At 73.5% G+C, this 57,183-nt stretch carries 49 protein-coding genes, 1 tRNA gene and 1 riboswitch (1 of these 51 cut by a window edge); of the genes, 27 read left to right on the top strand and 23 right to left on the bottom strand.

Annotation, left to right across the window (positions count from 1 at the left end):
- The 4 genes from EDD39_RS01740 to EDD39_RS01725 all read left to right on the top strand — a co-directional run.
- A protein-coding gene (locus EDD39_RS01740; RefSeq protein WP_123553045.1) for an FtsX-like permease family protein crosses the window boundary here: on the top strand, positions 1–947 show its final stretch. 1,879 nt of this gene lie to the left of the window's left edge; only the last 947 of its 2,826 coding nucleotides appear in the window; its start codon lies beyond the left edge, outside the window; it ends in the stop codon at positions 945–947.
- Positions 948–1,035: 88 nt separating this feature from the next.
- Positions 1,036–2,433 (top strand): dipeptidase, encoded by a 1,398-nt coding sequence (locus EDD39_RS01735; protein ID WP_123553044.1) that lies wholly within the window; start codon positions 1,036–1,038, stop codon positions 2,431–2,433.
- 43 nt (positions 2,434–2,476) lie between these two features.
- A complete protein-coding gene (nudC, locus tag EDD39_RS01730; protein WP_123553043.1) occupies positions 2,477–3,418 on the top strand; it encodes an NAD(+) diphosphatase in 942 nt (313 codons plus the stop codon).
- Between the two features lie 213 nt (positions 3,419–3,631).
- Complete coding sequence (locus EDD39_RS01725) at positions 3,632–4,411, top strand: GntR family transcriptional regulator (protein ID WP_123553042.1); 780 nt, start codon at positions 3,632–3,634, stop codon at positions 4,409–4,411.
- 284 nt (positions 4,412–4,695) lie between these two features.
- Here EDD39_RS01725 and EDD39_RS01720 read toward each other — a convergent pair whose 3' ends face one another.
- Entirely contained in the window at positions 4,696–4,947 is a 252-nt protein-coding gene (locus EDD39_RS01720; RefSeq protein WP_030459976.1) for a mycoredoxin, read from the bottom strand.
- A 169-nt stretch (positions 4,948–5,116) separates the two neighbouring features.
- Here EDD39_RS01720 and EDD39_RS01715 point away from each other — a divergent pair, with 169 nt between their 5' ends.
- From EDD39_RS01715 to EDD39_RS01695, 5 genes are all read left to right on the top strand, one after another.
- Complete coding sequence (locus EDD39_RS01715; protein WP_425269629.1) at positions 5,117–7,393, top strand: ATP-dependent DNA helicase UvrD2; 2,277 nt, start codon at positions 5,117–5,119, stop codon at positions 7,391–7,393.
- Between the two features lie 158 nt (positions 7,394–7,551).
- Positions 7,552–7,968 carry a hypothetical protein gene (locus tag EDD39_RS01710; RefSeq protein ID WP_123553040.1) on the top strand — a complete coding sequence of 139 codons (417 nt, stop codon included), beginning with the start codon at positions 7,552–7,554 and terminating at the stop codon, positions 7,966–7,968.
- A gap of 171 nt (positions 7,969–8,139) precedes the next feature.
- Positions 8,140–8,508, top strand: a complete 369-nt coding sequence (locus tag EDD39_RS01705; RefSeq protein WP_030459979.1) for a WhiB family transcriptional regulator — start codon at positions 8,140–8,142, stop codon at positions 8,506–8,508.
- A 164-nt stretch (positions 8,509–8,672) separates the two neighbouring features.
- Positions 8,673–8,918, top strand: a complete 246-nt coding sequence (locus EDD39_RS42625) for a hypothetical protein (RefSeq protein WP_030459980.1) — start codon at positions 8,673–8,675, stop codon at positions 8,916–8,918.
- Positions 8,919–9,153: 235 nt separating this feature from the next.
- Positions 9,154–10,224 carry an aminoglycoside phosphotransferase family protein gene (locus EDD39_RS01695; RefSeq protein WP_123553039.1) on the top strand — a complete coding sequence of 357 codons (1,071 nt, stop codon included), beginning with the start codon at positions 9,154–9,156 and terminating at the stop codon, positions 10,222–10,224.
- A 20-nt stretch (positions 10,225–10,244) separates the two neighbouring features.
- Here EDD39_RS01695 and EDD39_RS01690 read toward each other — a convergent pair whose 3' ends face one another.
- The 3 genes from EDD39_RS01690 to EDD39_RS01680 form a co-directional block, all read right to left on the bottom strand.
- Positions 10,245–11,378, bottom strand: a complete 1,134-nt coding sequence (locus EDD39_RS01690; RefSeq protein WP_244256566.1) for a barstar family protein — start codon at positions 11,376–11,378, stop codon at positions 10,245–10,247.
- A gap of 90 nt (positions 11,379–11,468) precedes the next feature.
- Positions 11,469–12,818 (bottom strand): ABC1 kinase family protein, encoded by a 1,350-nt coding sequence (locus EDD39_RS01685; RefSeq protein ID WP_123553038.1) that lies wholly within the window; start codon positions 12,816–12,818, stop codon positions 11,469–11,471.
- Positions 12,819–13,106: 288 nt separating this feature from the next.
- Positions 13,107–14,216 carry a ThiF family adenylyltransferase gene (locus EDD39_RS01680; protein WP_123553037.1) on the bottom strand — a complete coding sequence of 370 codons (1,110 nt, stop codon included), beginning with the start codon at positions 14,214–14,216 and terminating at the stop codon, positions 13,107–13,109.
- Positions 14,217–14,703: 487 nt separating this feature from the next.
- Between EDD39_RS01680 and EDD39_RS01675 the strand changes: the two genes are divergently transcribed.
- Positions 14,704–15,276, top strand: coding sequence for a M48 metallopeptidase family protein (locus tag EDD39_RS01675; RefSeq protein WP_123560041.1), 573 nt, complete (start codon positions 14,704–14,706; stop codon positions 15,274–15,276).
- Between the two features lie 102 nt (positions 15,277–15,378).
- On the opposite strand, the gene EDD39_RS01670 is transcribed toward EDD39_RS01675, so the two are convergent.
- Positions 15,379–15,942: an NUDIX hydrolase gene (locus tag EDD39_RS01670; protein ID WP_123553036.1), complete on the bottom strand. Its 564-nt coding sequence runs from the start codon at positions 15,940–15,942 to the stop codon at positions 15,379–15,381.
- Positions 15,939–17,519, bottom strand: a complete 1,581-nt coding sequence (locus EDD39_RS01665; protein WP_123553035.1) for a zinc-dependent metalloprotease — start codon at positions 17,517–17,519, stop codon at positions 15,939–15,941. The genes EDD39_RS01670 and EDD39_RS01665 overlap by 4 nt, the downstream gene beginning before the upstream one ends.
- Positions 17,520–17,710: 191 nt before the next feature.
- Between EDD39_RS01665 and EDD39_RS01660 the strand changes: the two genes are divergently transcribed.
- The 4 genes from EDD39_RS01660 to EDD39_RS01650 all read left to right on the top strand — a co-directional run bounded on the left by EDD39_RS01660 (position 17,711) and on the right by EDD39_RS01650 (position 20,878).
- Positions 17,711–18,859, top strand: coding sequence for an NAD-dependent epimerase/dehydratase family protein (locus tag EDD39_RS01660; protein WP_030462831.1), 1,149 nt, complete (start codon positions 17,711–17,713; stop codon positions 18,857–18,859).
- Between the two features lie 84 nt (positions 18,860–18,943).
- Positions 18,944–19,384 (top strand): molybdenum cofactor biosynthesis protein MoaE, encoded by a 441-nt coding sequence (locus EDD39_RS01655; protein ID WP_244256565.1) that lies wholly within the window; start codon positions 18,944–18,946, stop codon positions 19,382–19,384.
- 160 nt (positions 19,385–19,544) lie between these two features.
- Positions 19,545–19,712: a hypothetical protein gene (locus EDD39_RS39200; RefSeq protein WP_162869913.1), complete on the top strand. Its 168-nt coding sequence runs from the start codon at positions 19,545–19,547 to the stop codon at positions 19,710–19,712.
- An 83-nt stretch (positions 19,713–19,795) separates the two neighbouring features.
- Positions 19,796–20,878, top strand: coding sequence for a YlbL family protein (locus EDD39_RS01650; protein WP_123553033.1), 1,083 nt, complete (start codon positions 19,796–19,798; stop codon positions 20,876–20,878).
- A 46-nt stretch (positions 20,879–20,924) separates the two neighbouring features.
- Here EDD39_RS01650 and EDD39_RS01645 read toward each other — a convergent pair whose 3' ends face one another.
- Positions 20,925–21,485 (bottom strand): PPA1309 family protein, encoded by a 561-nt coding sequence (locus tag EDD39_RS01645; protein WP_030462828.1) that lies wholly within the window; start codon positions 21,483–21,485, stop codon positions 20,925–20,927.
- A gap of 166 nt (positions 21,486–21,651) precedes the next feature.
- Here EDD39_RS01645 and EDD39_RS01640 point away from each other — a divergent pair, with 166 nt between their 5' ends.
- The 4 genes from EDD39_RS01640 (at position 21,652) to EDD39_RS01625 (ending at position 29,327) form a co-directional block, all read left to right on the top strand.
- On the top strand, positions 21,652–24,600 hold the full coding sequence (locus EDD39_RS01640; RefSeq protein WP_123560039.1) for a UPF0182 family membrane protein: 2,949 nt from the start codon (positions 21,652–21,654) through the stop codon (positions 24,598–24,600).
- A 57-nt stretch (positions 24,601–24,657) separates the two neighbouring features.
- Positions 24,658–24,731 (top strand) — tRNA-Met (locus tag EDD39_RS01635).
- A 272-nt stretch (positions 24,732–25,003) separates the two neighbouring features.
- Complete coding sequence (locus EDD39_RS01630) at positions 25,004–27,022, top strand: glycosyl hydrolase family 18 protein (RefSeq protein ID WP_244256564.1); 2,019 nt, start codon at positions 25,004–25,006, stop codon at positions 27,020–27,022.
- A 352-nt stretch (positions 27,023–27,374) separates the two neighbouring features.
- Positions 27,375–29,327 carry a tetratricopeptide repeat protein gene (locus tag EDD39_RS01625; RefSeq protein WP_244256563.1) on the top strand — a complete coding sequence of 651 codons (1,953 nt, stop codon included), beginning with the start codon at positions 27,375–27,377 and terminating at the stop codon, positions 29,325–29,327.
- Between the two features lie 178 nt (positions 29,328–29,505).
- Here the strand turns inward: EDD39_RS01625 and hisN are convergent, their stop codons facing one another.
- The 5 genes from hisN to EDD39_RS01600 form a co-directional block, all read right to left on the bottom strand.
- Positions 29,506–30,303, bottom strand: a complete 798-nt coding sequence (gene hisN, locus EDD39_RS01620; protein ID WP_123553031.1) for a histidinol-phosphatase — start codon at positions 30,301–30,303, stop codon at positions 29,506–29,508.
- A gap of 19 nt (positions 30,304–30,322) precedes the next feature.
- A complete protein-coding gene (locus EDD39_RS01615; RefSeq protein ID WP_030462823.1) occupies positions 30,323–30,646 on the bottom strand; it encodes a DMT family transporter in 324 nt (107 codons plus the stop codon).
- Between the two features lie 89 nt (positions 30,647–30,735).
- Entirely contained in the window at positions 30,736–31,791 is a 1,056-nt protein-coding gene (rsgA, locus tag EDD39_RS01610) for a ribosome small subunit-dependent GTPase A (RefSeq protein ID WP_123553030.1), read from the bottom strand.
- A gap of 15 nt (positions 31,792–31,806) precedes the next feature.
- On the bottom strand, positions 31,807–33,126 hold the full coding sequence (gene aroA / locus EDD39_RS01605) for a 3-phosphoshikimate 1-carboxyvinyltransferase (RefSeq protein ID WP_123553029.1): 1,320 nt from the start codon (positions 33,124–33,126) through the stop codon (positions 31,807–31,809).
- A 28-nt stretch (positions 33,127–33,154) separates the two neighbouring features.
- A complete protein-coding gene (locus EDD39_RS01600) occupies positions 33,155–33,862 on the bottom strand; it encodes a M50 family metallopeptidase (protein ID WP_123553028.1) in 708 nt (235 codons plus the stop codon).
- A gap of 116 nt (positions 33,863–33,978) precedes the next feature.
- Between EDD39_RS01600 and EDD39_RS01595 the strand changes: the two genes are divergently transcribed.
- From EDD39_RS01595 to def, 8 genes are all read left to right on the top strand, one after another.
- A complete protein-coding gene (locus EDD39_RS01595) occupies positions 33,979–34,716 on the top strand; it encodes an SOS response-associated peptidase (protein WP_123553027.1) in 738 nt (245 codons plus the stop codon).
- A gap of 50 nt (positions 34,717–34,766) precedes the next feature.
- Positions 34,767–35,423 carry an alpha/beta hydrolase family protein gene (locus EDD39_RS01590; protein WP_123553026.1) on the top strand — a complete coding sequence of 219 codons (657 nt, stop codon included), beginning with the start codon at positions 34,767–34,769 and terminating at the stop codon, positions 35,421–35,423.
- 351 nt (positions 35,424–35,774) lie between these two features.
- Positions 35,775–36,425 (top strand): sigma-70 family RNA polymerase sigma factor, encoded by a 651-nt coding sequence (locus tag EDD39_RS01585; RefSeq protein ID WP_051828030.1) that lies wholly within the window; start codon positions 35,775–35,777, stop codon positions 36,423–36,425.
- Positions 36,422–36,784 (top strand): mycothiol system anti-sigma-R factor, encoded by a 363-nt coding sequence (gene rsrA, locus EDD39_RS01580; protein WP_030462816.1) that lies wholly within the window; start codon positions 36,422–36,424, stop codon positions 36,782–36,784. Before EDD39_RS01585 ends, rsrA begins: the two co-directional genes overlap by 4 nt.
- 189 nt (positions 36,785–36,973) lie before the next feature.
- Positions 36,974–38,368, top strand: coding sequence for an HD-GYP domain-containing protein (locus EDD39_RS01575; protein ID WP_123553025.1), 1,395 nt, complete (start codon positions 36,974–36,976; stop codon positions 38,366–38,368).
- A complete protein-coding gene (locus EDD39_RS01570) occupies positions 38,365–39,702 on the top strand; it encodes an HD-GYP domain-containing protein (RefSeq protein ID WP_123553024.1) in 1,338 nt (445 codons plus the stop codon). Before EDD39_RS01575 ends, EDD39_RS01570 begins: the two co-directional genes overlap by 4 nt.
- Before the next feature lie 107 nt (positions 39,703–39,809).
- On the top strand, positions 39,810–40,793 hold the full coding sequence (locus EDD39_RS01565) for a tetratricopeptide repeat protein (protein WP_123553023.1): 984 nt from the start codon (positions 39,810–39,812) through the stop codon (positions 40,791–40,793).
- Between the two features lie 82 nt (positions 40,794–40,875).
- Positions 40,876–41,502: a peptide deformylase gene (gene def, locus EDD39_RS01560; RefSeq protein ID WP_123553022.1), complete on the top strand. Its 627-nt coding sequence runs from the start codon at positions 40,876–40,878 to the stop codon at positions 41,500–41,502.
- 69 nt (positions 41,503–41,571) lie between these two features.
- Here the strand turns inward: def and EDD39_RS01555 are convergent, their stop codons facing one another.
- The 3 genes from EDD39_RS01555 to EDD39_RS01545 all read right to left on the bottom strand — a co-directional run bounded on the left by EDD39_RS01555 (position 41,572) and on the right by EDD39_RS01545 (position 45,891).
- A complete protein-coding gene (locus EDD39_RS01555; protein ID WP_123553021.1) occupies positions 41,572–42,591 on the bottom strand; it encodes a ribonucleotide-diphosphate reductase subunit beta in 1,020 nt (339 codons plus the stop codon).
- Positions 42,591–45,005, bottom strand: a complete 2,415-nt coding sequence (locus tag EDD39_RS01550; RefSeq protein WP_123553020.1) for a ribonucleoside-diphosphate reductase subunit alpha — start codon at positions 45,003–45,005, stop codon at positions 42,591–42,593. The genes EDD39_RS01555 and EDD39_RS01550 overlap by 1 nt, the downstream gene beginning before the upstream one ends.
- Positions 45,006–45,178: 173 nt before the next feature.
- Positions 45,179–45,305, bottom strand: a riboswitch (cobalamin riboswitch).
- A gap of 91 nt (positions 45,306–45,396) precedes the next feature.
- Complete coding sequence (locus EDD39_RS01545) at positions 45,397–45,891, bottom strand: GNAT family N-acetyltransferase (protein ID WP_123553018.1); 495 nt, start codon at positions 45,889–45,891, stop codon at positions 45,397–45,399.
- 275 nt (positions 45,892–46,166) lie between these two features.
- On the opposite strand from EDD39_RS01545, the gene EDD39_RS01540 reads away from it, so the two are divergent.
- Positions 46,167–47,147 carry a helix-turn-helix domain-containing protein gene (locus tag EDD39_RS01540; RefSeq protein ID WP_123560035.1) on the top strand — a complete coding sequence of 327 codons (981 nt, stop codon included), beginning with the start codon at positions 46,167–46,169 and terminating at the stop codon, positions 47,145–47,147.
- Positions 47,148–47,370: 223 nt separating this feature from the next.
- On the opposite strand, the gene EDD39_RS01535 is transcribed toward EDD39_RS01540, so the two are convergent.
- From EDD39_RS01535 to EDD39_RS01500, 8 genes are all read right to left on the bottom strand, one after another.
- Positions 47,371–48,129, bottom strand: coding sequence for a histidine phosphatase family protein (locus tag EDD39_RS01535; protein ID WP_123553016.1), 759 nt, complete (start codon positions 48,127–48,129; stop codon positions 47,371–47,373).
- Between the two features lie 166 nt (positions 48,130–48,295).
- Positions 48,296–49,891: a monocarboxylate uptake permease MctP gene (gene mctP, locus EDD39_RS01530; protein WP_123560033.1), complete on the bottom strand. Its 1,596-nt coding sequence runs from the start codon at positions 49,889–49,891 to the stop codon at positions 48,296–48,298.
- A gap of 20 nt (positions 49,892–49,911) precedes the next feature.
- Complete coding sequence (locus EDD39_RS01525; protein WP_123553014.1) at positions 49,912–50,220, bottom strand: DUF3311 domain-containing protein; 309 nt, start codon at positions 50,218–50,220, stop codon at positions 49,912–49,914.
- Between the two features lie 246 nt (positions 50,221–50,466).
- On the bottom strand, positions 50,467–51,252 hold the full coding sequence (locus EDD39_RS01520) for a GntR family transcriptional regulator (protein ID WP_030457805.1): 786 nt from the start codon (positions 51,250–51,252) through the stop codon (positions 50,467–50,469).
- Between the two features lie 194 nt (positions 51,253–51,446).
- Positions 51,447–53,021, bottom strand: a complete 1,575-nt coding sequence (locus EDD39_RS01515; RefSeq protein ID WP_123553012.1) for a glycoside hydrolase family 3 protein — start codon at positions 53,019–53,021, stop codon at positions 51,447–51,449.
- Between the two features lie 65 nt (positions 53,022–53,086).
- On the bottom strand, positions 53,087–54,007 hold the full coding sequence (locus EDD39_RS01510; RefSeq protein ID WP_123553010.1) for a carbohydrate ABC transporter permease: 921 nt from the start codon (positions 54,005–54,007) through the stop codon (positions 53,087–53,089).
- The gene (locus EDD39_RS01505) at positions 54,004–54,993 is read right to left on the bottom strand and encodes a carbohydrate ABC transporter permease (protein ID WP_244256562.1); all 990 of its coding nucleotides are present in this window, start codon (positions 54,991–54,993) and stop codon (positions 54,004–54,006) included. The genes EDD39_RS01510 and EDD39_RS01505 overlap by 4 nt, the downstream gene beginning before the upstream one ends.
- Positions 54,994–55,157: 164 nt before the next feature.
- On the bottom strand, positions 55,158–56,450 hold the full coding sequence (locus tag EDD39_RS01500) for an extracellular solute-binding protein (protein WP_244256561.1): 1,293 nt from the start codon (positions 56,448–56,450) through the stop codon (positions 55,158–55,160).
- Between the last annotated feature and the right edge of the window lie 733 nt (positions 56,451–57,183).

Genomic DNA, 57,183 nt, shown 5'->3' with positions numbered 1-57,183 from the left:
CGGCCCAGGACGCCACCACCGACGAGCAGCGCCGGCAGGCGATGGCCGACCCCCGGTGCGCCGGCATGCGGGGACTGCCCACCGACCTGACCAGCATGTTCGGCGACGTCCTGATCGGTGACGCGGCACTGCTGCGCAACCTGCTCGACGTCCGCGACCCGGCCGCCGAACAGGCCCTGGCCGCGGGCAAGGCCCTGGTGTTCCGTCCCGACCACGTCGCCGACGGAAAGGTCGCGCTGCGCGCCGAGGAGCAGCCCACCCAGGCGCAGATCGACGCCAACGACTACCGGGGCAAGACCCGGGACGTCACCGTGGACGCCGTCGAGGCGCACTCGCCGCTCCCGTTCGCCACCGTCGTGCTGAGCCGGGAGGCCGCCCAGCGGGCCGGGCTGGGCGTCCGCTCGGAGGGGGCGCTGTGGAAGCCCGCCGCGGCGCCGTCCGACGGCCGGGTCCAGAAGGCCACCGACCACCTCTCCAAGCTCGACGACACCGTCTACCTGGAGGTCGAGCAGGGCTTCAAGCCGCAGCGCGACGTCATCACGGTCGGCCTGACCGCCTTCGCCGCCCTGGTCGCGCTCGGCGCGGCCGGCATCGCCACCGGCCTGGCCGCCGCCGACTCCCAGCAGGACCTGGCCACGCTGGCCGCGGTCGGCGCGTCCGGCGGCATCCGGCGGCGGCTGTCCGGCTTCCAGTGCGGGGTGATCGCCGCGATGGGCTCGGTGCTCGGCCTGCTCTGCGGGACCGTCCCGGCGGTGGCGCTGCGGCTGCTGGAGGCCCGCAACGCCACGGTCTGGATCAACGGCGTGCCGTCCGGCCACGAGAAGGCGGTCATCGCCGTCCCGTGGCTGAACCTCGGCGGCCTGCTGGTCGGCCTGCCGCTGGTCGCGGTGCTGCTGGCCGCGCTGCTCACCCGCTCCCGGATCGGCCTGACCCGCCGGGCCGGCTGACGGCGGGGACGGACGGGGCGGGTGACCGTGCTCACGGCCGGGGGAGGCCGTGGGCACGCACCCGTCCGGGCGAACTAAAGTCGTCCGTATGACGAAAACGCCGGACAGCGCCGTCCGCTCCTTCATCGACCAGCACGAGGACGCCTTCCTGGCCGACCTCGCCGACTGGCTGCGCATCCCCTCCGTCTCCGCCGACCCCGGCCGGGCGGGGGAGGTCCGCCGCTCCGCCGAGTGGCTGGCCGACCGGCTGCGCGCGACCGGCTTCCCGGTCGCCGAGGTGTGGGAGACGGACGGGCTGCCGGCGGTGTTCGCCGAGTGGCCCTCCGGCGACGAGGGCGCGCCGACCGTGCTGGTCTACGGCCACCACGACGTGCAGCCCGCCGCCCGCGAGGACGGCTGGGACACCGACCCGTTCGAGCCCGCCGTGGTCGGTCGCCGGATGTACGCGCGCGGCGCCGCCGACGACAAGGGCCAGGTCCTCTTCCACACCCTGGGCGTGCGCGCCCACCTCGCCGCCACCGGCCGCACCGCGCCCGCCGTCAACCTCAAGCTGCTGGTCGAGGGCGAGGAGGAGTCCGGCTCGCCGAACTTCGCCGCCCTGGTGCGCCGCGAGGCCGAACGCCTCGCCGCCGACGCGGTGTTCATCTCCGACACCGGCATGTGGTCCGAGACCACCCCGACCGTGTGCACCGGCATGCGCGGCCTGGCCGACTGCCAGATCGACCTGTACGGCCCGGACAGCGACATCCACTCCGGCTCCTTCGGCGGCGCCGTCCCCAACCCGGCCGAGGTGGCCGCCGAGCTCGCCGCCGGCCTGCACGACGAGGACCGGAAGGTCGCGGTGCCCGGCTTCTACGACGGCGTCGTCGAACTCACCGACGAGGAGCGGGCGCTCTTCGCCGAACTGCCCTTCGACGAGCAGCGGTGGCTGGAGGTCGCCAAGTCGCACGGCACCCGGGGCGAGGCCGGCCACACCACCCTGGAGCGGGTCTGGGCCCGGCCGACCGCCGAGGTCAACGGCATCTGGGGCGGCTACACCGGCCCCGGCGGCAAGACCATCGTCCCGGCCGAGGCGCACCTCAAGCTCTCCTTCCGGCTGGTCGCCGGACAGGAGGTGGAGAAGGTCCGGGAGGCGGTGGCCGACTGGGTTTCCGCCCGCGTCCCGGAGGGCATCCGGTACGAGATCGTCTTCCCCGGCGCGACCCGCCCCTGCCTGACGCCGCTGGACCACCCCGCGCTCCGGTCCACCGTCCGGGCCATGGAGCGGGCCTTCGAGCAGAAGGTCCTGTTCACCCGCGAGGGAGGCTCCGGACCGGCCGCCGACCTCCAGGACGTGCTGGGGGCGCCGGTGTTGTTCCTCGGGATCTCGGTGCCCTCGGACGGCTGGCACTCGATCAACGAGAAGGTGGAGCTCGACCTGCTGCGCAAGGGCGTCGAGACCTCCGCCTACCTGTGGGGCGACCTCGCGGAGAACTTCCGACCGTGACGACGAGCCCCGCACCTGCCGTACTGAAGCGAAGCGAACGGGGATGGACGAGTTGAGCAGCGGACCCGACACCAAGCAGCTCGCGCTGGCCCGGGCCGGGGTGGACCGGGCGGCGCACCGCCGGCTGGACGAACCCTGGCTGGCCGCGGCCTGGAGCCACCCCACCACCCGGGTGCTGCCGATCTCCGGCGGCGAGGCGTTCGTGGTGGACACCGCGGACGGCACCCAACTGGTGCTGCTGCCCTCCTTCGAGGCCCCCGAGACCGGCCACCGGTACTTCCTGGGCACCGACGAGGACGGCACCCACTACTTCGCCCTGGACTGCGAGTCGCTGCCCGGCCGGCTCGACGGCGACGCCCGCCCGGCCGGCCTGCGCGAGGTCGGCGGCAGCCTCTCCGACCGGGACTCCGGGCTGCTGGTGCACGCCGTCGCCCTGGAGCACTGGCACCGGCTGCACTCCTTCTGCTCCCGCTGCGGCCACCCCACCGAGAAGGCCGGGGCCGGCCACCTGCGCCGCTGCACCTCCTGCGCGGCCGAGCACTACCCGCGCACCGACCCGGCGGTGATCATGCTGATCACCGACGCCGAGGACCGCTGCCTGCTGGGCCGCCAGGCGCTCTGGCCGGAGGGCCGCTGGTCCACGCTGGCCGGGTTCGTCGAGCCCGGCGAGTCGATCGAGCAGGCGGTCGTCCGCGAGGTGCAGGAGGAGGCCGGCGTCAAGGTCGGCGAGGTCGAGTACGTGGCCAGCCAGCCCTGGCCGTTCCCGTCCAGCCTGATGCTCGGCTTCCTCGGCCGGGCGCACCCCGACGGCACCGGGATCACCGTGGACGGCGAGGAGCTGTCCGAGGCCCGCTGGTTCACCCGGGAGGAACTGCGGGCAGGGATGGCCGCCGGGGAGATCCTGCCGCCGTCCGGCATCTCGATCGCCCGGTACCTGGTCGAGCTCTGGTACGGCGAACCGCTGCCGGCCGCGGCCCGCTGGTGACGCCGGGGCCGGCCGCCCGGTGATTTCCGCGCCGGGGGCGTACGGAGTGATCCGTACGCCCCCGTTGTGCATCCGCCGGAGGCCCGGAGCCGGGCCACCGGAAAGGTTCGGGTCCGCCCGGAACGTTCCGCCGGGGTTTCCCGGACCCGGGTTCCGGGCACGGTTGGCGCATTCCGCTGAAACCGCCCGAGCCCACTGGCTACATTCACTCGCGTGACGATCCCGCGCGGCACCGCCCCTTCGCCCAAGTACCAACAGCTCGCCGCCGACCTGCGCCGGCGCATCGAGGCCGGCGAGTGGGCGGGCGGCGGACGGCTCCCGGTCGAGACCGAGCTGGAGGAGCACTACGGGGTGGCCCGCAACACCGTCCGGCTCGCGGTGGACGTGCTGGTCAACGAGGGCCGGGTGGCGCGCGTCCAGGGCAAGGGCACCTACCTGCGCGAACCCTCCCGGCACGACCACCGGGTGTACGCCCGCCCGGCCCGCCGCGAACCGCTCGCCCCCAGCGGCGAGGTGTACGCGGCCGAGGCGGCCGCCGCCGGGCGGCGGCTCACCGTGGACTTCGAGGTGGCCGCCGTCCGGGCCCGCCGCGACATCGCCGCCTGGCTCGGACTGCGCCCCGAGGAGACCGTCATGATGCGCCGTCAGCTCTGCCGGGTCGACCAGGAGCCCTACGCCATCGAGGAGAGCCACTACCGGGCCGGACTGGCCGCCGGCACCCCGCTGATGAACTCCGGGCCCGTCCCCGGCGGCGACGAACGGATACTGGCGCAGCTCGGCCGCACCGAGACCTCCGCCACCGACCACCTCACCGCCCGGATGCCCGCCCCCGCCGAGGCCGCCTGGTTCGGCCTCGGCCCCGGCGTGCCGCTGCTGGTCAACACCCGGATCAGCAGCGACCGGCGCGGCCCGATCCGGGTGGTGGAGACCCGCTACGCCGCCGACCGGGCCCGGCTGCTCTACGAACTCGGCGACGGCACGGCCAACAGCTGAAGGGGCGGAAGGCCGGAAGGCGGGACAGCCGAGCGGGCCGGACAGCCGAGCGGGCCGCGGGGAAAACGCCGCCGCCCGGCCCGCGGGAAACGGGGCCGGGCGGCGGCGGAATGCGGACCGGTGGATTTCCGGCCCCGCGGACCGGACCCCCGATCGGCCGGGGCGGAATGCGGACCGGAACCGATCGGAACCCGGACGGAATGCGACCGGAATTCGAGCGGATTCGGACCGCACCGGACCGATCCGATCCGAACCGGAAGGGACCGGATCGGCGCGGATCCGGATCAGACCAGCGCGGCCTGGACCTGGCGCAGGCTCGGGTTGGTCATCACGCTCTGCTCGCCGGAGGCGGAGACCACCACGACCGTCGGCACCGTCTGGTTGCCGTCGTTCACCGACTCCACGTAGGACGCAGAGGCCGGGTCCTGCTCGATGTTGACCTCGCTGTAGGCGATGCCCTCGCGGTCCAGCTGGCTCTTGAGGCGGTTGCAGTAGCCGCACCAGGTCGTGCTGTACATCGTGACGGTGCCGGACATGGCGAGGGACTCCTTCGGTCGACGGACGGTGGCCGGACGGCCGCCCGGTGCAACGTCCGGCGGCCCGGACCCATTCCGGGACGGACAACGGTATGACGATCCGACCACCACCGGCCGCCTGTGGACAACCCCGTCCGAACTGTCCGGAGCGCCTGCGAGGATGGAGGGCATGCAGGAAGACCTCCTGGGGTTCGACGACCCCCACGCGCAGTACGGCCCCGCCCCCACCGGAGCGGACGCGGTGCTGGCCGGGCTCGACCCCGAGCAGCGCGCCGTGGCCACCGCCCTGCACGGCCCGGTCTGCGTGCTGGCCGGCGCCGGCACCGGCAAGACCCGCGCCATCACCCACCGGATCGCCTACGGCGTGCGCAGCGGCGTCTACCACCCCTCGCAGGTCCTCGCCGTCACCTTCACCGCCCGCGCGGCCGGCGAGATGCGCGGCCGGCTGCGCCAGCTCGGCGCGGACGGCGTGCAGGCCCGCACCTTCCACTCCGCGGCGCTGCGCCAGCTCCAGTACTTCTGGCCGCGCGCCGTCGGCGGCGAGCTGCCCCGGCTGCTGGAGCGCAAGGTCCAGCTGGTCGCCGAGGCGGCCGGCCGCAGCGGCCTGCGCGTCCAGCGCACCGAACTGCGCGACCTGACGGCCGAGATCGAGTGGGCCAAGGTCACCCAGGTCGTCCCCGACGACTACCCCGCCGCCCTCGCCAAGTCCGGCCGCGAGGCCCCGCGGGACCCGGCGGAGACCGCCCGGGTCTACGCCGCCTACGAGGACGCCAAGCGCCAGCGCGGCCTGATCGACTTCGAGGACGTGCTGCTGCTCACCGCCGCCATCCTGGAGGACCGCCCGGAGATCGCCGACCGGGTCCGCTCCCAGTACCGGCACTTCACCGTCGACGAGTACCAGGACGTCTCCCCGCTCCAGCAGCGCCTGCTGGAGCAGTGGACGGGCGGCGACGGCGGCGCCAGCCTCTGCGTCGTCGGCGACGCCAGCCAGACCATCTACTCCTTCACCGGCGCCACCCCCGACCACCTGCTCGGCTTCCGGCACCGCCACCCCGGCGCCACCGTGGTCAAGCTGGTCCGGGACTACCGCTCCACCCCGCAGGTGGTCCACCTGGCCAACGGGCTGCTCTCGCAGGCCCGCGGCCAGGCCGCCCAGCACCGGCTGGAACTGGTCTCCCAGCGCGAGGCCGGCCCCGAGCCGGTCTACCGCGAGTACCAGGACGAGCCCACCGAGGCCGAGTCCACCGCCCGCCTGATCCGCGACCTGCTCGGCACCGGCGTGCGGGCCAGCGAGGTCGCCGTGCTGTTCCGCACCAACAGCCAGTCCGAGGTGTACGAGCAGGCCCTGGCCGACCTCGGCATCGCCTACCAGCTCAAGGGCGCCGAGCGGTTCTTCGAACGCCCCGAGGTCCGCGAGGCCGGCGTGCTGCTCAAGGGCGCCGCCCGGGCCGCCGACGACCCGCTGACGGCCGGCGCGCCCGACCTCGCCGCCCAGGTCCGCGCGGTGCTCGCCACCCGCGGCTTCGCGGCCACCCCGCCGGCCGGCTCCGGCGCGGTCCGCGAGCGCTGGGAGTCGCTGAACGCGCTGGTCCGGCTCGCCGGGGAGTTCGAGGCCGCCCGCACCGCGGCCGGCGAGCGCGCCGACCTCGCCGCCTACGTCGCCGAGCTGGACGCCCGGGCCGCCGCCCAGCACGCCCCCGCCGTCGAGGGCGTCACGCTGGCCTCGCTGCACGCCGCCAAGGGCCTGGAGTGGGACGCGGTGTTCCTGGTCGGCCTCACCGAGGGCACGCTGCCGATCATCTACGCGAAGACCGACGAGCAGGTCGAGGAGGAGCGCCGGCTGCTGTACGTCGGCGTCACCCGGGCCCGCCGCTTCCTCACCCTCTCCTGGTCGCTCTCCCGCTCCCCGGGCGGCCGCGCCTCCCGCAAGCCCACCCGCTTCCTGGACGGCCTGCGCCCCGGCTCCGGCAGCCCCGGCGCGCGCACCCGCGGCGGGCGCGGGGGAGTCGAGCCGGGCGCGGAGCGCTCCGCCGCGCGCCGGGTGCGCGGCCCGGTCAAGTGCCGGGTCTGCGACCGCACCCTGACCGACGCCGTCGAGCGCAAGCTCCGCCGCTGCGAGGGCTGCCCGTCCACGATGGACGAGGCGCTGTACGAGCGGCTGCGCGAGTGGCGCTCGGTCAAGGCCAGGGAACAGGGCGCCCCGGCCTACGTGGTGTTCACCGACGCCACCCTGACGGCCATCGCGGAGGACGTGCCGGGCAGCCTCGCCGAGCTGTCCAGGATCTCCGGAGTGGGCGCCATGAAGCTGGACAAGTACGGCGCCGACGTGCTCTTGTTGTGTGCGGGGGAGAGTCCGGAACCGGTCGGGGAGACCGACCGGGAAGCGGAGTCCGCCCCGTCCGAGGGCGAAGCCGACAACCAGGCTGAGAACTCGCCGGAAAAATAGTTTGCGCGCCGCATGGACGGCGCAATAGCCTGCCGGAGCGGTCAAGGGGACGAGACCGCAAAGCTCGCAGAGGGCTTGTTTCTGCGTGCGCGACCATCAACCAGATATCGGAGTCCGGGCGACCGGACACCGCGAGACGCCGAGAGGAGGCGAGTTCAGTGGAGACCAAGATGATCACCAAAGTGACCGACCTGATGACCACCCTCGCCATGCCCTCGCGCGTCAGCGCTTCGGTTCTGGGTCTTGGCACGGCCGGCGGCAACGCCGAGCGCCTGCTGTCCGAGCACTGCCCTGTCAGTGATCTGGGCAATGCTGTGGGCACCCGTGTCGAGGCAGGTCTCTCCCGTGACTGGGCGACGTTCGGCGGCGGCATTTCGCTGTCCGACGAGCGACCGACCAAGGCATCGAAGGCAGTAGCGGCAGAAGCCCTGCATGGGCGCTATGCGGCCGCCGTCGGTGCCGGAAGCAAGAAGCAGGACCAGCAGATCTCCCTGGCCGAAGCCGCCGTTCACGGCGCCGAGGCCGGCCGGCAGCAGGCTTTCCGCGGGCCTGGACCCTGGAGCGAACGACCCTGACTGAAACAGTCACGGGCGGTGCCTCCAGGGCCGCGGAAACCCAGCCACCGGGTTCCGCGGCCCTTCTGTTTTGTCCGGTACGCAAGACCCACCCAGGCCCCACGGGGCCTCCGGACCGCTCCGCACCACGGAACGGCCGGATCCACATCGAAGACGAGGAAGACGCCCACAGTGTCCACGGTCATCACACCGCCGCCCCTCCCGTCCGTACCGACCGACAAGACCGTCAAGGCCAACCAGGCCGACCCCCCGGAGGTAACACTCATGCAGCTCACCGCCATCGACGAGGCTGACTCGCTCGGGCTCCCCATCCCGTGCCGGGCCTTCGACCCGGAGGTCTTCTTCGCGGAGACCCCCGCGGACGTCGAGTACGCCAAGTCGCTGTGTGGCACCTGCCCCGTCAAGGCCGCCTGCCTCACCGGTGCCCTCGAGCGCCGCGAGCCGTGGGGCGTCTGGGGCGGCGAGCTCTTCGTGCAGGGCGTCGTCGTCGCCCGGAAGCGCCCGCGTGGCCGTCCGCGCAAGACCGAGGTCATGGCGTGAACCCCGCAGCCAGGACCGACCGCAGCGGCACCGGAGCCGTCCGCAGGGGAGAGCAGCCCCCGCTGGACACCGCTCTGCGCCACTCGGTACGCATCGCGGCCGCCAAGGCCGACGCAGCACTCACCCGCCCCTTCCCGACGACGCACCACGAGCAGGACCACCACATGAACCCCGCCGGCATCGATCCCACCGTCCGCTCCGAGCAGACCACCGAACTCCAGATCCAGAACAGGACCCTCGAGATGAATCTCCTCCAAGAATCCCTGGCTCGCGCGCATATGCAGCAACGCCTCCACGAGGCCGAGGAGCAACGCCTCGGCCTGCGGGTGCTGCGCGCGGCGCGACTGCGCCGCCGGGCCGAACGTGCCTCGCTGCGCGCCCGCAAGGCCCTCGCCGTCGCCCTGATGTGACGGATGCTCCACCCCCGCCGGCCGGCCGTAAGGCCCCGCCGGTGACACACCCCTGAACGCCGACGGCCGACTCCCCGCCCCCGGGGGAGCCGGCCGTCGGCGCGTCCCGGTGCCTGCCGTCCGACCCCGCCCGCCCGGTTCCGCCGCATTCATGCCCGTCCGGGCCCGCCCGGCCCAACTCCACCGCTCCGCACTGCTGTTCGCCGCTCGAACAGGTCGTGCAAGGATGGCCCCCATGTGGTCCTCCCTCCCGCTCGGCGAGCGGCTGCGCACCGAACTCGGCCCGCCCCGCAAGGTCCGCCGCCTGGTCAGCAGCCCGCGCTCCCGGGTCTGGCGGGCCGAGCTCGCCGGCCGCCCGGTGGTGGTCAAGCAGCTGGTCGCCTCGCCCGGGGCCGCCGACCGCTACGCCCGCGAGGCGGCCGCGCTCTCCCTCGCCGCCCGGCCCGGCCGGCCCGGCCGCCCGGTGGTGCCCGCCCTGCTCGGCACCGACCCGGCCGCCCGGCTGCTGGTGCTGGAACGCCTGGAGGACCGCACCCCCGGCCCCGGCTGGCAGCAGGACTACGCCACCGCGCTGGCCGGGCTGCACGCCAGCGCCCCCGCCGACCTCCAGGACCTCGCGGGGACGGCCCCCGGCACCGACCTGCCCGCCTGGACCGGCCCGACCGGGCGCGACCTCGGCTGCTTCATCGCCCTGGCCCGGATCCTCGACGTCCCCGCCCCGCCCGGCGCCCGCGCCGAGGCCGAGGCCCTGCTCGACCGGCTCTCCGCCGCCCCCGTCCGGCACGCCCTGCTGCACGGCGACCCCTGCCCCGGCAACGACCTGCACACCGCCGACGGCGTCCGGTTCGTCGACTTCGAGCAGGCCTCGCTCGGCCCCGGCGCGGTCGAGTTCGCCTACCTGCGGATCGGCTTCCCCACTTGCTGGTGCTCCACCGCCCCGCCCGCCCCCGTACTGGCCGAGGCCGAAGCCGCCTACCGCACCGCCTGGCGCGCGGCCACCGGCACCGAGGCCGCCACCCCCGCCGAACTCGCCGACGCCTGCGCCGGCTGGCTGCTGCGCGGCGACGCACTCGTCCCCAAGGCCGAACGCGGCACCGCCGACCACCTGTCCCGCCTCCACCACGGCGACTGGACCTGGGGCAACGCCACCGCCCGCCGCCGCCTCCTGCACCGCCTGCGGGCGGTCGCCGAACTCGCCGGCCCCGACACCGCCCTCCCGGTCTTCGGCCGCTTCTGCGCCACCCTCGCCACCCGCGCCCGCACCACCTGGCCCGCCGCGGGCCCGCTCCCCGCCGAACGGACCTGACGCCCCGGCCCCGGCACCGGTCAGGCCCGGACGACCGTCACCCCGCGCCGCTCCAGCTCGCGGGCCACCCCCTCCGGGTAACCGAGACCGGTCGCCGGGTCGCGGTCGGCGGCCAACTCCTCCTCGGTGACGGCGAAGTCGTGCCAGACCAGGGTGAACGGCGGGACCAGCCCGAAGCCCCCGCCCAGGCAGTCGCGCAGACCGTTCCACTCCCGCCCGTAGTAGCCCCCCGGCCCGTTCACCGCCTCACCGATCGCGCAGTGCAGGCCCGTGACGTCCTCCACCTCCCTGCCGTCCAGGTGGTACTCGCCGCCGGAACGGTCCGGCCCGGGCCCGCAGATGTACAGCGCCAGCGTCTGCCAGGCCTCCTTGGCGGCGGTGCCCGACCCGCGCCAACTGCCCGCCTGCCGCGGCGGCCCGGCCCGCCACTGCTGCCAGACCGCGCGGGCCGCCGAGCCCGGCAACTGATCGGAGGAGACCGACAGCAGCACGTCCAGCAGGCCGCCGCCGAGCACCGACGGCCAGGTCCGGTCGATGGCCAGACCCGTCGGGACCCGGCACAGTACCCGGCCGGTGTCGTCCAGCGCCCACAGTTCGGCGTACGCGGGCCAGCCCCGGTAACCGCTGTCCAACTGAGCCCGCAGCGGACCGGTCAGCTCACAGCCGACCAGCTGCACCGGCAATCGCCCGGGCCCGGCACGTTCCACCAGCAACCCCGTGACTTCCGCACCCACCGCGAGCGGCTCCGGCCCGGACCAGGTCGCCGTCAATTCGAAGCGCTCACCAGGATCCCGTGCGAACCGGAAGTCCTCCACCGCACCGACGGCTGCCCCGACCACCACGTCGACCAGCGTCGGATCGGCGGTGTGCGGGACGACCGCGAGCAGTTCGGCGTCCAGCAGATCCCACCAGTACTCCCGCCCGGAGGCCGACCGGCCGGTGATCAGGGCCGGTCCGAGCCACCCGGCTGCCGCCCCCGGTGCGCAGCCGCGCAGGACCAGGACCTCGCGCGGTGGCGGGGCCGGGTCGGTGAACAGGCCCTCGACGGCGGCGCACCGGCCCAGTAGCAGTTCCCCGCCGTCCTCGTCCTCGCCGACGATCAGGTACCGCACGGGGAACGGCCGCTCCCACTCTCGATGGCCCACCGGCTGCACGCCCGTCCTCCTTCGTCCGTGCCCAGCGTGCAGCGCGCGCCCCGGCCGGGGCAAAGCGTTTTGCGGGCCGGGGCGCGCGGGGCGGTCGGCTCAGTCGGCCTGGTCGGCCTCCGGCTCGGCGAAGCCGGGGAGCCAGCGGAGGAGTTCCTCGTGCAGGCGGACGGTGGCGCCGAGTTGGCACAGGACGCCGATGGTGGAGAGGGTGACGCGGTGGATCAGCAGGTAGGAGGGCGGGAGGTTGAGCTGCTTGCCGAGGTTGTAGGCGGGGGAGCGCGGGTCGGCGATCCGGGCGGCCTGGGTGCGCATCCAGGGACGGCTGAAGGTGAACTGCTCGGCGCGGGTGGGTTCGATGATCGGGAGCAGGTAGTCGAGCACCGCGTCCGGGTCGAGCGAGATGCCGGGGCGGACGAAGTTCTCCTGCCGGAGCAGGTCGTACACCGCCCCGGCGTCCCCGGCCAGGGCCAGGCGCAGCGAGGTGCCGATCGGGCGGGGCAGGCCGCCGGGGAGGCGGTCGACGGTGCCGAAGTCGAGCACGCCGAGCTTCCAACTGGCTGAGCTGCGGCCGGTCTTGACGAGCCGGAAGTTGCCCGGGTGCGGGTCTGCGTGCAGCAGGCCGGTGCGGCTCGGGCCGGCGAACAGGAAGCGGGCCAGGAGCTGGCCGGCCCGGTCGCGCTCGGCGCGGGTGCCGTCCGAGACGACCTGGGAGAGCGGCTTGCCCTCCAGCCACTCGGTGACCAGCACCCGCCCGGACTGGGCGACCACCCGGGGCACCAGGATGTCGGCGTCCCCGGCGAACTCCCGGGCGTGCAGCTGCTGGGACTCCGCCTCCAGCCGGTAGTCCAGTTCCTCGGTGACCCGCTCGCGCAGTTCGGCGATCAGCGGCTTGATGTCCACGCCCGGGATCAGCGGACCCAGCATCCGGGCCAGCCGGGAGAGTTGGCTGAGGTCGCTGAGCAGGGCGTCGCCCGCGCCCGGATACTGGATCTTGACCGCGACGTCCCGTCCGTCCTTCCAGACGGCGCGGTGCACCTGGCCGATCGAGGCGGCGGCGGACGGCTGGTCGGAGAAGGAGCGGAAGTTCTCCGCCCAGCCCTCGCCGAGGTCGGCCGAGAGCACCGCGTGCACGGTGCGGGTCGGCATCGCCGGGGCGGACTCCTGGAGCTTGGTGAGCGCGGCCCGGTAGGGGCCCGCGACGTCCTCCGGGAGGGCGGACTCGAAGACCGACATGGCCTGCCCGAACTTCATCGCACCGCCCTTCAACTTGCCTAGGGTGGCGAAGAGTTGCTCCGCGGTCTGGGCCTGGAGCTCGGCCGCCACCTCCTCCGCGGGCCGCCCGCCCAGGCGCTTGCCCAGGCCGAGGGTGGCCCGCCCGGCGAAGCTCAGCGGCAGGGCCGCCAGCCGGGCCGTCCGGGAGACCGCCTTGCGCGGCATCTCAGACATCAGCCGCCCCCGTCCGGACGGCGCGGCCGGTGGCGGCCGGGGCCGCCCCGGCACGCGGTCGGACGACCGGCCGGGCCGTGCCGGTCCTTGCCTTGCGCGGTAGATCGCTCACCGGACCTCCTGATCCTCCGGACCGACCGGCGCCCCGCCGGCGGTCGGTACAGCGGCTCCCGGCACCCGCCCGGCGCGCTCCGGGCCCGAGGGGCCGCCGCCCGCCCCCGGAAGCGGTGCACCGGGCGGGTGGCGACGGATCGGGCGCGGGCTGCCGAACGGGCCCCAGGGGTCGTCCTAGGCCATTGTGCCCGTTCGCCCCGGTGCGGCGGACTGCCAGAGGCAACCGCAATCCGGGTGGCTGCGCAGCCGCAGCCGCCGCACCATGCCGTCGGCGGCGGACAGCTCGCACCAGCCGTCCACGCTCGGTGGCAGCACCCCGTCCAGGTACAGCTGGGCGTGCAGCGCGGCGAGCCCGGCGACCGAGGTGGCGACCGCGCCGTCGCAGGCCGGGACGCGGGCCCGGCCGGGGCCCTCGTCGATCAGCTGGGCCAGCAGCCGGGGCCACGCCTCGTCCTCGTCCCGCCGGGCCAGGGTGGCGCAGCTGCCGCAGGCGGAGGCGCCGGGGACGACCAGCGGGCCGACCACGCCGAGGTGTTCGAGCACCCCGGTGTACAGGTGCGGGATGCCGGCCCGCATCAGCTCCTGGGCGTCCACGGCGGCCCCGGTGTACGCGGCGGAGCCGTCCCGCGGGGCGAGCACCACCAGGGTGGGCGGCGGGGGAGCGGCGGGCGGGCGCCGGTAGCGCTCGCCGACCGGGGCACCGGTGACGCGGTGCACCAGCTCGCGGGCGGCGGTGGAGCGCAGCCGCCCGATGTCGCCCGGCGGCAGCCCGCCGGGCGCGCAGTCCCGGGCGGCGACCCGGCCGCGGTCCAGCACCGCGACCTCGCCGATCCCGCCGGCCGCCAGCGCGGCCCCGACGGCGGCCCCGATCCGCCCGGCGCCGCGCACCTCGACCCGGGCCCGGATCCGGCCGTGCAGCACCGCGGCGGCCTCGCCGGGCGCCGGGTGCACCAGGGAGAGCGAGGCCAGGTCGGGGCCGATCAGCTCCCGCCGGGCGGGTGGGTACAGCTCCAGCACGTCCCGCAGGGCCTGGGCGTCGTCCAGCAGTTCGCTGCTGGCGAGCGAGTCGAGCACCGCCCGGCAGTACTCGGCGCTCAGCCCGAGCCGCTGCCCGGCGGCGACCAGGGCGGGGCCGTCCCGGGTGCCGTCGATCAGCTCCAGGAAGCCGGCCAGCCTGCGGTCGACGCCCTCGATCAGCCGGGCGTGCCGCCGCACGGTGCCGAACTGCAGGGCCTGCTTCTCCCGCCAGAGCCGGGCCAGGGCGGGCTTGATCACGGGGCGCATGCGGTACCTCCCACGGTCGGGACCCCGGCGTCGGGATCACTGGTCACCGCAGCTTGCCCGGCGGTCCCGATCGGCGGAAATCCGTTGTTCACAGCCCCGGTAGGACGATCGGTTCATCGCCGTGCACAGCCTGTGGACAACGCACCCGGGTGGTCCCCGATGCCGCGCCGCCCCGGTGCCGGACTTCTGTCACGGCGACGGGGTAACGTCCTGTGCCATGGCAGCCGAACGGGACTCCCATCGGTCGGCGTCGCATCGGCGTGCCCGGGCAGCCTCCGGGACGACGACCGCGGCGCCCGGCGCGCATGCCAGCGCCGGGGCCGATCGTGAGTACGCAACCGACCGCGAGCACACCTCCGACCCGCACCGCCCGGGCGACCGCGGCACCCCCGCCCGGAACGCCCCCGAGCGGCCCGCCCCGGAGCGCGCCGGACGCACTGGCGTCGAACGCACCGGCACCGGACACGCCGCCGCCGAGCGCACCGCCATCGAGCGCACCGGCGTCGAGCGCACCGCCGCCGAGCGGCCCGCCGTCGACCGCAGCAAGGTCGAGGTCCGCCGCAGCGCCCGCCGCAGCCGCACCGTCTCCGCCTACCGCGAGGGCGACCGGACCGTGGTGCTGATCCCGGCCCGGATGTCGCACGCCGAGGAGCAGCGCTGGGTGGCCCAGATGCTCGACAAGCTGGCCGCGCAGGAGAGCCGCCGGACGCTCGGCGACGAGGCGCTGCAGTCCCGCGCCCACGAGCTCTCCGGGCTCTACCTGGGCGGCCGGGCCGTCCCCGAGCAGGTCCGCTGGGTCACCAACCAGAACTCCCGCTGGGGCTCCTGCACCCCGAGCGAGCGCACCATCCGGCTCTCCCACCGCCTGCAGGGCATGCCCGAGTACGTGGTCGACTACGTCCTGCTGCACGAGCTGGCGCACCTGCTGGTCCCCGACCACGGCCCCGGGTTCTGGGCCCTGCTGGACGCCTACCCGCGCACCGAGCGGGCCCGCGGCTACCTGGAGGGCGTCGCCTCCGCCGCCCGCCTGCCGCACATCCCGCCCGCCCGCCTCACCTGACCCGGCGGACGCCCGGACGGTGCGGCCACGCACGACACGAGGCCCCCGACCGCCCGCCAGGGGCGACCGGGGGCCTCGCGGCACGCCGGGGGAGTCGCGGGGTCAGACCAGTCCGCGGGCCGTCGCCACCAGCTCGCGCACCGAGCGGTCGGTGTCGGCGGGCAGCTCGTCCCAGCCGAACCAGCGCAGGTCCAGCGACTCCTCGCTGATCAGCTCGCGCGCCCCGGCCGGGGCCAGGGCCACGTACTGCACGTCGAGGTGGGTGTTCTCCGGCCGGTCCTTCCCGGCGCAGCGCACCTGGTGCCGGTCCAGTTTCACCGGCGCGGTGCGGCCGTCGACGGCGAGCAGTGCCAGGTCGGCGATGCCGGACTCCTCGACCGCCTCGCGCAGCGCGGCCGCGGCCAGCGTGTCGTCGCCGGGCTCGCAGTGGCCGCCCATCTGCAGCCACCGCCCGACCTTCGGGTGCAGGGTGAGCAGCACCCGCCCGCCCTCGGGGTCGACGACCAGCGCGCTGGCCGTGATGTGCCCGGGCAGGCAGGCCCGCCACATGCCGTCGGGACGGTCGGCCAGGTGGGCCAGGTAGTCGCGGCGCAGCCCGTCCTGCCCGGCGGCGTCGGGCGCCCAGTCGGTGAGGACGCGGACGGCGTCGGCGTGGAGGTCGGTCACTTGCCGGTGCCCTCCGGACCCTGCTCGCCGTCCTCGTCCGAGGAGGGCTCCGAGCCGGACTCGGGGGACGCGCCGCCCTTGCTCAGGTCGGCCTTCCCGGCCCCGGAGCCGACGTCCTCAGCGGAGCCGGAGCCGGAGCCGGAGCTCGTCGCCCCGCCGCCCGCGGCCTCGCCGAGCAGCTTGTCCAGCGCGTCGAAGTCGAAGCCGCCCTCGGCGACCGCCGCGGTGTCGCGGTGCACGAAGCCGTCCGGGTCGTCCAGGTCGGCGGCGGTGGGCAGCATGTCGGGGTGGCTCCACAGCGCGTCCCGGCCCTCGACGCCGCGGGCGTCGGCGAGCGAGGCCCACAGCCGGGAGGCGTCGCGCAGGCGGCGCGGGCGCAGTTCGAGGCCGACCAGGGTGGCGAAGGTCTGCTCGGCGGGGCCGCCGGAGGCGCGGCGGCGGCGGAGCGTCTCGCGCAGCGCGGCGGCCTGCGGCAGGTGCGGGGCGGCGGCGGTGTGCACCACGGCGTCGACCCAGCCCTCGACCAGGGCCAGCGCGGTCTCCAGCCGGGCCAGCGCGGCCTTCTGCGCGGGGGTGTCCTCGGGCTGCAGCAGGCCGCCGGCCAGCGCGTCCTGGAGCGCCTCGGGGTTGGCCGGGTCGAGCTGGCCGACCAGCTCCTCCATCCGCGAGGTGTCGACCTTGATGCCGCGCGCGTAAGCCTCGACCGCGCCGAACAGGTGCGCCCGCAGCCACGGCACGTGCGCGAACAGGCGCTGGTGGGCGGCCTCGCGCAGGGCCAGGTAGAGCCGGACCTCCTCGGCGGGCACGTTCAGGCCCTCGCCGAACTCGGCGATGTTCTGCGGCAGCAGCGCGGCCTTCCCGGCGGGGGCGAGCGGCAGGCCGACGTCGGTGGAGCCGAGCACCTCGGCGGCCAGCGCGCCGAGCGCCTGCCCGATCTGGGTGCCGAACATGGCGCCGCCCATCGAGCGCATCATGCCCATCAGCGGCCCGGCCATCGCCTGCATCTCCTCGGGCAGCACGCCGCCCATGGCGTTGCCGACCCGCTCGGCGACCGGGTCGACCAGGTCCTTCCAGACCGGCAGGGTGGCCTCGATCCACTCGGCGCGGCTCCACGCCACCGCCGCGGAGGAGGTGGAGGGGAACTCGGTCGCCGAGTCCAGCCACAGGTCGGCCAGCCGGACGGCCTCGGTGACGGCGGTGCGCTCGGCCGCGCCGACCGAGCGGTCCTTGGTCTTGCCCTCGGGCTGCTCGGCGACCACGGTCTGCCGGGCGATGTTCTTGGCCAGGTCCCAGTTCACCGGGCCGCCCTCGAACGAGAGCATCTGCCCGAGCTGCTGGAACGCCGCGCCGAGGTCGTTGGGGTTGAAGCCGCCCATCATCGCGGCGAACGGGTTGTCCCCGCCCTGCCCGCCGCCGGGGCCGCCCATGCCGAACAGCGCCCCGAAGGGGTTGCCGTTGCCGAAGCCGAACGGCTGCTGCGGGGTCGAGTCGCCCTGCTCGCCGTCCTTCTTGCCCTTGTTCTCGCCGTCCTCGGGCTCCTCGGGGGGAACGCCGAATCCGAAGGGGAGGTCGCTCACGGGGGTCCTCGATCTGATCGGCCGTCACGCGGGTGGTGTGGCGGGAAAGTCTGCCGCCCGGGGGCTCCGAGCGGTTTGAATGGTCTCGCGGCGACCGCGCCGGGTGCACCGCCGGGGCCGAGCCTCGGGCAGGATGGTCAAGTGCGTGACACTCGTACGTCCGCACTTAAGCTAACCGTGGAGGATGGCCGGTGAGTTCCCCGCCTTCGGACGTTCGCTCTGGGCTGACCGAGGGCGAGGGTGCGCCGGCCGATGCCGGTTCGCCGACTCCAGCCTACGGCGGCAGACCGCTGACCGTGGCCGTCACCGGCGCGGCGGGCGTGCTCGGCGAGCGCGTCGCGCAGCGGCTGGTCGACTCCCCGCACGTGCGGCGGGTGCTCGCGGTGGACGACCGCCGCGGCGAGGTGCCCGGCGTGCAGTGGCGGGTGCTGGACGTGCGCGACCCGGCGGTGGCCGAGCGGCTGGCCGGCGTCGACGTGGTGGTGCACCTGGCGATGGACCTCGGCATGGAGTCCGACCCGCGCACCCGCAGCGCCTACAACGTGCGCGGCGCGCAGACCGTGGTGACCGCCGCTGCGGCCGCCGGGGTGCACCGAGTGGTGCTGTGCACCTCCGCGATGGTCTACGGCGCGCTGCCCGACAACGAGGTCCCGCTGGCCGAGGACTCCGAGCTGCGGGCCACCGAGGAGGCGTCGCTGGTCGGCGACCTGCTGGAGATCGAGCGCCTGGCCCGGCGCGCCCCGCGCGCCCACCCGGGGCTGCAGATCACCGTGCTGCGCCCGGCCGTGGTGGTCGGCCCGGGCATCGACACCGTGCTGACCCGGCACTTCGAGGCGCCCCGGCTGCTGGTGGTGGCCGGCTCCCGCCCGTGCTGGCAGTTCTGCCACCTGGACGACCTGGCCGCGGCGCTGGAGTACGCGGCGCTCGGCCTGGTCGAGGGCGAGGTGACGGTCGGCTGCGACGGCTGGCTGGAGCAGGAGGACGTGGAGGAGCTGTCCGGGATCCGGCGGATGGAGCTGCCCGCCTCGCTGGCCCTGGGCACCGCGGCCCGGCTGCACCGGCTCGGCCTGACCCCGGCCCCGGCCGGGGACCTGGCGTACACGATGTACCCGTGGGTGGTGTCCGGCAGCCGGCTGCACGAGGCGGGCTGGCGGCCGCGGCACACCAACGAGGAGGTGCTGGCCGAGCTGCTCGCCCAGGTGTCCGGCAAGCACGCGGTGGCCGGGCGGCGGCTGGGCGGCAAGGAGGCCGCCACCAGCCTGGGCGCGGCCGGGGCGACGGTGGCGCTGATCGGCACCGCCGCGCTGGTCCGGCGGGCCCGCAAGCACCGCCGGATCTGATCGGCTTTTCGCATGACGGAATTACCGCATCGTGATACGAAAATCCTTGCGGTCGGTCGCCGGGGATGCGGAATGATGGTGGGCATGTCCGAGAACCACGACCCGATCCGCCTGCTCGACGTCCGCGAGAGCGCGCTCTCGCTCGACGAGGTCCACGCCGCGGTCGGCGACGACGCGGCCGGCGGCACCACCCTGTTCGTCGGCACGGTGCGCGACCACGACGGCGGCAAGCCGGTCGCCGCGCTGGAGTACAGCGCCCACCCGACCGCCCTGCGCGAGCTGCGCCGGATCGCCGAGAAGGTCTGCGCGGACTTCCCGGTCCGGGCGCTGGCCGCGGTGCACCGCACCGGCCGGCTGGAGGTCGGCGACGTCGCGGTGATCGTCGCGGTGTCCTGCCCGCACCGCGGCGAGGCGTTCGCGGCCTCCCGGCGGCTGATCGACGACCTCAAGCACGAGGTGCCGATCTGGAAGCACCAGGTCTTCGCCGACGGCGAGGAGGAGTGGGTCGGCGCCGGCTCCTGCTGACGCCCCCGTGTCCGGTCCGGGCGGCGCTCGTTGCCCGTTCGGCGGTACACCTTGTGGTGAAGAGCGGACCGCGTCCCGTAACCCGGATGCCGCTCGCGCCGTTCCCCCAGCAGGCGGTTAATCTGCTGATACGCATGACGAGCCTGTGGGGAGTCCGAAAATGGCTGTGCTCGCCTGGTTGAGCATTCCTGTGGTGGCCGGGGTGCTGGCCGCGGTCTGGGCGACCTGGGCGGCCCGCCCGCCCCGCGCCACGACCGATCCGTCCTCGCTCGCCGAGCACGAGCGCTTCCGCGCCGCGATGGAGCGCAGTACCGGCGCCCGGGACTGACCGCCGCCGCCCCGTCCCCGATCGGTGGTGCGGGGCGCGGACCGGCGGTACACCCCGTCCGGCACTTCCCGTACTGTCGTGGCATGCCACGCCGATCGGCGACGATGCTCGCCGCCACCCTGCTGCTGATAGGCCTGCTCTGTGCCTCGGTCCTGTTCAAGGTGCCGTTCACCGAGATGAGCCCGGGGCCGACGTACAACACCCTCGGCACGCAGGACAAGACCGGCACGCCGGTGATCACCATCACCGGCCACGAGACCTACCCGACCAGCGGCCACCTCAACATGACCACGGTCCAGGTCACCGGGGCGAACTACCAGCCGAGCCTGGTCTCGGCGCTGGTCGGCTGGATGCGGGACGACGTGCTGGTCGTCCCGCACGACAACGTCTACCCGAAGGGCCAGACCGACCAGGAGGCCCAGCAGGAGAACGCCGAGCAGTTCGCCTCCTCCGAGGACAGCGCCAAGACCGCGGCGCTCAAGGAGCTGGGCATCCCGGTCAGCACCGAGATCATCGTCTCCTCGGTGGCCGCCGGCGGGCCCTCCGAGGGCAAGCTGCACGCGGGCGACCAGATCGTCGCGGTGGACGGCACGGCCATCACCGGCCAGACCCAGGTGGCCGCGCAGGTGACCAAGCACAAGCCGGGCGAGACCGTGGTCTTCACCGTGGTCCCGCACGCCAAGGCCGGTGCCTCGCCGGACCCGGCGGACCGGGTCGAGGTGCCGATCGTGACCGGCAAGTCCGCGGACAGCGGCCCGGAGCGGGCGGTCGTCGGCATCACGCCCGGCGTCGACCACGTCTACCCGTTCAAGATCGACATCGGCCTGCAGGACGTCGGCGGCCCCAGCGCCGGCCTGATGTTCGCCCTCGGCATCGTCGACAAGCTCACCCCCACCGACCTCACCGGCGGCAAGTTCGTGGCGGGCACCGGCACCATCGACGACGACGGCGCGGTCGGCCCGATCGGCGGCATCCAGATGAAGCTGATCGCGGCCCGGGACAAGGGCGCCGAGTACTTCTTCACCCCCGCCGACAACTGCTCCGAGGCGGTCAAGGGCACCCCGTCCGGGCTGACCCTGGTCAAGGTCGAGAACCTGGACGGCGCGGTGAAGGCCCTGGACAGCATCCGCGGCGGCGACAAGGCGGCGCTGCCGAGCTGCGGCTGAGCCGGGGCTGAGCGGCCGGGCCCCGGGGAGGGGCCCGCCGGGAGCGCTAGGAGAAGGTGGAGAGCAGGGCGTCCGTCAGGTTGGGGACCAGCTCGGGGCCGGTGAGGACCTCGCGGGCGAGGTCCTTCTCGCGCAGGCGCAGCGCGACCTCCTTGGAGCCGTCGCGCAGGACGGCCGCGGTGATCCGGACCTCCTGGCGCTGCGGGTGGGTGGCCACCCAGTCGTTGATCTCCTTCTCGCCGGCGTTCTTCGGCCGGGAGGACTCGGCGCCGGGCGGGAGCATCAGGCGCTCGACGACCAGGGCGCAGCCGACCACGCCGTCCGGCCAGGCGATGGTGCCGAGGAAGCGGTCGAGCTCGGTGCCCGGGGGGATCTCCTCCTGCTCGACCGGCGTGAGGCCGGTCGGGTTGTCGTCCAGGCCGAGCTGCGAGGCGAGCCGCGGGTTGGCCTTGCGCATCTGGGCGTTGTCGACCAGGGCGAACAGGCGGGCCGGGAGGTCCCAGCCGAGGGTCGCGGCGTGCTCGTCGATCTCCAGGGCGGCCCGGGTGAGGGGGGTGGCCGCGGGGAGGCCGGAGGCGGCGGCGGTCAGGTCAGGGGAGTCGGACATGGGGTCATCCTCACATGCCCGGGGGTGCCCGCTCCAACTCCGACGCAGCCGCCGGGAACTCAGGTAAAGACGAATTAAGTTGCATGGGGAGACCGCCGTCCGCGACCGCTGCGGCGGCGGCATTCCCGATGACGACGACAGCTGAGGTGGCGCCTTGACCTTCCAGATGCCGGACCGCTCCGGTCCGGGTTTCCGAGCGAGAGTCGGGCCGCCGTCGCGCCGGGCGAAGGTGCTGCTGCTGACGGTGGGCGTCCTGGCGGCGCTGTTCCTGCTGTTCGTGATGTTCGCGGGCCTGTGGACCGACTGGCTGTGGTTCGACTCGGTGCACTACGGCTCGGTGTTCACCTCCCAACTGGGCGCCAAGGCGGGCCTGTTCGCGGTCTTCGGGCTGCTGATGGCCCTGGTCGTCGGGTTCAACCTGTGGCTGGCGCACCGGCTGCGGCCGCCGCTGGCCGCGATGTCGGTGGAGCAGCAGAGCCTGGACCGCTACCGGACGGGCATCGCGCCGTTCCGCAAGTGGCTGATGGTCGGCCTGTCGCTGCTGGTCGGCCTGGCGGCCGGCGCCGCGGCGGGCGCGCAGTGGCGGACGTGGATGCTGTGGGTCAACGGCACCCCGTTCGGCGTGAAGGACAGCCAGTTCCACCAGGACGTCTCGTACTACGCGTTCGACCTGCCCTGGTACCAGTTCGTGCTGGGCTTCGCGTTCAGCGCGGTGATCGTCTCGCTGCTGGCGGCGACCGCCGTGCACTACCTGTACGGGGGCCTGCGGCTGCAGGGCCCCGGGCGGCGGGCGAGCGCCGGGGCGCAGGGCCACCTGGCCGTGCTGCTGGGCGTGTTCGTGCTGCTGAAGGCGGTGGCGTACTGGCTGGACCGGTATGCGCTGGCGGTGAAGAGCGAGTCGTACAAGAACGTCGACGGCTGGACCGGCCTGCGCTACGTGGACGCCAACGCGTTCCTGCCGGCCAAGACGATCCTGTTCTTCGTGGCGATCATCTGCGCGCTGCTGTTCTTCCTGACCCCGATCCGGCGGACCTGGGCACCGGCGCTGATCGGCTTCGGGCTGATGGCGCTGTCCGCGCTGCTGGTCGGCGGCCTCTACCCGGCGCTGGTGCAGCAGTTCCAGGTCAAGCCGAACGAGCAGGCCAAGGAGACCGCGTACATCCAGAAGAACATCGACGCGACCAGGCAGGCGTACGGCATCGCGGACGCGGCCGAACAGCAGTACACGCCGACCGACTCGACCGACGCCGACAAGCTCAAGCAGGACGCGCAGACCGTCTCGGACATCCGGCTGCTGGACCCGAACGTGGTCTCGCCGACGTTCCAGCAGAACCAGGCGCTGCGCAACTACTACGCGTTCCCCAAGACGCTGGACGTGGACCGCTACGGCGACCAGGACACCGTGCTGGGCGTGCGCGAGCTGGACCTGACCGGCGTGCAGCAGCGCAACTTCATCAACGACCACTTCAAGTACACCCACGGGTACGGCGTGGTCGCCGCCAAGGGCAACCAGGTCGACGCCAACGGCAACCCGGTCTACACCGAGCACGCGCTGCCCGCCGAGGGCGACCTGGGCGCGTACGAGCAGCGGGTGTACTACGGCGAGAAGACGACGATGTACTCCGTCGTCGGGCCCGGCATGGACGAGATCGACTACACCCGGGACGGACAGCCGGACCAGACCTCCCAGTACAGCGGCGGCAGCGGCGTCTCGCTGAACAACCCGCTGACCCGGGCCGCGTACGCGGTGAAGTTCGCCGAGCCGCAGCTGCTCTACTCGGGGGCGATCAAGGACGACGCGAAGATCCTGTACGACCGCACCCCCAAGGAGCGGGTCGAGAAGGTCGCGCCGTGGCTGTCGATCGACGCCGACCCGTACCCGGTGGTGGAGAACGGCCGGCTGGTGTGGGTGCTGGACGGCTACACCACCTCGGACGGGTACCCGTTCTCGTCCAAGACCACCTTCGGCGACGCCACCAAGGACTCGCTGACCGACCAGCGCGGCCGCACCCTGACCGCCGTCAACCAGGTCAACTACATCCGCAACTCGGTGAAGGCCACCGTGGACGCGTACACCGGCGAGGTGACGCTCTACCAGTGGGACGAGGCCGACCCGGTGCTGAAGACCTGGATGAAGGCGTTCCCGGGCACGGTGAAGCCGAAGGCGGACGTCCCGGCCACCCTGCTGCCGCACCTGCGCTACCCGCAGGACCTGTTCAAGGTGCAGCGCGACCTGCTCGGGCAGTACCACATGACCGACGCCACGGCGTTCTTCAACGGCACCGACATCTGGGAGGTGCCGGAGGACCCGACGGTCAACACCCACGAGGTGCAGCCGCCGTACTACCTGACGCTGCGGATGCCGGACGCCAAGGCGGCCAGCTTCTCGCTGACCACCTCCTTCGTGCCCTCGGGCCGCAAGAACCTGGCCGCGTTCATGACCGCCGACGCCGACCCGGGCCCGGGCTACGGCAAGCTGCGGATCCTGCGGATGCCGTCCGGTTCGGGCGCGCTCGGCCCGGCGCTGACCCAGGCGAAGTTCAACTCCGACTCCGAGGTGGCCCGCCAGCTGACGCTGCTGCGCAGCGGCACCGACTCCGACGTGGTGTACGGCAACCTGCTGACCCTGCCGGTCGGCGGCGGCATCCTCAACGTGGAGCCGGTGTACCTGGTGGCCCGCGGCGCCAAGGTGCCGGTGCTGAAGAAGGTGCTGGCGGTGTACGGCGACCACAACGTGGCGCTCGAGGACACCCTGGACCAGGCGCTGGCCAAGGTGCTCGGCGGCGCGGCTAACGGGGCCACCACCCCGACCGCCCCGGCCGATCCGCAGAACCCGGGCACCGGGACGCCGACCACGCCGACCACGCCCACGACGCCGACCACGCCGGACAGCCCGGAGGTGCAGAAGGCGCTCACCGAGGCGCAGAAGGCCTTCGACGACGGCCAGGCGGCGATGAAGAACGGCGACTGGGCGGCGTACGGCAAGGCCCAGGAGGCGCTGAAGAAGGCCATCGGCGACGCGATGGCCGCCGAGCAGAAGGCCGGCGGCGCTCCGCCCGCGGTCTCGTCCACCGCCTCGCCCGCCGCCTCGCCCGCGGCCTCGCCCACCGGCTGAGCTGCGGGAACCGGTTTGTTGGTTCACCCCGTGATCGTGATACAGTGGTTTCACCGACGCGGGGTGGAGCAGCTCGGTAGCTCGCTGGGCTCATAACCCAGAGGTCGCAGGTTCAAATCCTGTCCCCGCTACTCAGTAGCGAAAGGCCCGGAGGCATCAGCCTCCGGGCCTTCGTCGTTCCCTTTGCCATTCCTTGGGTGTCCGGTCGATTGACACCCCATGTGGTCCAGTCCAATCTGGGTCATGCCCATGACGGGCGGCCCCCACCGCCCGTCCTGATGCGTTGCAACTCCTTTACCAGTAACGGGAATTGATCGCGTTCTGGTTCCGTCTGCCGCTCTCCCCGACCGGGTGTCGGACGGCGTTCCTGCATCCCCACGTGACAGGAGAGAGGCACATCCGCATGCATCGCAACAACCGCAGGGCCTGGGCCGTCACGGCCGCGGCCGCCACGCTGCTCGCCGGAGCGGTGTCGCTGCTGGGAGCCCCCAGCGCGACCGCCGGGCCGGGCAACACGACCGGGGCCCCCGCCACCAGCGGTGGCATGAAGGTCGCGTACTTCGACCAGTGGTCGATCTACTCGAACGCCTTCTACCTCAAGAACGTCGACACCAACGGCATGGCCGGGAAGCTCGACTACCTGCTGTACGACTTCGCCAACATCGACCCCAACAACCTGACCTGCTTCGAGCCGAACTCGGCGGCCTCGCAGGACGAGAACAACCCGAACGCCGGTGACGGCGCGGGCGACTACTACGCCGACTACGCCAAGACCTTCGCCAACGGCAACAGCGTGGACAACTCCACCGACACCTGGAACCAGCCACTGGCGGGCAACTTCCACCAGCTCCAGGAGCTGAAGGCGAAGTACCCGAAGCTCAAGGTGCTGATGTCGATCGGCGGTTGGACGTACTCCAAGTACTTCTCCGACGTGGCGGCCAACGACGCCGCGCGCAAGAAGTTCGTCTCGTCCTGCGTCGACATGTTCATCAAGGGCAACCTGCCCGCGCAGGGCGGCTACGGCGGCGCCGGCACCGGCAAGGGCATCTTCGACGGCTTCGACATCGACTGGGAGTACCCGGGCGGCGGCGGCCACCTCGGCAACCACGCCTCGCCGAACGACAAGCAGAACTTCACCGCCCTGCTGGCCGAGTTCCGCAACCAGCTCAACACCCAGGGCAGCGCGGACGGCAAGACCTACGCGCTGAGCGCGGCGCTGCCGGCCGGCCAGGACAAGATCCAGTACATCGAGACCGACAAGATCGGGCAGTACCTGACCTTCGCGGACCCGATGACGTACGACATGCACGGCGGCTGGGAGGCCCAGGGGCCGACCAACCACCAGACGCCGGTCTACCAGAACCCGAACGACCCGATGAACAACGTGCCGCCGGGCAACGCCAAGTACTCGATCGACGAGGCGGTCAAGGCGTACACGGTCGGCGACTCCTCGTACGGCATCCCCGGCGGGTTCCCGGCGAACAAGCTGAACATGGGCGTCCCGCTGTACTACCGCGGCTGGACGGGCGTGGCGGCGGGGGCCAACCACGGGCTGTTCCAACCCGCCAGCGGGCCGGCCCAGGGCGCGCCGAACTCCGGCAACGTCAACGGCGTGCGGATGTACAAGGAACTGCTCGGGACGGTCGACAACCCCAGCTACACCTACTGGGACCCGGCCTCGCAGGCGGCGTACTTCTACGACGGCAACAACTTCTGGTCCGGCGAGAACGCCAAGTCCATCCAGGCCAAGATGGACTACGCGCACTGCAACGGCCTCGGCGGATCGTTCGTGTTCTCGCTGTACGACGACCCGAACGCGGCGCTGCTCAACCCGCTGATGAACGCCACCAACGGCTCGGCCGCCTCCTGCCCGGCCCCGCCGACCGGCTCGCCCAGCGCCAGCGCCTCGCCGACGAAGTCCTCCTCGCCGTCGCCGTCGACCAGCCCGTCGACCTCGCCCTCCACCAGCCCGTCGACCTCGCCGACCGGCCCGACCACCAGCCCGTCCTCCTCGCCGACCTCGCCCGGCGGCGGGATCGTGGCCAACCCCGGCCTGGAGTCCGGCGCGCTCAGCCCGTGGACCTGCGCGGGCAGCGGCGGCGCGGTGGTCAGCGGCGGCCACACCGGCTCGTACGCCCTGCAGGGCAACGCGAGCGCCGGTGACACCGCGCAGTGCCAGCAGACCGTCACGGTCAAGCCGAACACCACCTACACGCTGTCCGCCTGGGTCAAGGGCAACTACACCTACCTGGGCGTCACCGGCTCCGGCGCGGACAGCTCGACCTGGACCCCCGGCGGGAGCGCGTGGACGCAGCTGTCCACCAAGTTCACCACCGGTGCCGCGGTGACCTCGGTCACCGTCTGGGTGCATGGTTGGTACGGACAGGGCGCTTACCAGGCCGACGACTTCAGCGTGAGCTGAGGCTCCGTCAAGAACCCTTTAAGGAAGGCCCGGAGGATTTCGCCCTCCGGGCCTTCCCCCTTGCGCGCGCGGAGAGTTGATCGACTCCGGTACGATGCGTGGCCGGGGTTTGTGGGGCTCAGTGTCGGGAAATCGACAAAGAACCGAAGCGATCTCGCCGGGCTTCGGCCCCGCTCCGCCAAAACGGACGGAGCAGGTGTACGCGGTGTGCGGGTGATGCGACGATGAACCACGAGGGGGACGCGGCACGGCCGCTGACCGGCCGTCCGGTCCGGCGCGCCCCCCGGGGGAGGCGCCCAGGGCCGACGGCCCCGGGCGGATGCCGCGACACTCGGGGGGAGCGGGAGTCGGCATGAAGCTCATCGGCAACAGCGGGACGGGAGAACGACAGGCGGCCGGCACCACCCCGGACACCGGGACCGACACCGAGACCGGTAGCGGCACCGGCACCCGGGCCGCCGACCGGCCCGCCGGCCCGTCCACCGGCAGCCTGCCCGCCCAGCGCGGCACTGCGGGCGGCACCGACGTGACCGGCTACGGCCCCGAGAGCCTCGTCCACCTGACGGCCGAGCAGGTCGCCGCCGCCTCCGTCCGCGACCTCATCGACCCCGACGACGACGCCGCCGACAGCTTCGAGACTGCCCTCGCCGCCCGCGAACAGGCCGCCCTCGAAGCCCGCCACCGCGGCTCCGCCGACGCCGGCGACCCGAACGCCGCCAGCCAGCTCGGCGCCCTCCTGCTGCGTCGCGGCGACCTGCGCGACGCCGAACCGTACCTGCGCTCCGCCGCCGCCGCGGGCCTGCGCGCCGCCGCCAACAACCTCGGCGTCCTGCTCCACCAGCAGGGCCACCGCACCGAGGCCGCCCAGTGGTGGCGGCAGGCCGCCGTCGCCGGATCCGCCCCCGCCGCCCACGCCCTCGGCCTGCAACTGCGCGACCAGGGCGAGGAGGAGGCCGCCGAGTACTGGCTGCACTACGCCGCCGAACAGGGCCACCCGCTCGGCGCCTACGCCCTCGGCGACCTCATGGAGCACCGCCGCGACGTCCGCGCCGAACGCTGGTTCAAGGCCGCCGCCGACTCCGGCCACCGCGAAGCCGCCTACCGCCTCGCCCGGATGCGCGAAGCCGCCGGCGACAAGGACACCGCCGAGACCTGGTACCGCACCGCCGCCGCCCGCAGCCACGCCCGCGCCGCGCTGCGCCTGGGCGTCCTGCTCGAAGCCCGCGCCGACCTCGACGAAGCCGCCCGCTGGTACCGGCAGTCCGCCCAGAACGGCGAGGCCCGCGCCGCCTGCGCCCTCGGCTTCCTGCTCCGCGACACCGGCGACCTCGCCGCCGCCGCCGAATGGTGGCAGGAGGCCGCCGAAGCCGGCGACGGCACCGCCGCCAACGCCCTCGGCGCCCTGCACGCCGGCCGCGGCGAGAACACCGTCGCCGAACGCTGGTACCGCGCCGCCCTCGACGCCGGCGACCACAACGGCGCCTTCAACCTCGGCCTGCTCTGCGCCGGCGCCGGCCGCGAGGCCCAGGCCGAGCAGTGGTACCGCCGCGCCGCGTACGCCGGACACCGCGAAGCCTGCAACGCGCTCGCCGTCGTGCTGCTCCAGCGCGGCGACGAGTCCGGCGCCGAACCCTGGTTCTCCAAGGCCGCCGAAGCCGGCTCCGTCGACGGCGCCTTCAACCTCGGCGTCCTGCACGCCGGCCGCGGCGAGACCCGGCAGGCCCAGGAGTGGTACGCCCGCGCCGCCGCCGAGGGCCACGGCGAGGCCGCCCTGCAACTCGCCGTCGCCCAGGAACAGCGCGGCAACTTCACCGGCGCGCTCGAACGCTACCGGCAGGCCGCCGACGGCGGCTCCGCGGAGGGAGCCTTCCGGCTCGCCTCGCTGCTCGACCGCCGCGGCGACGCCGACGCCGAGGCCGAACACTGGTACGCGATCGCCGCCGACGCCGGACACCGCCGCGCCCAGGTCCGGATGGGCGTCCGCGCCGCCGAGCGCGGCGCCCTCCAGATCGCCGAGAGCTGGTACCGCCGCGCCGCCGAGGGCGGCAGCCGCAGCGCCGCCTTCAACCTCGGCCTGCTGCTCGCCCGCCAGGACAGCGAGGCCGAGGCCATGCTCTGGTACACCCGCGCCGCCGACGCCGGCCACGGCCGGGCAGCCCTCCGGCTCGCCCTGCTCGCCCTGCGGCGCGGCGAGGCCGTCCAGGCCGAGAACTGGTGCAAGCGCGCGGCGGAGTACGGCCCGGCGGAGGTTGCGGAGCGGGCGGGGCGGCTGCTGGGAGCGCTCAACGCGGAGCTCAGCGCGTAGGGGGACAGGCAGGGGCGCGGGGAACTGCGCGCGGCGGAAGGAGCACGCCGGCAAGATCGCGAAATAGTGCAACTGATCGTCCTGCGTCGCGATCTCGCTGTGCGTGCTGGGTCGGCCGCGCAGTTCCCCGCGCCCCCGTTGGTGCGCTTTCTGGTGGCGCGCTCCCCGGTGGTGCGCCCTACACGCTGAGCGAGCGCAGTGCGGCCTCGTGGAGGATGCCGTTGGTGGCGACCGCGTCCGCGCCGGTGGGGCCGTCGATGCCGTCGAGGCCGGTGAAGCGGCCGCCGGCCTCCTGGACGATGACGCAGGGGGCGGCCATGTCCCAGAGGGAGAGCTCGGGTTCGGCGGCGATGTCGACGGCGCCCTCGGCGACCATCATGTAGGACCAGAAGTCGCCGAAGGCGCGGGTGCGCCAGCAGATCCGGGTGAGGTCGAGGAAGGCGTCGAGGCGGGCCCGCTCCTCCCAGCCGCTGAGGGAGGAGAAGGAGAGCGAGGCGTCGGCGAGGCGGGAGACCTTGGAGACGTGGATGCGCTGGGACTTGGCCAGGCTGCGGCCGGCGAACGCGCCCAGGTCCTTCGCGGCCCACCAGCGGCGGCCGAGCGCGGGGGCGGAGACGATGCCCACCACCGGGACGTGCTCGCCGTCGGGCTGCTCCTCCAGCAGGGCCACCAGGGTGGCCCAGACCGGGACGCCGCGGACGTAGTTCTTGGTGCCGTCGATCGGGTCGATCACCCAGCGGCGCGGGCCGGAGCCCTGCAGGCCGTACTCCTCGCCGAGCACGGCGTCCCGGGGCCGCGCCCGCTGCAGGACGGAGCGGACGAGTTCCTCGGCGGCCTTGTCGGCGTCGCTGACCGGGGTCAGGTCGGGCTTGGTCTCGATCTTCAGGTCGAGCGCCTTGAACCGCTCCATGGTGATCGAGTCGGCCGAGTCGGCGAGGACGTGGGCGAGTCGGAGGTCGTCGTGGTAGTCGGCCATGCACGGAACCCTAGCGGACTCAGTGTCCCGAGCCGCTGAGCTGCAGGCCGATCACGCCCGCGATGACCAGGGAGATGGAGACGAGCTTGAGGGTGGAGGAGGACTCGCCGAGGAAGACCATCCCGTACACCGCGGTGCCGGCCGCGCCGATGCCGGTCCACACCGCGTAGGCGCTGCCGACCGGGAGGGTCTTCAGGGAGAGGGTGAGCAGGCCGAAGGAGCCCAGCGCGAAGAGCGCGAAGCTGATGGTGGGCCAGAGCCTGGTGAAGCCGTGGCTGAGCTTGAGGTTGACCGCGAATCCCGTTTCCAGCAGACCGGCGAGGATCACCATGGCCCATGCCATCGGGTTGACTCCCTGTCAGGTAGGACGGTGTGACCTTCCTATCGTTACCCAGCGCAGCGGCCCCAGCGACTCGTGATCGCCGTGAATTCTCAGTCCTCTTCGTGCGCCTCGCGGGTGGCCAGCAGCCGGCGCAGCGAGTACAGCCGGGCCGGGTCGGCGTGGCCGTCGGCGACCCAGGCGTCCAGCGCGCAGTCCGGTTCGTCGTGCGAGCAGGCGCGCGGGCAGTCGGCGGTGCCCGGCTCCAGGTCGGGGAAGGCGTGGATGACCCGGGACGGGTCGATGTGGGACAGGCCGAAGGAGCGGAAGCCGGGGGTGTCGATCACCCAGCCCGGGTCCAGCGCCTTCTTCGAGCCCGGCTTGGCGCCGGGCGGCGGGGGCAGCCGCAGGGCCAGCGCCGAGACGGTGGTGTGCCGGCCCCGGCCGGTGACGGAGTTGACCCGGCCGGTGGTCCGCCGGTGCTCCGGGACGAGCGCGTTGACCAGGGTGGTCTTGCCGACGCCGGAGTGCCCGATGAACACCGTGGTCCGCCCGCGCAGGTGCTCGCGGACGGCCTCCGCCCCGGCGGTCTCCAGCTCGTCGGCCCGGGTCACCACGTAGCGGATGCCCAGCGGCGCGTACGACTCCAGCAGTTCGTCGGCGGAGGCCAGGTCGGCCTTGGTGAGCACCAGCAGCGGCTCCATCCCGGCGTCGAACGCCGCCACCAGGCAGCGGTCGATCAGCCGGGGGCGCGGCTCGGGGTTGGCCAGCGCGGTGACGATGGCCATCTGCTGGGCGTTGGCGACCACGATCCGCTCGTACGGGTCGTCGTCGTCCGCGGTGCGGCGCAGCACCGAGCTGCGCTCCTCGACCCGGACGATCCGGGCCAGCGTGTCCGGCTCGCCGGACAGGTCGCCGACCACGCTGACGGTGTCGCCGACGACGACGCCCTTGCGGCCCAGTTCGCGGGACTTCATCGCGACGACCTGGCGCTCGTCCTTCGTGCCGCCGTCGACCAGGCAGGTCATCCGGCCCCGGTCCACGGTGAGGATCATCGCCTCGGCGGCGTCCTCGTGCTTGGGCCGGATCCGGGTGCGGGGGCGGGAGCCCCGGCGGCCCGGGCGGCTGCGGATGTCGTCCTCGTCGGCGTTCTTGTCGTAGCGGCGCATGCTGGTGATCCCCCGTCAGCCCTGGCCGAGGAGGTCGGCCCACATCTGCGGGAAGTCCGGCAGGGTCTTGGCGGTGGTCGCCACGTCCTCCACCAGCACGCCCTCCACGGCCAGGCCCAGGACGGCGGCGGCGGTGGCCAGCCGGTGGTCCTCGTAGGTGTGGAAGACGCCGCCGTGCAGCGGGCGGGGCCGGATCCGCAGGCCGTCCTCCGTCTCCGAGACGTCGCCGCCCAGCGCGTTGATCTCCTTGGCCAGCGCGGCCAGCCGGTCGGTCTCGTGCAGCCGCAGGTGGGCGATGCCGTACAGGTGCGACTCGGAGTCGGCCAGCGCCGCCACCGCGGCGATCACCGGGGCCAGCTCGCCGACGTCGTGCAGGTCCGCCTCGATGCCGTGGACCTTGCCGGTGCCGGTGAACTGCAGCCCGTCGTCCACGAATTCGCAGGAGCCGCCCATCGCGGTGTAGATCTCGCGCAGCTGGTCGCCCGGCTGGTACGTGTGCTTCGGCCAGTCCCGGACGGTGACCCGGCCGCCGGTGGCCAGCGCCGCCGCGAAGAACGGGGCCGCGTTCGACAGGTCCGGCTCGACCACCAGGTCGCGGCCGATCAGCGCGCCCGGGGTGACCCGCCAGACGTCCTTCTCACCGCCGTCCTCCGGCGCGTCGACCTGGCCGCCGGCCTTGCGGACCATGTCGACGGTCATCCGGATGTGCGGCAGCGAGGGCACCGGCCCGCCGGTGTTGCGGATCTCCACGCCGTGGTTGAACCGGGCGCCGGAGATCAGCAGCGCCGAGATGAACTGCGAGGAGGACGAGGCGTCCACCTCCACCGCGCCGCCGTCCAGCGCGCCGGTGCCGTGCACGGTCAGCGGGAAGCCGCCGCGGCCGCCGTCCTCGATCCGGGCGCCCAGCGCGCGCAGCGCGTCGATCACGCCGTGCTGCGGGCGCTCGTGGCTGCGCGGGTCGCCGTCGAAGTGCACCGGGCCGTCGGCCAGGGTGGCCAGCGGCGGCAGGAAGCGCATCACCGTCCCGGCGTTGCCCACGTCCACGTGCGCCGGGCCGCGCAGCCGCTCGGCCGGGATGACCCGCCACGCCTCGCCGCCGCCGGTGCCGCCGGACGCCGCGTTCACCGTCTCCTCGACCGTCACGCCCAGCGCCCGCAGGCCGTCCGCCATCAGCTGCGAGTCGCGGCTGCGCAGCGGGCGGCGCACCCAGCCCGGGCCGTCGGCGAGGGCGGCCAGCACCAGCGCGCGGTTGGTCGCGGACTTCGAGCCGGGGATCGTCACGGTCGCGTCCACGGCGGCGGTGGCGACGGGAGCGGGCCACAGGGAGTCGGTCATGGCGCCAAGTCTATGAGGCGCCGTGCCGCTACCGGGGCAGCAGCCAGGCCGCCCCGAGCCCCAGGCAGGCCAGCGCCACCGCCAGGAACGCCACCACCCACAGCGCCCCCGGCACCCCCGTCAGCCGCGCCAACTGGTCGGCGTCCGAGCCGGGCGCGCCGCCGCGCCGCCGCCGGGTCACCCACAGCTCCAGCATCGGGCGCACCCCCGCCAGCAGCAGGAACCACACCCCCAGGTAGGCGAACGCCCCCTGCCATTCGGCCGTCCCGTACCAGGACACCGCGACGAACGCCCCGCCCGTCACCAGCACCGCCAGCACCCCGAACAGGTTGCGCAGCGTCAGCAGCATCGCCGCCAGCAGCGCGATGCCGATCCACAGCAGCGCGGTGGTCCGGCCCGCGGCCAGCAGCGCCGCCCCGCCCAGGCCCAGCAGCGAGGGCGCCGGGTAGCCCGCCGCCGCGGTCAGCACCATGCCCGGGCCGGTCGGCCTGCCGGAGGAGACCGTCAGCCCCGAGGTGTCCGAGTGCAGCCGGATGCCCGACAGCCGCCGCCGGGTCAGCAGCGTGGTCAGCCCGTGCCCGCCCTCGTGCGCGATCGTCACCACGGTGCGGGTCCACATCCACACCGGGCGCACCGCCACCGCCAGCAGCGCCACCGCCGCGGCGCCCCACACCAGCCAGTGCGGAGGGTCCGGCTGCACGGCCGTCACCCGGTCCCACAGTTGTGCGAAGTCCATCCGCCGACCTCCGATCACCGTCGTCTCCCCAGCCCGGGGCGGGCAGCCTCCCACGGAAGGACGGGCCGCCGGTAGCCGGTGGTTCTGCTCCCGCCCGCTCTGGCAAGCTGGACGCCATGTGCGGACGCTTCGCCTCCTCCACCGAACCCGCCGAACTGGTCCGCCTGTTCGGCGTCGAGCAGTGGGACCCGACCGAGACGATCGCCCCCAGCTGGAACGTCGCCCCCACCGCGCGGACCTACGCCGTCCTCGACCGGGCCCCGCGCGGGCAGCGCCGCCCCGTGCGCCAACTGCACGTCCTGCGCTGGGGCCTGGTGCCCGGCTGGGCGAGCAGCCCCGAGACCGCGGTCAAGATGATCAATGCCCGGGCGGAGACCGTCCACGAGAAGCCCGCCTACCGGCAGGCGTACGCCTCCCGGCGCTGCCTGATACCCGTCGACGGCTACTACGAGTGGCAGACCGCCCCCACCGACGACGTCTCCCGCCCGCCCCGCCGCCCCTACTTCGTGCACCGCGCCGACGGCGCGCCGCTCGCCCTGGCCGGGCTGTACGAGTTCTGGCGCGACCGCGAGCGCCCCGGCGACCACCCCGACGCCTGGCTGGTCACCTGCACCGTCGTCACCACCGCCGCCGAACCGCTGCTCGCCCCCGTCCACGAGCGGATGCCGCTCTACCTCGGCCCCGACCGCTGGGACGCCTGGCTCGACCCGCACGCCGGGACCGCCGACCTCACCCCGCCCCCGCCCGGCGACCTGCGCATCCACGCCGTCCCCGACGAGGTCGGCAGGATCCGCAACAACCACCCCGGCCTGACCCGCCCGCTCACCGAGGACGACCTCACCACGCTGTTCTGAGCCCGCCCGGCCGCCGCGGCGGGGAACCGGGCCCGGGTACGCTCGGCGCCGTGCAGCAGACCGTCGAGACCCCCGCCGGGGACGCCCGGCTCCACTGGTTCCGGGCCGCCGGGGCGCGGGCCGTCCTGCTCCTGGGGCACGGGGCGGGCGGCGGCGTCGAGGCGCCCGACCTGCAGGCGCTGGCCGCCGCGCTGCCGCGGGGCGGCGTCACCGTGGTGCTCGCCGAGCAGCCCTGGCGGGTGGCCGGGCGCAAGCTCGCCCCGGCCCCGGCCGCCCTCGACGCCGGCTGGCCCGCGCAGTTCGCCGCCGCGGCCGGGGAGGGGCTGCCGGTGTACGCGGGCGGCCGCAGCGCCGGCGCCCGGGTCGCCTGCCGCACCTCCGCCGCCCTCGGCGCCGCGGGCGTCCTCGCGCTGGCCTTCCCGCTGCACCCGCCCGGCAGGCCGGAGCGGAGCCGGGCGGACGAACTGCTCGCCACCGGCCTGCCCACCCTGGTGGTGCAGGGCGGCGCGGACACCTTCGGCACCCCCGGCGAGTTCCCGGAACTGCCCGCCACCCACCGCCTGGCCGGCGTCCCGCACGCCGCGCACGGCTTCAAGGTCCCGAAGAAGGCCCCGCTGACCCAGGACGAGGCGCTGGGCCTGGTCACCGCGGCGGTCGCCGACTGGCTCCGCCGGGCCCCGGCGGCAAGGCCGCGGCGGCGGACGTGAGTTGCGCCTCGGTGCGCGGGGCCGGGAATGCGGCGGCGGCCGACGGGGTTGCACGAGGCGTCAGAACATGCCCCCGGTGGAAAGGCAGGGTCCATGGGTTCGATCGCGTGCCGCGAGCGGCCGGAAGAGCGGGCCGCGCAGTCCGCGCTCCTGCCGGACTGGTCGGAGTGGGTTGTCGCGGGCGAGAAGCCGGTCAGCCCGATATCCTCGCTTCCGGGTCGGCCCGAGGTGGGCCGTGTGCGGGTTTCCGAGGAGGTGGGTCCGGTCGTCGGGACCGATGACGCGGCCGTGTCGGGCGCTGCTGGCGCCGACCAGGGCCGACCGGAGGGCGAACAGCTCACCGGCGACGAACTGGCCGAGGCGATCGGCGAGGACACCTTCCGGGTGTCCGAGAACGAGAGCGAGCAGGCCAGGCGCGCACGCTTCGAGCGCGACGCGCTCGGCTACCTGGACCCGATGTACTCGGCGGCGCTGCGGATGACCCGCAACCCGGCCGATGCGGAGGACCTGCTCCAGGAGGCGTTCGCCAAGGCGTACGCGTCGTTCCACCAGTTCCGTGAGGGCACCAACCTCAAGGCCTGGCTGTACCGCATCCTCACCAACACGTTCATCAACTCGTACCGCAAGAAGCAGCGCGAACCCCAGCGCACCGCGGCCGAGGAGATCGAGGACTGGCAGCTGGCGCGCGCCGAGTCGCACATGTCGACCGGGCTGCGCTCGGCCGAGGCGCAGGCGCTCGACCACCTGCCGGACAGCGACGTGAAGGACGCGCTCCAGGCCATCCCGGAGGAATTCCGGATCGCGGTGTACCTCGCGGACGTCGAGGGCTTTGCGTACAAGGAGATCGCGGACATCATGGGTACACCCATCGGTACGGTGATGTCCCGACTGCACCGTGGCCGCCGTCAGTTGCGCGGCATGCTGGAGGACTACGCCCGCGAGCGGGGGCTGGTCCCGGCCGGTACCGGTGCAGGGCAGGAAGCGAAGGGCGCGGGCTCATGAGCTGCGGCGATCCGCACGAGACCGAGTGCGGAGAGGTGCTCGACCACCTCTACGAATTCCTCGACAACGAGATGCCCGAGGGCGACTGCGCCAAGCTGCGGGTGCACTTCGACGAGTGCTCGCCGTGCTTGGAGAAGTACGGCCTGGAGCAGGCGATCAAGGCGCTGATCAAGCGCTCCTGCGGGTGCGACGCGCCCCCGACCGACCTGCGGGCCAAGGTGCTGGCCCGGATCGACTCGATCCGCACCCAGCGCTCGGGAGAGGTGGACACCTCGGTGATCGAGGTGTCCGCGGTGAGCGTCGAGGTGACGGTCGACGGAACGGCCGGACACGGCTCCGCGGTGGCGACCGCCGAGTAGCACTCACTCGATCGGGTGAGCTGTCGCTGCTCCGGCTGCGGCAATACGCGATCGTGCGCCGCACCCGCGCGGGCGGGCCCTATTCTCTGACGAGTCCTCACGTCGGAGGGCCCGGAACGGGCTGGGGAGGCCGAGATCGCCAGCGGAAGCGAACGCCAGCGGAGCGCCGCCGCCCTGCCGGGGCGGGCCCTGGGCTACCTGGCCGCCGTCCTGGCGGCCGCGTTCGCGGTGCTGCTCCCGCTGGCCGTCGCCGGCCCCCGGCCCGACTGGCCCCGGATCGGCCTGCTGGCCCTGCTGCACATGTGCCTGGAGTCGCTGGCGCAGGGCGCCCGCACCCCGTGCGCCCGGGTCTGGCGCCGGCTGCGCGGCCGCCCCGCCGACGAGGCCCCGGCCGACCCGCGGGGCAGCGGCTTCTTCCCGGTGCTGTTCGCGGGCGTGCTGATGCTGCCGCCCGCCGCGGCCGCCCTGGTCGCCCTGCCCGGGGCGCTGCTCGGCCCGGCCGCCCACCCGCGCGGGCTGCGCCGGGTGTGGAACGCCGCCCAACTGGCCCTGGCCGCGGCCGCCGCCGCCGAGGTGTTCCGGCTGCTCGGCGGGGTCCGGCTGCTGCTCGGCACCCGCTTCCCCGGCGCCGCGCTGGGCGCGCTGGGCGCGATCCTGACGTTCTGTCTGGTCAACGGCGTGCTGGTGGCCGGCATGGTCCGGCTGACCTGCGGCGCCGCCGGGCCCGGCGCGGCCCGGGCGCTGCGCCGGGCCGCGCCCGCCGCGCTGCTGCACGGCGCGGGCGGCCTGATGATCGCGGTGCTGTGGCAGGGCCCGTACGGGGCGTTCGCCGCCGTGCTCGGGCTGCTGCCGCTGACCATCACCGCCTGGCTGTCCGCGCAGGGCCACCGCGAGCGGACCGCGCACCGGGCCACCGTCCAGGCCCTGGTGCAAGCCGTGGAGATCAAGGACGCGTACACCCGCGGCCACAGCGAACGGGTCGGCCGGGCCTCGGTGCTGATCGCCCGCCAGCTCGGCCTGGCCGAGGACCGGATCCGCACCCTGCACTTCGCCGGGACGCTGCACGACGTCGGCAAGCTCGCCGTCGCCACCGAACTGCTGCGCCGCAACGGGCCGCTGACCGACGCCGAGCGGCGCGCCGTCGAGGTGCACCCGGTGTTCGGGCACGAGCTGGTGCGGCAGCTGGACTTCCTCGGCGAGGGCCGCGACGGCATCCTGCACCACCACGAGCGGATGGACGGCCGCGGCTACCCGCACGGGCTGACCGGGGAGCGGATCCCCGAGTTCGCCCGGATCATCTCGGTCGCCGACGCCTTCGACTCGATGACCTCCACCCGCTCCTACCGGCGCGGCCGTCCCGTCCCCGAGGCGGTCGCCGAACTGGAGCGGTGCGCCGGCAGCCAGTTCGACCCGGTGATGGTCGGCGCGCTGGTCGAGGCCGTCGCCGAGCACGGCTGGCAGCCCGAACCGCCGCCGCCCGGCGGCTGGGACGGCGAGGTGCCGGACATCCCGCTCGGCGTGCCCGAGCCGGCCCGGCTGCCCCAGCAGTCCGGCACCGGCCTGCCGGCCGGGGGAGCGGCGTGAACACCCGCCGCCGCCCGGTCCCGGCCGACCTGCTGCTCGCCGCGGCCGTCACGCTCGGGGCCGCCGCCGTCCTGCACGCGCTGGCCGACGGCGTCGCCCAGCGCGGCGTCGCCCTGGCCTTCGCCGTGCTGATCGGCCTCGGCCAGTGCGCCGGGCCCGCGCTGCCCGGCGACCGCGAACCCGCGCCCGTCGCCACCGCCGTCGCCCTCGCGTACGCGCTGCTCGGGCCGCTGCACGGGCTGCCCACCACGCACGGGATGCTGCAGGTCGCGGGCGTCACCGCGGTCGGCACCCTGCTCGGGCTCGGCGCCCAGCTCGCCGGGCAGTGGGCGCTGGCCGCCGTCCGGCACCGGCCGCGCGCCCCGCTGGCCGGCCTGGACGCCGCCGCCCGCCGACTGGTCACCGTGGCGTTCGCCGCCCTGCTGTTCCAGCCGCTGTACAACTCCGGCGTCACCGACCGGATGCCCGGACCCGCCTACGGGGCGCTGCTCGCCGGGGTCGCCGCGCTGACCGCGCTCGGCGACGCGGTGCTGGCCGCCGTCCAGCAGTGCGCCCGCACCGGGTTGCGGTACGCCGCCGCGCTGGACGACCAGCTGCACGCGCTGCTCGGCATCGGCTCCGCGCAGGTCGCCACCGGACTGCTGCTGAGCCTGCTCGCCGGGGAGGCCGGGCTGTGGGCGCTGCCGGTGTTCTGCCTGCCGCTGATCCTCGCCCAGGCGTCGTTCCGGCGGGCCGTCGCGGTGCGGGCCACCACCGGGCAGACCATCGAGACGCTGGCCCGGGCCACCGAGATCGCCGGGTACACCACCCCCGGGCACGCCCGCCGGGTCGCCGACACGGCGTGCGCGCTGGGGCGCGAACTCGGCCTCGGCAGCCGGGAACTGACGCTGCTCGAGTACGCCGCGCTGATGCACGACATCGGGCAGCTGTCGCTGGTCGAGCCCGTCCCGGGCGGGGCCACCGCGCTGCTGCCGGACGGCGAGCAGCAGCGGATCGCCCGGCTCGGCAGCGAGGTGATCCAGCGCACCGGGGTGCCTCGGCAGGTGTGGCAGCAGGTCGCGAGGCTGGCCGACCCGTGCCGCCTCGCCGACGGCCGGCACGACCCCACCCTGCCGCTGGCCTCCCGGATCATCCGGGTCGCCAACGCCCACGACGACCTGCGCACCGCCGCCGCCGACCGCCCCCGGGCCGGGCTGCTCGACCCGCTGGAGCACCTGCGGCTGGACGCCGGGCACGGCTACGACCCGGTGGTGCTGGACGCGCTGGCCCGGCTCGGCCGCCGCGGCCACCGCGCCGCCCGCGGCCCGGACCGCCGCTGCCGCCCGGCGGCCTGAATGGCCGCGCGGGGCGCGCGGCCGGGGGCGGGCGTGGTTGGATGCGGTCGTGGCGGGAAGACCCGGAGGCGGGGCGACCCGGTGACGACCGACGGCAAGGGACCAACGTGAGGATCTTCCACCGCGCACGGCACCGTCCGTCGGCGACCTGGCGGCAGACCACCGACCGTGCGTTCACCCTGATCGGAGACGGCCGCTACGAGGACGCCGGGGCGTTGCTGGTGATGGCCGCCGACCTGGAACCGTGGCTGTCCGACTCCTGGTTCAACCTGGCCCTGCTGCACAAGTTCCGCCGCGACTGGGAGCAGGCCCGCTCGGCCGGCCTGCGCGCCGTCGCGCTGCTCGACCGCCAGCACGGCGCCCCGGACTGGTGGAACCTCGGCATCACCGCCACCGCCCTGCAGGACTGGCCGCTGGCCCGCCGCGCCTGGCAGGCGTACGGGCTGCGGCTGCCCGGCGGGCCCGGGCTGGACGGGCCGATCGAGCTGGACCTGGGCACCACCCCGGTGCGGCTGTCCCCGGACGGCGAGTCCGAGGTGGTGTGGGGGCGGCGGCTCGACCCGGCCCGGATCGAGGTGCTGTCCATCCCGCTGCCGTCCTCCGGCCGCCGCTGGGGCGAGGTGGTGCTGCACGACGGCGCCCCGCACGGCGAGCGGGTCGCCGACGGCGTCGCCTACCCGGTCTTCGACGAGATCGAGCTGTGGGCGCCGTCGCCCGTGCCGACCTGGGTGGTGCTGCTGCAGGCCGCCACCGCCACCGACCGGGACGCGCTGGAGAAGACGGTGGCCGACGCCGGGTACGCCGCCGAGGACTGGACGTCCTCGGTGCGGCTGCTGTGCCGCACCTGCTCGGAGTCCCGGATGGCCATCGACGACGGCCACACCGCGCACCACGACCCGCACGACGACGGCGACCCGCTGCACCCCGGCCACCTCAGCCACCTCAGCCAGGGCTCGGCCGGCGGCCCCTGGCAGGTCGAGCGGGAGTGCGGGATCGCCGCGCCGGCCGGCCTGGTCCGGGCCCTGCTGGAGCGCTGGGCCGCGGCCTCCCCGGCCACCCGCGCCTACCGGGACCTCGAAGAGGTCTGCTGACCCGGGGCCGCCCGCGGCCGGACCGCGCCCCGTACCCTGGACCGGTACACCAGGCGGATGCGGACGAAAGCGGAACCGAGCGATGGCCGAGCAGCACGACCACGAGCACGCGCACGAGGACGAGGGGACCGGGCCCCGGCGGGTGGTCGGCGAGGAGCCCGACCTGACCAGGGGCACCGCCCGTCCGATCACCGTGGTCGGCAACCCGGTGCTGCACCGCGAGGTCAGGACCGTCACCGCGTTCGACGGCGAGCTGTCCGCGCTGATCGACGACATGTTCCAGTCGATGTACGCGGCGGAGGGCGTCGGCCTGGCCGCCAACCAGATCGGCGTCGACCTGAAGGTCTTCGTCTACGACTGCCCCGACGACGAGGGCGTCCGGCACATCGGGCACGTGGTCAACCCGGTGCTGGAGGAGCTGCCGGCCGGCCGCCGGGCGCTGGACGACGGCCAGGAGGGCTGCCTGTCGGTGCCCACCGCCTACCAGGAGCTGGCCCGCCCCGACTACGCGGCCGTCACCGGCCAGGACAAGGACGGCAACCCCGTCCGGGTCGAGGGCACCGGCTTCTTCGCCCGCTGCCTGCAGCACGAGACCGACCACCTGTACGGGTACCTGTACATCGACCGGCTCTCCAAGCGGGACCGCAAGGACGCGCTGCGGCAGATGGCCGACGGCACCCCCAAGTACGCCACCGTCCCGAACGGCTGACGGTACGGCGGAGGGCCGCACCCCCGCGGGGGTGCGGCCCTCCGTGCTGTCCTGCGGGCCGGCGGCGGCCTAGAAGTCGTCGTCGAAGGAGACCGAGCCCTCGACGGCGATCTGGTAGGCGGAGACCCGGCGCTCGAAGAAGTTGGTCAGCTCCTGGACGTTCTGCAGCTCCATGAAGCCGAACGGGTTGGTGGAGCCGTACCGGACCGGCAGGCCGAGGCGGGCCAGGCGCTGGTCGGCGACCGCCTGGAGGTACTCGCGCATCGACTCGGTGTTCATGCCGGGCAGGCCCTCGCCGCACAGGTCGCGGGCGAACTGGAGCTCGGCCTCGACGGCCTCCTCCAGCATCTCGGTGACCTGCTGGGCCATCTTGTCGTCGAAGAGGTCGGGCTCCTCCGCGCGGACGGTGTCGACCACCGACATCGCGAAGTCCATGTGCATCGACTCGTCGCGGAACACCCAGTTGGTGCCGGTGGCCAGGCCGTGCAGCAGGCCGCGGCTGCGGAACCAGTACACGTAGGCGAACGCGCCGTAGAAGAACAGGCCCTCGACGCAGGCAGCGAAGCAGATCAGGTTGAGCAGGAAGGCCCGGCGGTCGTCCTTGGACTGCAGCGAGTCGATGTGGTCGACCGCGTTCATGTACTTGAAGCAGAACTGGGCCTTCTGCGCGATGGAGGGGATGTTCTCCACCGCGGCGAAGGCGGCGTTGCGGTCCTCCGGGTCGGGCAGGTAGGTGTCCAGCAGCGTCAGGTAGAACTGGACGTGCACGGCCTCCTCGAACAGCTGCCGCGACAGGTAGAGGCGGGCCTCGGGGGAGTTGATGTGCTTGTAGAGGCTCAGCACCACGTTGTTGGAGACGATCGAGTCGCCGGTGGCGAAGAACGCGACCAGCCGGCCGATCATGTGCCGCTCGCCCTCGGAGAGCTTGGCGAGGTCGGCGACGTCGGAGTGCAGGTCCACCTCCTCCACGGTCCAGGTGTTCTTGATCGCGTCCCGGTACCGGTCGTAGAACGACGGGTAGCGCATCGGACGCAGCGTCAGCTCGAAGCCCGGGTCGAGCAGCATCTTCTTCTGGTCTTCGGAGCTCATTACTGGCAGGCCTCGCAGGACTCGGGGTTCTCCAGCGAGCAGGCGATGGCGTCCTGCTCGGCCTGGGAGAGGGAGGGGGTCTGCACCGGGACGGGGGCGGCGGTGCGGGCGGCTCCGGACGCGGCCTGGGCGATCCGGGTCGCCGGGCGGGAGCGCAGGTAGTAGGTGGTCTTCAGACCGACCTTCCAGGCGTAGGAGTACATCGAGGAGAGCTTGCCGATGGTCGGCGCCGCCATGAACAGGTTCAGCGACTGGCTCTGGTCGATGTACGGCTGCCGGGCGGCGGCCAGGTCGATCAGCGCGCGCTGCGGCAGCTCCCACGCCGTGCGGTACAGCGAACGGACCTCCTGCGGCAGCCAGTTGAACTCCTGGATGGAGCCGTTGGCGTCGCGCAGCGCGTCCCGGGTGGTCTGGTCCCAGACGCCCAGCTCCTTGAGCTCGCGCACCAGGTACGGGTTGACCTGGAGGAACTCGCCGGACAGGGTCTCGCGCTTGAACAGGTTGGAGACCTGCGGCTCGATGCACTCGTAGACGCCCGCGATGGACGCGATGGTCGCGGTCGGGGCGATGGCGAGCAGCAGCGAGTTGCGCAGGCCGACCTCGGCGATCCGGGCGCGCAGCGCGTCCCAGCGCTCGGTCCACTGCGGGTTCGCGGCACCGAAGTGGTCGACGTGCAGCTGGCCGCGGGCGGCCCGGGTCTCGCCGTACGCCTCGTGCCGGCCGAACTGCTCGGCCAGGTCGGCGGAGCGCTCGTACGCGGTGAGCATGATGCGCTCGGCGATCAGGGTGGAGAGGGCGACCGCCTCGGCGGAGTCGAAGTCGATCCGCAGCTGGAAGAAGACGTCCTGCAGGCCCATCACGCCCAGGCCGACCGGGCGCCAGCGGGAGTTGGACGTCCCGGCCTCGGTGGTCGGGTAGAAGTTGATGTCGATCACGCGGTCGAGGAAGGTCACCGCGGTGCGGACGGTGGCGTCCAGGCGGTCCCAGTCCATCGCGTTCAACAGGTCGGCGGCGGTGGCGCCGGGGGCGACGTGCGCGCCCAGGTTGACCGAGCCGAGGTTGCAGACCGCGGTCTCGGAGTCGTCGGTGACCTCCAGGATCTCGGTGCACAGGTTCGAGGAGTGCACCGTGCGGCCCGGCAGCGCGGTCTGGTTGGCGGCCCGGTTGGAGGCGTCCTTGAAGGTCATCCAGCCGTTGCCGGTCTGCGCCAGGGTGCGCATCATCCGGGCGTACAGGGTCTGCGCGGGGATGGTGCGCACGGCCTTGCCCGCCAGCTCGGCCTTCACGTACGCCTCGTCGAACTCGGCGCCCCACAGGTCGACCAGCTCCGGCACGTCCGCCGGGGAGAACAGCGACCAGTCGGCGTTGGCGTTGACCCGGCGCATGAACTCGTCCGGGATCCAGTGCGCCAGGTTCAGGTTGTGGGTCCGGCGGGCCTCCTCGCCGGTGTTGTCGCGGAGCTCCAGGAACTCCTCGATGTCGGCGTGCCAGGTCTCCAGGTACACGCAGGCCGCGCCCTTGCGCCGGCCGCCCTGGTTGACCGCCGCCACGGAGGAGTCCAGGGTGCGCAGGAACGGCACGATGCCGTTCGACTGGCCGTTGGTGCCGCGGATCAGCGAGCCGCGGGAGCGGATCCGCGAGTAGGACAGGCCGATGCCGCCGGCGTGCTTGGACAGCCGGGCGATCTGCGCGTACCGGTTGTAGATCGAGTCCAGGTTGTCCAGCGGCGAGTCCAGCAGGTAGCAGGAGGACATCTGCGGGTGCCGGGTGCCGGAGTTGAACAGCGTCGGCGAGCTGGTCAGGTACTCCAGCCGGCTCATCAGGGCGTACAGCTCGGCGACCTCGCGCACCGACTCCTCGGTGGTGCCGACCGCCAGGCCCGCCGCCACCCGCAGCAGGAAGTGCTGCGGGGTCTCGACGACCTTGCGGGTGATCGGGTGGCGCAGCAGGTAGCGGGACTGCACGGTGCGCAGGCCGAAGTACTCGAAGCGGTCGTCGGCCGCCTCGTCGATCAGCGAGTCGAACAGGCCGGCGTGCTCGGCCACGAACGCGGCGGTGGCGTCGCCGATCAGGCCCTCGGCGTGGCCCACGGCCACCGAGGAGGAGAACGAGGTGACCTGCTGGGTCGCGGCCTCGTCGCGGATCTCCAGCGCCAGCAGGCGGGCGGCCAGCTTCGAGTACTGCGGGTCCTCGGCGATCATCGACGCGGCGGCCTCCACGGCCAGCCCGCGCAGCTCGGCGAAGTCCGAACCGGCGTGGCGGCCGCGCAGCGCGGCGGCGGCGACGTGGCCGGGGTCCACCTGGGGGAGGTCGGTGCTGCGGTCGGTGAGCAGCCGGAGCAGCGCCGCACCGGGATCGGTGAAGGCGTCGGCGGATCCCTGGGACGGCAGGGTGACTGAGGCGGCGACGGTCAAGGCGCACTCTCTCCTGTGGCGGCGGCGGACGTGGCTCGGGTGTCCGGGACCGCACGCGGCCAGGGGAGGGCAGCACGAAGGAACGAGAACGCGTTCCGGCGCGCCGAAGACCACCCCCGGTCCGCCCGCGAGACCGGACGGCAAAGCTGTGCTGCATGGCGTCTGCGGGGATGCCGTGTCGCACACCGTCGGCAGGTCCTCGGACTGCGCGGGCGTCGCTGCAGCCCGCTCACCGTTGCGGGGCAGTCCCGGACTTCCACCGGATTCCCCTGCGTCGACAGCGAGAGTGAGCATACATGTTGTGGTGGCTGGATCTGGAAGCACCAGATGTAGTAGCGCGTGTCGCGTCGGCGGTGCCGCGCGTAGACAACGAAACTGCCCGGGAACCGCCTCAGAACCGCATCGTGTAGACCCACAGGTCCATTCCGGGCGCCGCCGACCAGTCCCGCCCGGGGGTGCGGACGAAGCCCAGCGCGTCGTAGATCCGGTGCGCGGCGGTCATCGACGGCCGGGTGGAGAACGCCATCCCGGCCAGTCCGAGTTCCCGGCTGCGCCCGATCGCCGCCGCCACCAGCGCCCGGCCGACGCCGCGGCCGCGGGCCGCCGCGCCGACCGCGAGCATCCGGATCTCGCCCTCGCCGGGCCCGGCGACGTCCGCCCACGCGGTGCCGCCGGGCGCGAAGGTCACGCAGCCGAGCACGGCTCCCGCGTCGTCGACGGCGACCAGGACCTCGGCCTCCCGGTCGCGGCGGGCGGCGTCGCGCAGGAGGTCGACGTACGGGGAGTCGGGGCGGGTGTGGCCGTCGCCGACGAAGGCCTCGACGCTGACCTCCCCGGCTCCGGCGAGGTCGCGCTCCAGGGCGCGGCGGACGGTCGGGGAGTGCATCCGGACAGTGTGCCGGACGGCCCCCGGCGGGGATCGGCCAGGTCCGGGTCGAAGGGGTAGCCGGTCGGCCGGTGCACGACGTCGCGGCCGGTCCGGCCGTTGCGGTCCAGGTCGCGGCCGACCAGGACGCCGAGGAGTCCGAAACTGCCGATGAGGCCCAGCAGGGCGAGCGCGGTGGTCATGCCTCCACTGTCCCGGCGGGCCGGGGCCGCCACGAGTGGCAGGAACGCACCATTGCCACGAAATCCTGCCACTGCCATCCTGGCCCCATGCGGATGCTGAACAACGTCGCCGTCGTCGTGCTGGAAGAGATCCACCCCTTCGAACTCGGGGTGGCCTGCGAGGTGTTCGGCCTGGACCGGAGCGAGTCCGGCCTGCCGGTCTACGACTTCGCCCTGGTCGGCGACCGCCCCGGCCCGATGCGCACCCACGCCGGCTTCACCGTCGACGTCCCGCACGGCCCCGAACGGATCGCCGAGGCCGACCTGGTGATCGCCACCGCCACCGGCATCCGCACCCACTACCCCGAGGCGCTCTGCGCGGCGCTGCGGGCCGCCCACGACCGCGGCGCCCACCTGCTGTCGATCTGCTCCGGCAGCTTCCTGCTCGGCGCGGCCGGCCTGCTCGACGGCCGCCGCTGCACCACCCACTGGCGCTACGCCGACCTGATGGCCGAGCGCTTCCCGCTGAGCACCGTCGAACCCGGCGTGCTGTACGTCGACGACCACCCGGTGATCACCTCGGCCGGCACCGCCGCCGGCATCGACGCCTGCCTGCACCTGGTCCGCAAGGTGCAGGGCGCCGAGGTGGCCCGGGAGATCGCCCGCCGGATGGTGGTCGCCCCGCACCGGGACGGCGGGCAGGCCCAGTTCATCAACCGCCCGGTGCCCGAGGGCGGCGGCGAGTCGCTGGCCGGGGTGCTGGAGTGGATGCGCCGCCACCTCGACCGGGAGACCGGCGTCGACCAGCTCGCCCGGCTCGCCCACATGTCGCCGCGGACCTTCGCCCGCCGCTTCCGCGAGGAGACCGGCACCACCCCGCACCGCTGGCTCACCGGCCAACGGGTGCTGTTCGCGCAGCGCCTGCTGGAGTCCACCGGGGAGGGCGTGGACGCGATCGCCGCCCGCTGCGGCTTCGGCAACGCCGCCACCCTGCGGCACCACTTCGGCCGCCGGCTCGGCACCACCCCGCAGGCCTACCGGCGGGCCTTCGGCGGCCCGCGCCGGGTCACCGGGCCGCAGCACCAGGACGCCTGAGGCTGCGCACCACGGACCCGGGACGGAGGGACGGGACGGGGGCGGAGGACGGGGACGGGGGGACGGGACGGGAGCAGGAGCAGGGCGGTCGGGCTCGGGAAGCTGTTGCCGGGAGCCGGGAGCCGGGAAGCTGTCGTCAGGCCGCAGCACCAGGGAGCCCGAGCGGGGCGCTGCGGCAGCCGGCGGGGTGGGCCGGGGCAGGCCGGGCCGGGGCGGGCCGGTCTCAGGGCGACAGGTGCTCGGTCCGGTTCCACCCGGCGGGGCGCAGCCGCCCCTCGCGGGACCGCCACAGGCTGGTCGAGCAGTTCGCCACCGGCGGCAGCGCCAGCAGCTCCTCCTCGGCCGGCCGCTCCAGCACGTGCCGCAGCATCAGCACCGTGCAGTCGTGCGCCACCACCAGCACCGGCCGGCCCGCCTCCTCCTCGCCCAGGTCGCGCAGCAGGTCGCGCACCCGCAGCGCCACGTCCAGCCAGGACTCGCCGCCCGGCGGCCGGTAGTACAGCTCGCCCATCCGGCGCCGCCGCTCGGCCTCCGCCGGGTGGTCGCGCTCGATCGCGGCCTTGGTCAGCATCTCCAGCACGCCCAGCTCGCGGTCCCGCAGCCGCTCGTCGTAGCGCACCGGCAGCCCGACCGGGACGGCGCCCAGCCCGGACGCCTGGGCCAGCGCGATCCGGGCGGTCTCCGCGGTGCGCACGTACGGCGAGCACCACACCGAGCGGGGCCGGTCGGCGGGCGGTCGCCCGGCCCACCAGCGGCCCAGGTCGCGGGCCTGGTCCTGGCCGTGCAGGGAGAGCGGGATGTCGGCGTCCCGGCAGGTGATCGGGACGGAGAGCGCGCCGCTGGCGTCCGCGTGCCGGAACTCCACGTTGGCGGTGGACTCCCCGTGCCGGGTGGCGATCAGGACCGAGGGCAGTCTCGGCCCCCCGTCCGGCTGCGGGGCCTCCGGTCGGTGCCCGTTGCGTACCGTGGTGAGGTCGGTCATGGCGGCGGCTCCCCGTGGTCGGTGGCGCGTGCGGTGCGCCCGTCTCTCCCGGGTCTCTCCAGTGAACGGGCAGTCATAACAGATGGTCGCGCCGTCACCCCAGTGTCGATCGGGGCAACGGCGCGACCACAGGGCGCACGGTGGGGAGGTCTGCGCCCCCGGTGCGTCAGTGCGCCGCCGCGGGCTGTGGAGCGCGCTCCACGGCCTCGTCGCCGGCCTCCGCGGAGTAGTCCGCCTTCGAGGTCTCGTCGGCCCCCTCGGGGGCCTTCAGGGCCCGCAGCACCAGCGTCAGGACCACCGCCACCGCCAGGTTCAGCACGAACGCGGTCAGACCGATGTAGCCGGTCTCCCCGATCACCGGGATCTTCGCGTTGCTGCCGCCGAAGTGCTTGGTGGCCGCCGAGGACACCCCCCACGCCATCCAGGTGCCGTACACCATGCCGACCGCCCAGCCCGCCAGCAGCGCCCAGCGGTGGAACCACCGGGTGAACAGGCCCGCCACCAGCGCCACCGCGGTCTGCAGGATCCACAGGCCGCCCAGCAGCTGGAAGTTGATCGCCACCTGCTTGTCCATCCGCAGCACGAACACCAGCGCGCCGACCTTCACCAGCAGCGAGGCGATCTTCGCCACCCGGGTCTCCTCGGCCGGCGTCGCGTCCGGCTTCAGGAACTCCTTGTACACGTTGCGGGTGAACAGGTTCGCCGCCGCGATCGACATGATCGCGGCCGGCACCAGCGCGCCGATCCCGATCGCCGCGAACGCCACCCCGGCGAACCAGGACGGGAACATGTCCGCGAACAGCTGCGGCACCGCCAGCTGGCTGTTGTAGCCCTTCACGCCCTTGCCCACCCCGGCCGCGATCGCCAGGAAGCCCAGCAGCGCCAGCAGCCCCAGCATCAGCGAGTACGCCGGCATGATCGCCATGTTCCGGCGCACCGTGTTGCGCGACTTCGACGCCAGCACGCCCGTCACCGAGTGCGGGTACATGAACAGCGCCAGCGCCGACCCGAACGCCAGCGTCGCGTACGCCCACTGCCCGGACGGCCCGACCACCAGCGCCCCGCTCGGCTTCCCGGTCGGCCCCGGCGTGGCGAACTTGTGCTGCGCCGCGTCGAACACGTGCCCGTAGCCGCCCAGCCGCATCGGGATGTAGACCACCGCCACGATGATCACGATGTAGATCAGCGCGTCCTTGACGAACGCGATCAGCGCCGGCGCCCGCAGCCCCGAGGAGTACGTGTACGCGGCCAGCACGCCGAACGCGATGAACAGCGGCAGGTCCTTCAGGAACCAGTTGCCGCTGCCGCCCACGCCCAGCACGTCCAGCACCGCCTGGATGCCCACCAGCTGCAGCGCCACGTACGGCATGGTCGCCAGGATGCCGGTCAGCGCCACCGCCACCGACAGCCCGCGCGAGCCGTACCGGCCGCGCACGAAGTCCGCCGGCGTCACGTACCCGTGCACCCGCGAGACCGACCACAGCCGGGGCAGGAACAGGAACACCAGCGGGTACGCGATGATCGTGTACGGCACCGCGAAGAAGCCCGCCGCGCCCGCCGCGTAGATCGCCGCCGGCACCGCGATGAACGTGTACGCGGTGTACAGGTCGCCGCCCAGCAGGAACCAGGTGATCCAGGTGCCGAAGCTCCGGCCGCCCAGCCCCCACTCGTGCAGGTGCTCGGCGTCCGCGGCCCGGCGCCAGCGGGAGGCCAGGAAGCCCATCACCGTCACCGCGGCGAAGAACAGCAGGAAGACCGTCATCGCGGTCCAGTCCACGTGCTTCACGACAGCCCCCCGTCCGACGGCCGGGCGGGCAGGGCCGGTCCGGAGCCGGCGGAGGCGGCCTTGCGGGCCGCCTCGTCGCGCCGGATCAGCAGGTACGCGGCACCGGTGAACAGCGCCGACACCGGCACCCACATCAGCTGGTACCAGTAGAAGAACGGCAGGCCGCCGAACTCGGGGGAGGTCTTGCTGTAGGACGGCACCCACAGCACCACCACGATCGGCACCAGCAGGCACAGGCCCGCCAGCACCCGGGCGGGGGAGACCACGGGCGGTGCGCCCGGGGCAGGGACTTGCGACGACGACACGAGCGGCTCCCGGATGACGAGGAGTCACCTCAGTGGCACCGCAACGCACATGCCTGTGCGCCCGCCGAGCAGCACCCTCGGTGATCGAAAGGTCCCCGAGAGGCTAGGGCAGCGGAGCGACCCGTGTCACTACCCTGTCAACCCGGATCGCCCCGGTACCCCGAACAGGTCAGGCCGCCGGGCCGCCCGGCCGGGCCGCCCGGTCCAGGACGGCCGGTTCAGGACGGCCGGTTCAGGACGGCCGGTTCAGGACGGCCGGTTCAGGCGGGTGATGAACTTGTAGCGGTCGCCCCGGTAGATCGAGCGCACCCACTCGACCGGCGCGCCGTCCGCGTCGAAGGAGTGCCGGGACAGCTGCAGCATCGGCAGGCCCAGGTCGGAGCCGAGCAGGCCGGCCTCGCGCGGGTTGGCCAGGGTGGTCTCGATGGTCTCCTCGGCCTCCGCGACCGTCACCCCGTAGACCTCGCGCAGCGCGGTGTACAGCGAGTTGTGCTTGGCCAGGTTGCGCCGGAGCGCGGGGAAGCGCTTGGCGGACAGGTGCGCCACCTCGATCGCCATCGGGTCGCCGTTGGCCAGCCGCAGGCGCTCGATCCGCAGCACCCGGCCGCCGGGCTTGATGTCCAGCAGCGGGGCGAGCCGGTCGTCGGCCGAGATGTAGGCGACCTCGACCAGCCGGGAGGTCGGCTCCAGGCCCTGGGCCCGCATGTCCTCGGTGTACGAGGTGAGCTGGAGGGCCTGGGCGACCTTCGGCTTGGCCACGAAGGTGCCCTTGCCCTGGATGCGCTCCAGCCGGCCCTCGACGACCAGCTCCTGCAGGGCCTGCCGGACGGTGGTGCGCGAGGTGTCGAACTGGGCGGCCAGCGCGCGCTCCGGCGGGACCGGCGTGCCGGCCGGCTGGGTCTCGGTCAGCTGCAGCAGGTGCCGCTTGAGCCCGTAGTACTTGGGGACCCGGGCCGTGGCGGTGGCAGGGCCGGTCTGGGTCGGCACGGTGGAGCCCTCGGCGAGCGCCGCCGTGTCCCTGTCGCCACTCATGGCAGCTCTCACTCCTCGTTGGAGGCGGTCCCTTAACGGACCCCTAAGTCCTATGTAACAGCACATGTTTGCACGCACGGGAGACCGGAGGTGAGCCCCGGCCGCATTCGCGCCCCCGCGGCGGGCCCGCGGGCGGGTACGCGACGGGCCCGGAACGGGCGCCTGGCGCCCGCCCCGGGCCCGCCCCGAGTGTCTCAGCCGGCCTTGGCGGCCGTCACCGCGAGCCCCGCCAGGGCCTCCGCGGCGGCGATCGCGCAGACCCGCGAACCGCCGTAGGTGGCCAGCGTGGTCACCCCGCTCGGGGCGAACAGCTCGGCCGTCCCGTGGGCGGTGCCGATCTCCACCACGACCGCGTCCGGCCGGTGCTCGACCAGGGCCAGCGCGGCCCGGCGCATCCAGCCGTGCCGGTGCGCGTCGCGCACCACCAGCACCAGCGGGCGGCCGACCGCCGCGCCGAGCAGCGGGGCGGTGTCGATCTCGGCGTCCTCGGCGGCCACCGCGACGTGCAGCAGGCCGGAGCCCTCGGTCACGGTCGCGGGCGGGGCGACCCGGCTGGAGGTGGTGCCGGGCACCAGCTCGGCCAGCGGGCCGGCCACGCCCCACGGGGTCTCGTCGCCGGCCGCGATGTTCGCGCCGGGGGAGAACTCGACCACGTGCGGGACGCCGCCCAGCGGGCGCAGCTCGCCGGTGACCCGCAGCGCCCGGCGGGCGGCGGTCAGGCCGACGCCGACCTCGGCCTGCTGGCCGACCAGCGAGGCCCGCAGCCCGGACGACCAGCGGGCGACGGCCCGGTTGCGCTCGGCGGCCTCGTGCAGCCGCTCGGCGGACAGCCGGCCCTCGCGGACCGCCCAGACCAGGGCGTCGCGCAGGTAGACGAAGGCGTCCTCGTCCTGCAGGCCGCCGCCGACGCAGATGGTGTCGGCGCCGGCCGCGACGGCCCGGACCGAGCCGGCCGCGACGCCGTGGGTGCCGGAGATGGCGCCCATCTCGATGCCGTCGGTGACGATCAGCCCGTCGAAGCCGAGCTCCTCGCGGAGCAGGCCGGTGAGGATGCGCTGCGACATGGTCGCGGGCAGCTGGGCGTCGTAGGCGTCGAACAGGATGTGCGCGGTCATGATGCTCTTCACGCCGGCCGCGATGGCGGCGCGGAAGGGCAGCAGGTGCGCGGCGAACTGGTCCAGGGCCAGGTCGATCCGGGGCAGCCCGAGGTGCGAGTCGCCGGCCGTGTCGCCGTGGCCGGGGAAGTGCTTGGCGCAGGCCGCGACGCCCGCGGACTGCAGGCCGCGGACGTACGCGGCGGTGTGCCGGGCGGCCAGCTCGCCGTCGCCGCCGAAGGAGCGGACGCCGATCACCGGGTTGTCCGGGTTGGAGTTGACGTCCGCGTCGGGCGCGTAGTTGAGGTTCACGCCGACGCTGGACAGGTCGAAGCCGATGGAGCGGGCGACCCGCTCGGTGAGGTCGGTGTCGTCGACCTCGCCGAGCGCCAGGTTGCCCGGGTAGGAGGAACCGCTGACCACCTCGAGGCGGGTGACGTCGCCGCCCTCCTCGTCGGTGGCGACCAGCAGGTCGCCGTTGAGCGCGTACAGCTCCGAGGTCAGCGCGGCGACCTGCTGCGGGGTGCGGATGTTGCGGCCGAACAGGGCGACGCCGCCGAGTTCGCCGTCGCCCAGTCTGCGGCGCAGCCACTCCGGCGCGGTCAGACCGGCGAAGCCGGGCTGCAGGACCGCTCCGGCGTCGCGGAGGAGATCGGCGCTTTCCGTACCGGGCATCGCCTTGGTTCCTTCCCTGGAGGTGAGAGAGGTGTTTCAGGTGCAGTGGGGGTGGGGGAGGGGGCTTAGCCCTTGACCGCACCGGCGGTGAGACCCGCCGACACCTTCTTCTGGAAGAACACGAACAGGATGATCACGGGCAGCGAGACCAGCAGGCCGCCGGCCATCTGCGCGCCGTAGTCCGCGCCGCGGGTGGGAGTGGTCGAGTAGAACGTCAGCCAGGTCATCGAGGTGTTCATGCCGCTGGTGCCCAGCAGGGTCTTGGCGACGATGAACTCGTTCCAGGCCTGGATCCAGCTGTAGACCGAGGTGGTGATCAGGCCGGGCAGGGTGAGCGGCAGGATGACGCGGAAGAACGCGCCCCACTGGGTGCAGCCGTCGACCATCGCGGCCTCGTCCAGCTCCGCCGGGATGTTCACGATGAAGGAGCGCAGCGTCCAGATCACGTACGGGACGGTGAAGACCAGGTAGGCGAGGATGACGCCGAACAGGCCGCCGGTCATGTTGAGGCTGTTCATCACCACGAACAGCGGGATGATGATCGCCAGCAGCGGCACCATCTGGACCACCAGCATGGTGACGATGAAGAAGTTGCGGCCGCGGAAGTTGAACCGGGCCACGCCGACCGCCGCCAGGAAGCCGACCGCGACGCCCAGCACGACCGCGCCGAGGGTCAGCACCAGGGTGTGGCCGAGGCTGGGCAGGAACTGGTCGTCGTCGAAGATCGTCCGGTAGCTGTCGAGCGAGAACGAGGAGGGCCAGAAGGTCGGGTCCTTGGAGATCAGGTCCCGGTTCGTCTTGAACGTGGTGATGATCATCCAGTAGATCGGGAAGGCCATCACGACCGCCACGACCAGGGCGACGGTGTTCCAGACCCAGGTCATGGCGCCGCTGCGGCCGACCTCGGTCTCCTTGGACTTCTTCCGCTTGGCCGGGGCGAGCGGCAGCGGGGTCTTCGGAGCGGTGGTGGAGACGTCCGTGGTCATCGCTCGTTGGCTCCGATCTTGAGCATCTGGCGGATGTAGTACACGAGAACCGCCAGCATCATGACGATCATGGCGATCGAGATCACCGAGGCTTCGCTGTACCGGGAGGCGACGATGCCCTGCATGTACAGGTAGGTGCCGATGGTCCGGTAGCCGGGTTCGGGCGAGGTGTTGCGCAGCGCGAAGATCTGCGCGAAGACCTGGAAGTCCCAGATGAAGCTCAGCGCGGTGGAGATCATCAGGAACGGCCGGATGACCGGCAGGGTGACGTTGCGGAACGCCTGGAAGCTGTTGGCGCCGTCCAGCTTGGCGGCCTCCATCAGCTCCTTGGGCACCTGGGTCAGCGCGGCGTACAGGCCCAGGACGAGGAAGGGCAGCGCGCCCCAGATGACGACCGCGGCGCCGACCACGTAGAGGCCGACGTGCGCGTCCGCGAACCAGTCGTAGTTCTTCCAGCTCTCGTCGCCGGTGACCAGGTACGCGATGTAGTCGACGACGCCGCCCTGCGGGGAGAACAGCCAGCGGAACACCTGGCCGTTGACCAGGGCCGGGATCGACCAGACGAACATCATCACCGTGATCACGGTGACCCGGACCCAGTTGGAGACCCGGTTGAGCAGCAGTGCCAGCGCCATGGACAGCACCATGGAGAGGATGACCAGCTCCGCGGTGAAGTAGATCGAGCGGAGCACGACCTCCCAGAACTCGCTGTCGCCGAAGACCCGGGAGAAGCCGTCGAAGCCGACGTACTTCGCCCGCTCCGGGTGGACCAGCAGCGCGTACTTGTTGACGTTCTGGAACGCCAGGTCGATCAGCCGGTACAGCGGGTACGCCAGAACGCCCGCCAGTACGACGACCGCGGGCAGCAGCAGGGTGTAGGGGATGTAATGGCCGGCCGCGAAGAACCCGCGCCGCTGCGGCTTCCCCGTCGGGGCAGGCCCCTGGTTCTCGGACCGGGTCACGGTCTCGTTGGTGGTCACACTCATCAGGGTCCTTCCCGGGCCCGCGGATCTGGTCGGTCCTGGCGCACGGGTGGGCAGTCCGCGGTATCGCGGACTGCCCACCCCCTTATCCGGCGCTCAGTGCGGTGGTCCGTCCGGGGAGCACCGTTGGACTCCCCGGGCCGACCTGCGGTTCAGCTGGAGCTGGATCAGCCGTTCAGGGTCTTCAGGAGGTCGTCGTTCGCCTTCTTCAGCTCGGTGGCCGGGTCGCCACCGGCGGCGATCGCACCGAAGGCGGTCTTCAGCGCGGTCTCGTTGGTGCCGGACCACAGCGGGGTGTTCGGGATGAACCAGGTCTCGCCCTGGGCCGCGTCACCGGTCGCCTTGTTCGCCGGGTCGGCGGCCTTGTAGGCGTCGACCAGGTTCTTGGCGTTCGGGATGGCGTGCTTGGCGAGCAGGGTCTGCTGCGCGGTGTTGGTGAAGATCTGCAGGAAGGTCGCGCCCAGGCCGGCGTTCTTGGCGTTGGTCGGGACGGCCAGGTCGGAGCCGCCCAGGAAGGCCGGGGTGGTGCTGCCGGCCGCGGCGCCCGGGAGGGCGAAGGTGCCGAGCTTGTCCTTCAGGGACGGGTCGCCGGTCTTCGGGTCGGCCACGGAGGAGACCTCCCAGCCGTTGCCGACGATGGAGGCGATGTTGCCCTTGGCCATCAGGGCGTCCTGGGTGGCCTCGTCGGAGGTGGTGCCACCGGTGGAGAAGTTCTTCTGCAGGTCGTTCCAGGTCGAGATGCCCTCGACGAACTTCGGGTCGGCCAGGGTGCTGGCCCACTTGTCGCCGTCCTTCTTGGCGATGACGTTCTTCACGCCGTAGGTGCCCGCGCCGAAGGAGACGGCGGTGTACCAGTTCTGACCCGGCAGGTACATCGCGGAGAAGCCCGGGGTGCTGGCGTTGGCGGCCTTGACCTTGGTCAGGGCGTCCTTCAGCTCGGCCAGGGTGGTCGGGGCCTGGGTGACACCGGCGGCCTCGAAGAGGTCCTTGCGGTAGATCACGACGCGGGCGCCGGCGTAGTACGGGACGGCGTAGGTCTTGGAGCCGTCGGGGGACTGGCCGGAGGCGGCCAGCGAGTCCAGCCACTTGTCCGAGTTGTCGAACTTGCTCTTGACCGAGGTGAGGTCGACGAACGAGTCGGCGTCGATGTACTTGGCGGCCTGGGTGTTGCCGACCTCGATCGCGTCGGGGGCGTTGCCCGAGAGCAGGGCGGTGTCGAGCTTGGTGGTGTAGTTGGTCCAGGTCTGCCACTGGATGTCGACGTCGGCGCCGGTCTTCTGCTTGAACTCGGCCTTCGCCGCCTCGACGACCTCGTTCCAGCCCTTCTGGGCGTCGTCCATCAGCCAGACGGTGATCTTCTTGCCCTTGCCGTCCGTGCTCAGGACATCACCGCTCGACTTGCTGCCGGACGAAGACGACGAGCAGGCCGAGGCGACGAGCACGGTGGCGATAGCGGCCACGGCTGCGATCTTGCGGTTCAAACCATCCTCCAGAGGGATGAGCAAGGTAGGGCACCGGGCTGCTGGGCCGACTGGCCTGGAGCTGCGTTGTGCCGTATGTGGGGAACGTCACCGGGTGACACGGGCACGAACTGCCGGGGCCGGCGGGTCGGTCCGTGAGGTGGAGTAGACCATTGGTTTAGACCAACGCCTGGAGGTTGGCATGGACCAATGACGAGCGTCAAGGGTTCAAAGAGCGGTTGCACAAGCCGTTATCAACGCTTGACTCGGCCGTGTTGGACTGGACCAACCCCGGGAGGAAATGGGACCTATCGGGACACCTCGCCGCCGCGGCGGCGGAGCGGGTGGTCCGGGACCGCATATTTGTGCGGTCATGTCAAGGGCGGGTTCGGGCCCGGACGCCGACCCGGCGCCGGCCGCGGCCGGGCCGGACGCCGACCCCCGTGCCCGTCGCTCCCGTGCCCGCGCGTGGGGCGCGCTCGCGTGCGAGGCGCCCCCGCGCGGGCCCGCGGGCCCCGGGCCGGGCCGAAAGCGGCGGAGTTTCCCGGCCGAATGGCGCGGGCCGAATACCGGGCCCCGGCCGCCCCCGGATTTCCCCGTCGCGGCCGCGAAAAACCGGCCGGCAATCACCGCCGGGAGTTCCGCCGATTTCCCCGGACCGGCGGCCGGCCCGCCGCGGGCCCCGGTGTTTTGCCCCCTGCCGGCCGGGGTCGCCCCGGCGCCGGGCGCCGCC

Origin of the sequence: Kitasatospora cineracea, assembly GCF_003751605.1 — a bacterium.
Classification (GTDB): domain Bacteria; phylum Actinomycetota; class Actinomycetes; order Streptomycetales; family Streptomycetaceae; genus Kitasatospora; species Kitasatospora cineracea.
This window is presented reverse-complemented; position numbering and strand designations above follow the sequence as displayed.

Coding starts and splice junctions, on each gene's coding strand:
- EDD39_RS01735 (WP_123553044.1), top strand. CDS start 1,036: ATGACGAAAACGCCGGACAGCGCCGTCCGCTCCTTCATCGACCAGCAC.
- nudC (WP_123553043.1), top strand. CDS start 2,477: ATGGACGAGTTGAGCAGCGGACCCGACACCAAGCAGCTCGCGCTGGCC.
- EDD39_RS01720 (WP_030459976.1), bottom strand. CDS start 4,947: ATGTCCGGCACCGTCACGATGTACAGCACGACCTGGTGCGGCTACTGC.
- EDD39_RS01715 (WP_425269629.1), top strand. CDS start 5,117: ATGCAGGAAGACCTCCTGGGGTTCGACGACCCCCACGCGCAGTACGGC.
- EDD39_RS42625 (WP_030459980.1), top strand. CDS start 8,673: ATGAACCCCGCCGGCATCGATCCCACCGTCCGCTCCGAGCAGACCACC.
- EDD39_RS01695 (WP_123553039.1), top strand. CDS start 9,154: ATGTGGTCCTCCCTCCCGCTCGGCGAGCGGCTGCGCACCGAACTCGGC.
- EDD39_RS01685 (WP_123553038.1), bottom strand. CDS start 12,818: ATGTCTGAGATGCCGCGCAAGGCGGTCTCCCGGACGGCCCGGCTGGCG.
- EDD39_RS01680 (WP_123553037.1), bottom strand. CDS start 14,216: ATGCGCCCCGTGATCAAGCCCGCCCTGGCCCGGCTCTGGCGGGAGAAG.
- EDD39_RS01655 (WP_244256565.1), top strand. CDS start 18,944: ATGTCCGAGAACCACGACCCGATCCGCCTGCTCGACGTCCGCGAGAGC.
- EDD39_RS39200 (WP_162869913.1), top strand. CDS start 19,545: ATGGCTGTGCTCGCCTGGTTGAGCATTCCTGTGGTGGCCGGGGTGCTG.
- EDD39_RS01650 (WP_123553033.1), top strand. CDS start 19,796: ATGCCACGCCGATCGGCGACGATGCTCGCCGCCACCCTGCTGCTGATA.
- EDD39_RS01645 (WP_030462828.1), bottom strand. CDS start 21,485: ATGTCCGACTCCCCTGACCTGACCGCCGCCGCCTCCGGCCTCCCCGCG.
- EDD39_RS01640 (WP_123560039.1), top strand. CDS start 21,652: ATGCCGGACCGCTCCGGTCCGGGTTTCCGAGCGAGAGTCGGGCCGCCG.
- EDD39_RS01630 (WP_244256564.1), top strand. CDS start 25,004: ATGCATCGCAACAACCGCAGGGCCTGGGCCGTCACGGCCGCGGCCGCC.
- EDD39_RS01625 (WP_244256563.1), top strand. CDS start 27,375: ATGAAGCTCATCGGCAACAGCGGGACGGGAGAACGACAGGCGGCCGGC.
- hisN (WP_123553031.1), bottom strand. CDS start 30,303: ATGGCCGACTACCACGACGACCTCCGACTCGCCCACGTCCTCGCCGAC.
- EDD39_RS01615 (WP_030462823.1), bottom strand. CDS start 30,646: ATGGCATGGGCCATGGTGATCCTCGCCGGTCTGCTGGAAACGGGATTC.
- rsgA (WP_123553030.1), bottom strand. CDS start 31,791: ATGCGCCGCTACGACAAGAACGCCGACGAGGACGACATCCGCAGCCGC.
- aroA (WP_123553029.1), bottom strand. CDS start 33,126: ATGACCGACTCCCTGTGGCCCGCTCCCGTCGCCACCGCCGCCGTGGAC.
- EDD39_RS01600 (WP_123553028.1), bottom strand. CDS start 33,862: ATGGACTTCGCACAACTGTGGGACCGGGTGACGGCCGTGCAGCCGGAC.
- EDD39_RS01595 (WP_123553027.1), top strand. CDS start 33,979: ATGTGCGGACGCTTCGCCTCCTCCACCGAACCCGCCGAACTGGTCCGC.
- rsrA (WP_030462816.1), top strand. CDS start 36,422: ATGAGCTGCGGCGATCCGCACGAGACCGAGTGCGGAGAGGTGCTCGAC.
- def (WP_123553022.1), top strand. CDS start 40,876: ATGGCCGAGCAGCACGACCACGAGCACGCGCACGAGGACGAGGGGACC.
- EDD39_RS01555 (WP_123553021.1), bottom strand. CDS start 42,591: ATGAGCTCCGAAGACCAGAAGAAGATGCTGCTCGACCCGGGCTTCGAG.
- EDD39_RS01545 (WP_123553018.1), bottom strand. CDS start 45,891: ATGCACTCCCCGACCGTCCGCCGCGCCCTGGAGCGCGACCTCGCCGGA.
- EDD39_RS01540 (WP_123560035.1), top strand. CDS start 46,167: ATGCTGAACAACGTCGCCGTCGTCGTGCTGGAAGAGATCCACCCCTTC.
- EDD39_RS01535 (WP_123553016.1), bottom strand. CDS start 48,129: ATGACCGACCTCACCACGGTACGCAACGGGCACCGACCGGAGGCCCCG.
- mctP (WP_123560033.1), bottom strand. CDS start 49,891: ATGACGGTCTTCCTGCTGTTCTTCGCCGCGGTGACGGTGATGGGCTTC.
- EDD39_RS01520 (WP_030457805.1), bottom strand. CDS start 51,252: ATGAGTGGCGACAGGGACACGGCGGCGCTCGCCGAGGGCTCCACCGTG.
- EDD39_RS01515 (WP_123553012.1), bottom strand. CDS start 53,021: ATGCCCGGTACGGAAAGCGCCGATCTCCTCCGCGACGCCGGAGCGGTC.
- EDD39_RS01510 (WP_123553010.1), bottom strand. CDS start 54,007: ATGACCACGGACGTCTCCACCACCGCTCCGAAGACCCCGCTGCCGCTC.
- EDD39_RS01505 (WP_244256562.1), bottom strand. CDS start 54,993: ATGAGTGTGACCACCAACGAGACCGTGACCCGGTCCGAGAACCAGGGG.